Below are 47,280 nucleotides of genomic sequence, written 5' to 3' on the forward strand. Positions count from 1 at the left end.
GAGGGCCTGCTGCTGCTCGACCTGAGCGCCATCGCCCAACTGGCCCGGGTCGAAGAGGTGCCGATGGAACGCATCACCGATGCCGTGCGCCGCTACAAGGTCGGGGTCACCGAGGACCCCTGGCTGAAGATCGACCGGCAGCGCATCCGCCAGGCCGATGAGATCGTGCGGCGGCGCGTCAAGGGGCAGACCCACGCCGTGACCCACATGCTCGACATCGTCAAGCGCGCCATAACCGGCGTCGGCGCCAGCCGCAAGGGCAACCGCCCGCGGGGCGTGGCGTTTCTCGCCGGGCCCACCGGGGTCGGCAAGACAGAGCTGGCGAAGACCATCACCAGCCTGCTGTTCGGCGACGAAAGCGCGTACATCCGCTTCGACATGTCGGAGTTCAGTGCCGAACATGCCGACCAGCGTCTGATCGGCGCGCCACCGGGCTACGTCGGCTATGACGTCGGCGGTGAGCTGACCAATGCCATCCGTGAAAAGCCCTTCAGCGTGGTGCTGTTCGACGAGATCGAGAAGGCCCACCCGCGCATCCTCGACAAGTTCCTGCAAATCCTCGACGACGGCGTCCTGACCTCCGGCCGTGGCGATCGGGTGTATTTCTCCGAGGCGCTGATCGTGTTCACCTCCAACCTGGGCATCTACCGCCAGGGGGAGAATGGCGAACGGGCCGCCAACGTGCTGCCGGGCGAACCCTACGAAACAGTGCGCGACAAGGTCCACGGCGAGATCGACCGCTACTTCAAGCGGGTGCTCAACCGCCCGGAAATCCTCAACCGCATCGGTGAGAACATCATCGTCTTCGACTTCATCCGCGAGGATGTCGCCGAGCAGATCTTCACCCAGATGGTCGAGAGCACCTTCGCCGACCTGCGCGACCGGCAACTGACCATCGAACTGGCTCCAGCCGCTCGCCAGACCTTGCACGAGCTGTGTCTGCGCGACCTGTCCAATGGTGGCCGCGGCATCCGCAACCAGTTGGAGGCGCGCCTGCTCAACCCCTTGTCCAGGACACTGTTCGACCAGGATGCGCAGCCGGGCCAGGCGTTCCTGATTACCGAACTGGACGCCGCCGGCCTGAACCTGGAACGTCGCTGAACATGGAGCTGAGCCTGTCGCGGGTGCATTTTCCGGTTACCACCCTGGGGCCGGGGCAGCGCCTGGGTATCTGGTTCCAGGGCTGCAGCATCCGCTGCCCGGGCTGCATCTCCGCCGATACCTGGGGGCCTGGCCGCTGGCGGATCGAACTGCCCCGGCTGCTGGCGGACCTGCAGCCCTGGCTGGCCGAAGCCGAGGGCATCACCCTCTCCGGCGGCGAACCGTTCGATCAATTCGACGCACTGCTGGCCCTGCTCGGTGAACTGCGCCGCGTGAGTGACGTCGACATCCTGGTCTACAGCGGCTATTCGCTGGAGCAGCTCGAACCCAAGCTACGGCAGGCCCACGGCCTGATCGACGGACTGATCAGCGACCCCTACCGGCAGGACCAGCCACAATCGATGGCCTTGCGTGGCAGCGATAACCAGCGGCTGAGCCTGTTCACCGAACGGGGACATGCCCGCCTGGGTGCCTATGAACGACGTCTGACACCCCACGACAAGGCCCTGGACCTGATGTTCGACAACGATGGCAGCGTCTGGATGGCCGGTATTCCCCAGCGTGACGACCTGCTTCGGCTACGCGACTTGCTCCACGATCAAGGCCACCAACTGAAGTTGAGCGCCCAGGCCTCGCGGCCTCGCCAAGGGAAGTGATATCGATGATTCGTTTTTGCCCTAACTGCCAGTCCGAGCGCTCGCTCTCGGAGATTTTCTGCGAAGGCTCCGTCGGTGAGCACGCCTGCGGCTGGGACCTCTCCGGCGAGGCCATTCACCCCGTTGGCTGGCGACCACAGGCGGTTGTCACCGTGGACGAGCTGGCGCAGGCCGGTGGTGAAGTCGCACCGGCGCCTCTCACCGTCTTCTGCGAGAACGGTCATCCCATGGAGGCCGGTGACCTGATGTGCCTGGAATGTGGCAGCGGCCCGGCCAATCAGGACACCACCGCTTCCTCCAGCGACATCGAGGTGCCACCATCAGGGCCCGACAGTGCGACAATCGTCGATAGCTGGCACCTGCTGCGCCAGATCAGTCATACCGACGGTGTACGTGAGCGCTACATCGCCCGGCATCAGGAAAGCGAACAGCAGGCTGTACTGACCCTGTACCGGCCCGGTGCCGAACCGGACCCGGCCATCTACGACGTGATCCGCCGGCTGCCCCGCGAACACGTGCCGCAAATCCTCGCTACCGGCCGCTGGGATGAGCGGGCCTACGAAGTGATCGAAGAGCTGACCGGCGGCACCCTGGCCGACCTCGGCAACGTCGTCAGCGACGCGGCGGCGGTTCGTCATATCGTCAGCGAGCTGGGCCAGGCCCTGCATGCCTTCAACGAGGCCGGCCTGCGCCATCGCGACCTGCGTCCCGCCAGCCTGCTGGTGCGCAGCCGCGAGCCGCTGGACCTGGTGATCAGCGGCTTTGGCTCGGCGCGGCTGTCCGAGTTCGACCTGGATATCGTTTCCCCGCTGGAAACCAGTCGCTACATGGCCCCCGAAGCGATCGCCGGCGGCGTGGCCCCGGCCTCGGACTGGTGGAGCCTGGGCATGATCCTGCTCGAACAGTTGACCCGGGGCGCCTGCTTCGAAGGCATCAACCCCAAAGCCTTCCTCATTCATGTGCTCGCCAACGGCGTACCGATCCCCGACGATCTCGACCCGCAATTGAACCTGTTGCTGCGCGGCCTGCTGGCCCGTGACCGGCACCAGCGCTGGCAGTGGCCGCAGGTGCGGGATTGGCTCAATGGCGTTCCGGTGGAGGCGCCGGCCTCGTCATACAGCGAACGGGATGATGACGAAGGCGCGGCCATCACCCTGGGCAGCCAGCGCTTTCGCAAGCCGTCGGTGTTCGCCCTCGCCGCCGCACAGGCGGACAACTGGGCCCAGGCCCTCGACCATCTGCTGCGCGGGGTGCTCGTCACCTGGGCCGAACACATCGGCCTGGCGCCACGCCTGCTGGCCGGCCTGCGCCAGGTGACCCAGCACGAAGGTATCGAGGACGACTTCCGTCTGATGCTGGCCCTCAAACTGCTCAATGCCGAGATTCCGCTGATCCTTCGCGGCGACATCGTCACCCCGGGCTGGCTGCTCGAACACCCGCTCGAAGGCTACCGGCTGATCAGCGGCTCGCTGCCCGACCTGCTCGAACAGTTGCAGACCGAAAGCTGGCTGTCGCGGCTGAGCGTGCGTGCGCGGAATGTTCGCCAGCGGGCGCTGCACCAGCACATCGAAGTCGACGAGGAGCACCTGCGCATCTACCTGCTGTCGACCTCGCGCGCCCGGTTGGCCGCGCAATGGCAGGAGCGCCAGCGCCTGCTGCCGGACACCGAACACCCCGGCCTGCAGGCGCTGTCGGAACGCCGGGTGATCGCCGAGGAAGACCTGATTGTCCTGCTCAGTGCGAACATCGGCCAGTTCCGCTCGGCCACCGCGATCGTCGAGGAAGCTGCGGGCCTGGCCAGGGGCGCCGACGTTCGACTGTTTGATCCGGAGAACGCCAGCGCGCTGCTGGAACACCCCCGGCAGGAACTCTACCGCGCCGTCGACGAGCGCATCAGCGGCTTCGCCTGCAGTGGCGTGCCAGTGGTGGACGAGTGGGCGGAACAGTTCCGCCTGGAACGGCGCATGCCCCTGGCCAGGGCGCTGGTGCTGCTGGCGATTCCCGCCGAGCAGTGGCTGGAGCCGCAGAAACAGCAGTACGTCTCGCAGATCCTCGATTTCTTCGAGAAGAAGGTCGTCACCGCCGTGATGCGTGGCCCGCTGGTACGCATGAGCATCGGCAAGACCACCGCGCGGGTCGATCTCCAGGAACTGGACAGCGAACGCCGCCCCGCCGCCGCCCTGCTCGACCATCTGTTGCTACGCAACGCGCGCTCGGTGAGCCTTGACCCGGAAAGCTTCCTGGCCAACTCGCAACTGGAGTCACGGCTGCATGCATTGCAACGGCAAAGCTCGTTGTACAAGCGCGATACCGGTATCGACGGTTTGTACCTGGGGTTCCCGTTCCTGCTCAGCCGCGATGCCCGGGGCAACACCCGCCCGCGCATCGTGCCGTTGCTGCTATGGCCGGTGAAGCTGATTGTCGAGGTCGGCAGCCGCGCCCAGGTGGCATTGGCCTTTGACAGCGCGCGCGAGGAGGTCCGGCTCAACCCGGCGCTCGACAGCCTGCTCGGCCCCGAGGCCTGCAAGCAGTGGCGCAAGACCGCAGATGAGTTGCTGGGCCGCTCGGCGATCCGTACCGCCGATGTCATGGATGCCTTCGGCATGCTCGCCACGGCCCGGTCGCGTACGCTGGCCACGCTGCCGCCGACCAGCATCGACGTGGCACCGTACAAGGACGAACTGGCCTGTGCCGCCGTGCTGTTCCATGTCACCTTCATGGGCCAGGCCATCGGCGAGGATCTGCGCCAGCTCAAGTCGCTCTCGCCGGGCGGCACCGGCCTGGAAACCGCCTTGCGCCTCAAGGAGTCAGTCGAAGCCGAGGCAGGTGAAGCACCGCCCGAACTGCAACGGTTCTTCACCGTGGCCAGCGATCCCTCCCAGGAGGCGGCGGTACTGCGCGCCCGGCAAAGCCCGGGGTTGCTGATCGAAGGGCCACCCGGCACCGGCAAGAGCCAGACCATCGTCAACATGGTGGCCGACGCCATCGGCCGTCGGCGCAGCCTGCTGATCGTGTGCCAGAAGCACGCGGCCCTGGAGGTGGTGCACAAGCGCCTGGTCGCCGAGGGCCTGGGCCAGCGCATCGTCATGCTCAATGATGTCAACCGTGACCGCGAGCCGGTGATCCGCAGCATCCGTGAGCAACTGGAAGCCCTGTTCATCGACGGGGCCTGGGCGTCCGACTGGCAACGCCAGCGTGAGCGCATGGCCGCGCGCATCGAAACCCTGGAAGGCGAACTGGATCGTTTCCACCAGAGCCTGCACCGTCTCGACGAACTGACCGGTACCAGCTACCGCGGCCTGCTGGGCGAGCTGATCGAACTGGAACAAGGCAGCCCGCCCCTTGAATTCCCGGCGCTGCGCCAGCGCCTGGCGGTGCTGGATATCGCCAGCCTGACGCGCCTCGAGGAAAACTGTGCGCCGCTGATCCGTCTCTGGCTGCCGGCCCGGTTCGAAGGCAGTGCCCTGGCACAGTTGCAGCCTTTCGCTGCCGACCCGGCCACCTTGCAGGCTTTCAGCGAATGCCTGCAGGCGTTTGTCGCCGCGGAAGCGGCTCGCCAGGGCGTGCTGCAGGAACACCTGTCCAGTTTCGAAGTCGACGACCCGACGCCCTACCGGAACTGGATGGCCGGGCATGTCGAGGCCTTGCTGGGCCTGAAGGAAGAACAGCGCCTGCGGCTGGCCCGCTGGTTGCCGCTGTTCCGTCGCAGCGAAACGACCCAGGCCCTGCGCGGCGAAACCCTGCTCGTCGAGCTGGGTGATATCGAACAACGGCTGCGCCAGCTGGATCCCGCGCATTACCTGCCCGCCCACTCCCCGGCACTCACGGCTCTGACCGACAAGGAGCTGGAACGCTTGCGGGCGCAGACCGCCCAGGTGCTGAACGCCCACTCCTGGCTGGCCCGGATCAACCCGTTGCACCTGCTGCGGCGCAACCGTGTGCGGGCCTTCCTGCGCAGCCACGACGCACAGGCCGACGATACCCGCCTGCCGGCCCTGCTGGCCGCCGCCGAACTGGAAACCCGCACCCGCCCGCTGCATGCGGCCCTGAACGCCGTGCGCCAGGCATTGGGCCTGGAAGCGATTGCCCAGGACGTCCGGCTGGAGCTGGCGGGCCTGACCAGCCTGGATATCCGCCACCTGCGCGAGATCCAGGCGCTGGCCCAGGGTCTGGCGCTGGCACCGCGTGGCGAACAGGTCGATGCCGCGATTCTCACCGGCCAGAAGCAGAGCTTCGAGGCGCTGCTCAAGGACCTGGATGCCGCCCTCGTTCGCCAGGGTGCCAGGCGGCACAGCCTGGATCGGCTCAAGGCACTGGCCGACTGGGTCGACGAGAACCTGCGCCAGACGCTCGAACGGGCCATTGCCAGTAACGCAAGCAACCTGCTGGCCCTGACCCGGCTGCAGGACGACCTGCCCGCACTGGCGGCCTACCAGCGCTTTCGCGGACGGGTCGGACAACTCGGCCAGGCCGACCTCGAACTGCTCGCCCTGCTGCGCCAGATCCAGGACAAGCTCGATCAACTCCCCGACGACCAGCTCGAAAGCGCCGTACGCCGACTGCTCAACCGTGAAGCCCGACTGGGTTGGAAACATCGGATCGAACAGGCCAACCCGGAGCTGCTGTTCGGCCAGGACGAAGCCCGGGCGAAGATCGCCGGCCTGGCCGAGGCCGACATTCAGATGCGCCTGCTCAACCGCGAACTGCTCGGCAAGGGCGTCGACCCATCCCGCCTGGGCAGCCGCAAACAGTGGGAGGACGTCACCCGGCTGACCGGCAAGCGTTCGCGACGCCTGCGCGAATTCATCGAAATGGGCTCGGAACTGGGCCTGATGAGCCTGCGCCCGGTGTGGCTGATGAACCCCGACGTGGCCAGCCGCGTCCTGCCGCTCAAGGCTGGTCTGTTCGATATCGTGATCTATGACGAGGCCTCGCAGATGCCGGTGGAGTTCGCCTTGCCGACCCTTTTCCGGGGCCAGGTGACGGTCGTCAGCGGTGACGAGAAGCAGATGCCGCCAACGGCCTTCTTCTCAAGCCGGGTCGAGAGCGACGAGGCCGAACTGTTCGACGGCGACATGCCCGACGAGGACGCCGACGAAGAACAGCGCGAAGCCTTCGAGGACACCTGGAACCGTCGCGAGATCAAGGACTGCCCGGACCTGTTGCAACTGGCCCGCGGCGTGCTGCCCAGCACCACGCTGGAGATCCACTACCGCTCGGCCTACCGCGAGCTGATCGGCTTCTCCAACGCCTCGTTCTACGGCAATCGCCTGAGCGTGCCGGTACGTCATCCCCAAGCCAACATCCTGCGGATCAAGCCGCTGGAACTGATCCAGGTCGACGGCCTCTACCAGAACCAGAGCAATGCCCTGGAAGCCGAACGGGTGGTCGAGCATCTCGCCCAGCTGTGGCGCCAACCCTACGAGCAGCGCCCCTCCATCGGCGTGGTCACCTTCAACCGCAAGCAGGCCGACCTGATCGAGGAACATCTGGAGCGACGCGCCGAGGAAGACGAAGTGTTCCGCCAGGCCTATGCCCAGGAGCGCGAACGCCTGGAGGACGGCGAAGACATGTCGGTGTTCGTCAAGAACGTGGAGAACGTCCAGGGTGACGAGCGCGACATCATCGTTTTCTCCACCACCTTCGGTCGCAACGGCCAGGGCGCCTTCCGCCGCAGCTTTGGCGTCCTCGGGCAGAAAGGCGGCGAGCGGCGGCTGAACGTGGCCGTCACCCGTGCCCGCAGGAAGGTGGTGCTGATCACCTCGATGCCGATCGCCGACATCTCCGACATGCTCAACACCCATCGCGCGCCCAACAGCCCACGTGACTACCTGCAGGGCTACCTGGAATACGCCCGGAGCCTGTCGTCCGGCGAGTTCGCCAGCGGCAGCAGCCTGCTCAATCGCCTGCAGACCGACCGCAGCGAAGCCCGGCGCCGGCAGCAGCAACAGCGCGACGGCTTCATCGACACCGTCGGCCAATACATTCAGTCGCTGGGCTGGCAGGCCAGCAGCGCCAACGAGGGCGATGCCTTCGGCCTGGATTTCGCCATCGAGAACCCGGCCACCGGCCTCTATGCCATCGGCATCGAGTGCGACTCACCCTGCCATTCCCTGCTGAACCATGCCCGGGCCCGGGAAATCTGGCGACCATCGGTGCTGCACCGGGCCATCCCCAGCCTGCACCGGGTGTCGTCCCATGGCTGGTACCACGATGGCGACAATGAACGTGCACGGCTGCGCGCAGCCATCGAAAACGCCCTGCAACCGGCCCTCGCCCCCCAGCCGCCGACCCCGACAACCGCAACGGAGACCAGCGCATGAGTGGACCGAAAGTCGTCCGCATCGTCACCCGGGAAGAGATCCTGGCGATCTGTGAGGCCCACCTGCAGCGCTTGGCCAGGGCGCTTGAGCGCTGGCAGGAACAGGCCGGCAGGATCGGCGAACTGAGCGAAGCCGACAGGGCCGCGACCCAGGCCCGACATGAACGCCTGCGGGCGTTGCTGCAACAGGACCAACTGCGCGAACTGCAAAAGGCCGTGCCCATCGAAATCGACTTCCTGGAACGTGACCTGGAAGAGCGCGAGGAACGGGCGATTATCCGTGCGACGGAAAAACGCCAGCAACAGCGACGCGTCCATGAAAACGCGGCGACCCTGCTCAAGGCCCTGCGGGGCCGGCCCGGTCTGGTCACCGGCGACCTGTTGCAGCAAGTCAGCGAACTGGCCCAGGGTATCCGTCGTGAAGACGCTGACAGCCTGCTGGCCAAAGGGTTTGCCCTGCTGGCCACGGCGCCCGGACAGGAAGTCCTCGATGCAGAACAGCAGGCCCTCGCCCAGCGCCTCAAGAGCGACGCGCCCGCCCCCTCGCTGGCCGACTGGATCAACAGCCAGCCGCTCGACAGCTCACGGGATATACGCCTGCTGCGCATCGACCGACACATCGCCGAACTGCAACTGCTGCAAGGTGCACCAGCGGCCGAAGCCTTTGTCCTGCGACTGGAGAAGGCCGAAGCCGAGTCTCGTCCACAGACCCGCAACCTGCTGCTCGACAGCCTGGTCCTCGACCTGGCCCACGCCACGCGTCGCTACCAGGACCAACGCGCCCACTTCAATAAGTTGCAGGACCTCGCCGCCGAAGTGGCCGCCTTCCAGGACGCGGCCCACCAGTCGCTGCTGGAGCAGGTGGCCGGCTGCCAAGCAAGCCAGGGCCTGCAACAGGTGACCGAACTGATCGAACACTGCAAGGCCGTGATCGCGGCCCACCTGCAGGCACAGGCAGCCATCGCTCGGCGCCAGGCGGTCCTGCAAGGGCTGGCCAGCCTCGGCTACGAGACCCGCGAAGGCATGGAAACCGCCTGGGCCCGAAACGGTCGGGTGGTGCTGCGCAAGACCGCAACGCCTGGGTTCGGGGTCGAAGTGGGCGGCAAGGCCGACACCGGCCGTCTGCAAGTGCGCGCCGTGGCCATGACTCACGAGCGCGACAAGACCCGGGACCGTGACATCGAGACCATCTGGTGTGGTGAGTTCCAACGCCTGCAGGCGCTGCTCAAAAGCCAGGGCGGCGACCTGATCATCGAACAGGCCCTGGAGGTCGGCCAGGTCGAGCTCAAGGTGGTGGCAGTTGCCGAGCAGGAAGCCATCGAAGCAGCCAGGGCTACACTCGGCGTCCGGACATGAGCACTACGGCGACGGGGATTGCGGGACGCTCCCAGGCGTGACGACACGCTCAGGTGGTTCATCCGCCGGTTGCTCCTTCACCTCGATCGGCTCGATACCCCAGTCACCGTGCCGATACCAGTCCTCACCGAGCATCTCCGCAGGGTGCATGGTGCGGTCGGCCCCATTGCCGCAGGCCAGGGCCTGAGCTGCGCAGTAACGGTCGCACCCCCAGCAGATGCGCTCGGGATGCTTGGGGTTGAGCGCAAAGGGCTTGGCCATGTCATTCCTCGCCGGGCGAGTGGAAGTGAAGTTCAATCTATCGCGCCAGGAGCCTTCAAACCTTGATTTCAGTCAAGGACGCAACGGGCTTCATCCGCCAGAAGCTTGCTGCAGCCGACCGCGGCGTCCGCCACCCTGACAGCCGATTACGGCGCAACCTTGCCGCGAGGATCGTCGATGTGCTGCTTGGCAACGTCGTAGCGAATGCCCTCACGGTCGAGGATCCGCACCTCCCTGACCACCGTGGCGAGCGCGTGCAGGAAGGTTTCCGAGTGTTCGTGCCGCTCGTAGGCGGCCTCATCGGCCCAGCCCTCGGTCAGGTGGAAGGTGTTCGGATTGGTCAGGTCTTGGGCAAAGGCGTAGTAGATGCAGCCGGGCAGCTTCTGGGCCGCCAGCATTTCCGGAATCACCGCCTCGATGAAGGTCTGCCGGTCATCGGGGTGAACCCGGTAGTAGGCACTGACCAGGATCTGCGTCGGCAGGGTCTTGTCGTGGTCGGATGCAGCGTCTTTCTGAAAGGTTTGCATGGTCATTCTCCAGGTCTCGAAAAGGTGATCAGGCCGCGTCGTTGGGTGCGAAGGCAGTGGCGGCGGCAACGGTGTCCATCGACTCGCGCAGCAACTGGATCTTGCCGTCACGGGCCACCAGGCGGCCGGCGTAGGATTGGCGGTAGATACGCCCGGTGGCCGGCACCAGCGCTTCGACGTCGTACTCGGCGAAGGCCTGCTCGGGGGTGTCGATGAGAAAGCGCACGCGGCGGAACCTGAAGTCCGGGACCTTGCCCAGCAGCGAGGCGATGAACGTCTCGATCTGCTCTGGTCCCTCGACACGGTCGGTGATACCCAGCGATTTCAGGTAGGGAATTTCCAGGGCGCCGTCCCGGGCGAACAGTTCGGCGGCGGCGCGGGGGTTCTGGATGGAGTCCAGGTACATCTGGAGCAGTTGCACGGCGGTTTTCATCGCAAAAGTCCTCGAGTGGGCGATTCGTTTGCCGCCAGTGACGGGCGGCGACGAGATCAACCTTAACCAAGGCCCTGAGCAATCAAAATATCAAAGATGGAAAACAACCCTTTCAGTTTTGAAACATAAATCTCCACGACTCCCCTGCTCTACCGCGGCCAGCGCCAGGACGGTTCACTCAAATGCTCGGCGAAGAAATCCGAGAGCGCACGGATCTTCACCGGACGCGCACGGGCTGATGGAGTGACGAAATACAGACCACCACGGGTCATGCTCCACTCCGGCAGCAGGCGCACCAGCCGACCGTCCGCCAAATACTCGCTGGCAATGAACTCCGGCAATTCGGCGATCGCCAGGCCCTCCAGCAACACCGGAATCATCGCGTCGGAGTTGGTCACCCGCAGCGGGCCGCTGGGGACGACATCCTCCTCGGCACCGTTTTCATGGGTGAACCGCCAGATCTGGGTCCGCGCGCGGTAGGCGTAACTGAGGCACTTGCGATTGGCCAACTCGCGTGGATGCTGTGGCACGCCGTGCCGCTCCAGATAGGCCGGTGACGCCACCAGGAACTGGGTGACCGCACAGAGCCGCCGGGCGACCAGGGACGAATCCGGCAACGCGGCGATCCGCAAGGCGGCGTCGAAGCCGTCGGCAATCAGGTCCACCGAGGCATCGGACAGATGCAGATCCACCGACAGCTCCGGATAGCGGCGGATCAGTTCGGGCATCAGCGGTGCCACCCAGCGCAGGCCGAACGACATCGGGATGGCCAGGCGCACCTGCCCACGGGGCTGTACCGACAACTCCTGGGCCTCGCTCTCGACTTCCTCGGCCTGGCGATAGATGTCCCCGGCCTTGGCCGCCATGCTCAAGCCGAACTCGGTCAGCGACAACTGCCGCGAGGTGCGGTTGAACAATCGGCCACCCAGGCGCTCTTCCAGCCGGGCCACGGCCCGCGACACCGTCGGTACCGATACCCCCATGACCCGGGCGGCAGCGGCGAACGATCCTTCCTCAGCGACCTTGGCGAACATCGCCAGGCCTTCGAAATCGGGTAACTTGCTCATTTCATTTCTGCAACGATAGATTTCAGACAATTCTATTTTGAAAAACCAGGCGCGTCGATAAGCTTCTCCCATCGCAGCAAACAACCACTTGGAGAACCATCATGATCGGCAAACTTGAAGGCAAAATCGCAGTTGTCACCGGCGGCACCAGCGGCATCGGCCTGGCCACCGCCAAACGCTTCGCCCAGGAAGGCGCCCACGTCTACATCACCGGCCGCCGCCAGGCCGAACTGGACGCCGCCGTGGCCCTGGTCGGCAACGCCACCGGCGTGCGGGTCGACTCGACCCGCCTCGACCAGCTCGACGCGCTCTACCAGCGCATCCAGGCCGAGCGCGGCCAGATCGACGTACTGCTCGCCAACGCCGGCGGCGGTTCGATGCTGCCCCTGGGGCAGATCACCGAGGAACACTACGACGACACCTTCGACCGTAACGTCAAGGGCGTGCTGTTCACCGTGCAGAAGGCCCTGCCGCTGCTGGCGCGGAACGCCTCGGTGATCCTCACCGGCTCCACCGCCGCCAGCTCCGGCACCGCGGCCTTCAGCGTGTACGCCGCCTCCAAGGCTGCCGTGCGAGCCTTCGCCCGCAACTGGATCCTGGACCTCAAGGACCGCAATGTCCGCGTCAACACCATCAGTCCCGGTGCCACACGGACACCTGGCCTGGTCGACCTGGCAGGACCGGATGCCGCCCAGCAGCAAGGCCTGCTGGACTACCTCGCCTCGCAGATTCCGCAAGGGCGCGTGGGTGAACCGGAAGAGATCGCCAGTGCGGCGCTGTTTCTGGCTTCGAGCGACGCCAGCTTCGTCAACGGTATCGAACTGTTCGTCGACGGCGGACAGGCACAGATCTGACTTGAATCGAGGCCGCGGCCCGGCGGCCTCGTCACCCCAACGCCACAGGTACACACCCATGAATACCGCAAAAGTCGCCCTGCTGGGCCTCTCCCTTGCCGCGACCTCGATGACGCAGGCCGCCACGCCCGCCACAACGGCTGCCGCCCCTGAAGCGCTGCAGGTATCGGCCATCGACCACGTTGGCATGAACGTGCCCGACATAGACTCGGCGGTGAAACTCTTCACCGACCTGGTCGGCGCCAAGGTCATCTCGGACATTCGTCCGGGCACCATTCCGGCTGAATGGAAGAAACAGTTCCGCTGGAATCAGTCCAGCGAACTGGAGCGCTTCGTCATGCTGCAACTGGAAGGCGGTGCCAAGGTGGAGCTGTTCCAGTACAAGGGGCCGAAGATCAACCGCGTGCAACCCCATGAGGACGACATAGGCGCCACCCACTTCGCCCTGCGGACCAATGACATGGCACGCAGCCTGGCCGCGATCAAGGCCAGGGGCCTGAAGGTGCTGAACGAACCGATTACCAACCCCGATGGCGTGCAGTGGTTCTACTTCCTGACGCCGTGGGGCTCGCAGATCGAATGGGTGTCGCTGGCAACCAAGTGATCGACCTGTTCCCTTGTGCGGACCCGCCGTCGCCTGGGCCCGACAACAGTAGTCATACCGCCCATCAGAAACAGCGATGGTGGAATCTTCAAGAGTTCTATTACCCATTACGCTAAACAGTATCAGGAATCCTGATGCTACAAATACACATACTGTTTCAATGATTCTAGCGTCGTACACTCGCTCACATGCCAGGCAACAAACACTGGCTCCATAAATACAAGAAGCAAGTGGTGACACGATGAGCAGTCAAGTTTCATTCGAAGATCTTCCGCTGACCCGATTCCATCTACGAACGGTATTCAGCGGAACAGGAGGACAGTTCAGCGACGGATTCGTACTCGGTATTATCGGCATCGCCGTGAGCATGGCCGCCGGGCCCTTGCAGCTCAACGCCCTGTGGATGGGACTGCTGGGCGCCGCCTCATTGGCAGGTCTGTTTCTTGGCAGTTTGGTCGGCGGCCCACTCGCCGACAAGTTTGGTCGCCGCGGTATCTTCGCCTGGGACATGCTGCTGTTTGCGATTATCTCCGCTTCACAGTTCTTCGTAACTTCTCCTGAACAACTACTGGCACTGCGTTTATTACTCGGCCTGGTACTGGGCTTCGATTATGTCGTCAGTAAATCCCTGGTCACCGAGTTCGCCCCACGGCGTTACCGGGGTCGCCTGCTCAGTATTCTTGCCGCGGCCTGGGCCGCCGGTTATGTCGCCGCCTATCTGGTCGGTTTCGCGGTACGAGATACCGGCCCCGATGCCTGGCGCCTGATGCTCGCCCTCAGTGGCGTGCCCGCCCTGCTGATTCTCCCGCTACGCCTGGGTGTACCGGAGTCGCCGATCTGGCTCATGGCCAAGGGGCGCACCGAAGAAGCCATGACCATCATCCGCAGCAAGTTCGGCGACCACGTCACCCTGAGTGCCGCCGCACCGGCCCGCGCGCAAAAGAGCGGCGGCCTGGCCGAACTGTTCAGCCAGCGCTGGCGCAGGCACACCCTGGTCGGCTGCGTGTTCTACACCTGCCAGGTCATCCCGTTCTTCGCCCTGGGCACCTTCTCCCCACGGGTGCTGGAAGCCCTCAATGTGCAGGACAAGTTCGTCGGCGGGCTGGTGTACAACGTCCTGCTGATGGTCGGTGCCCTGCTCGGCCTGATGATCATCGACAGGATCTCCCGCCGCGCCTTCCTGATCGGCACCTTCTACCTCAGCGCCGTGGGCCTGGCGGTGCTGGCCTACGCCGGTTTCGGTCCGCTCGGCACCATCCTCGCGTTCGGCTTCTTCGCCTGTGTGCTGGCCGCGGCCGTCAACCTGGAATTCGTCTATCCACCGGAGCTGTTTCCTACCCACCTGCGGGGTTCGGGGATCGGCCTGGCCGTGGCCTCGAGCCGCTTCGGCTCGGCATTCGCCACCTTCCTGCTGCCGATCGCCGTGCAGCAACTGGGTATCCAGACGGCGTTGGGTGTGTGTGTCGCGGTGCTGGTGTTCGGTGGCGTGTTCTGCCACCTGTTCGCCCCGGAGACGAGCAAGGAAGAGCTGGCCGGCATGACCGCGGCCAGTGATGAAAGCAGCACGCGCCCGGCCATGCCACTGGTGACAGCGACGGGCCAGGAAGGAAAGATTCGCTCCTGAATCCCTATCCAACCCGGTGAGAACGACCATGCCAGCCAACAAACTGATCGACATGCATGCCGTACAGGTCTTCATCTGCGTGGCAGAAGAAGGAAGCATGTCGGGCGCCGCCACTCGCATGGGCATCTCCCAGTCGGGCGTGTCGCAGATGGTACGGCAACTGGAAGATGAACTGGGCGTGGTGCTGGTGGACCGCACCACCCGCCCGCTCACCCTCACCTCCTGGGGCGTGGCGCTGCGAAACCGCGGCGCGCTGCTGGCCGAGGAACTGTCGAACCTGAAAGCCCAGGTGCTGGAAGCCGGCCGCGGGGTCAAGCCCGACCTGCGCCTGGGCCTGGTCGACTCGTTCGCCTCGACCTGCGGCTCGATGTTCACCAAGCGCATGCTGGGCCAGGCAGCCCAGCTCTCGGTACGGACCGGGCTCAGTCCACAGCAGGGCGAAGCCTTGCTGCGGCGTGACCTCGACCTGATCGTGACCAGCGATCCGCTGATGGATGCCAGCGACGTGGTGCGCTACCGATTGTTCTCGGAACGCTACTTCGTGATCACGCCGACCACCCAGCGCAAGCCACTGAACACCATCGAGGACGTAAGGGCCCTGGCCAACGTGCTGCCGGTGGTGCGTTTCAACCGTGCCTCCCAGGTCGGCCAGCAGATCGAGCGCCACCTGAGAAGCCTGAACATCCGGGTACCGAACTGGCTCGAGCTGGACAACGCCGACGCCCTGACCTCGATGGTCGCCGAGGGCATCGGCTGGGCCGTCACCAGCCCGATGTGCTTCCTGCAGGCCAGCACCTGGGCACGCAACGTGACCGCCCACGTGGTACCGGAGCTGGGTCTTGAGCGCTCGCTCTACCTGGTCGCCAGACGCAACGAATACAGCGCCTTTTTCGCAGACGCCTGCGAAGCGGCGCGCGACGTCATCCTCGACGCCTTCCTGCCCAACCTCACGGCCCTGGGCCAGGGTGTCGAGGCTCTAGTGAAATTTGATGAGGGTAATATCCGTGAGTACTTTTGATCACCGCAACGCCAGGCTCGAACAGGACTACGTCGGGGAAGTCAGCATCCCCGGCGACAAGCTCTATGGCGTGAACTCGGTGCGTGGCCTGCAGAACCTGACGGTATCGCCCCTGACGGTGGCCCACTACCCGGCCTTCCGTGACGCCTTCGCCCAGTGCAAATGGGCCGCGGCCCTGGCGAACCGCGACAGCGGCGTGCTCGACGCCACGCAGTGCGACGCCATCGTGCAGGCCTGCCAGTCGCTCATCGCCGGCGAGTGCGACGACTCGCTGATCGTCGACCTGCTGGAGGGCTCGGGGGGCACCTCGACGAACATGAACTTCAACGAGGTGATTGCCAACCGCGCCCAGCAGGTACTGGGGCACCCGACCGGCCGCTATGACATCGTGCACCCGAACGATCACGTCAACATCTCGCAGTCGACCAACGACGTGTATCCGGCCGCGTTGAAGATCGCTACTTACGCCATGTTCACCCCGCTGATCGACGAGGTGCAATTGCTCGCCGTGGCGTTCGAGAAAAAGGCCGGGCAGTTCGCCGACATCCTGCACCTGGGCCGCACCTGCCTGCAGGACGCCCAGCCCATGCGCCTGGGCCAGTTGTTCTCCGGCTATGCCTCGCTGACCCAGCGCCTGGCGGTCGAGCTGGCGGCCGTGCGCGACAAGCTGCGCACCCTGCCCCTGGGCGGCACCGCGATAGGCACTGGCTTCGGTGCACCGGGGGCCTACCGCAAGGCGGTCTACCGGCACCTGTCGGCCATCACCGACGTCGAGTACCTGGCGCCGTCGAACCCGTTCGATGCCATGCAGAACATGGACGTGTTCTCGCGTGTGTCCGGCGAGCTGCGCACCTGCTCCGCGTCACTGGCCAAGATCGCTTCGGACCTGACCAAGCTGTCCTCCGGCCCGGTCGGCGGAATCGGCGAACTCAAGCTGCCCGAGGCGCAGGCCGGTTCCTCGATCATGCCGGGCAAGGTCAACCCGGTACTGCCGATGGCGATGATCCAGTTGAGCTTCGCGGTGATCGGCAACGACGTCGCCGTGGCCCAGGCCGTGCAATACGGCGAGCTGGAGATCAACCACTTCGAGCCGGTGGTTGCCTCACGGGTATTCGACAGCATCACCCTGCTGACCCAGGGTATCCGCGGCTTCCGTGAGAAGTGCATCGCCGGGATCACTGCGGACGCGGACCGCAACCTGCGGCACCTGACCGACTCGATGGCCGTGGCCACTGCCCTGGTTCCCCAGCTGGGCTACGCCAAGGTCAGCAAGCTGGCGCGGCAGTCCGTGGCCGAAGGTCGCTCGCTGCTGGCAATCATGGAAGAGTCCGGGGTCATGACCCGGGAACAGGCCCTGGCGGCCATCGAAAAAGCTTCTCACCCGGTGTTCGAGGGTTGAGAAAACCGGTGAGGTGGTCGCCCGATCACCTCACCGCCTGGGTGGATGTCTTCACCCGTAACGTTTGAACCCTGACAACAAACCTCCAGAGTTCGTTCTGCGAACTCAGCCTACCTCTGCCCTGAAAACTTGAATGCAGGTGGATAATGAACATTCTAAAAGTAGGTTTTACCGTGTTGCTCGCTTCGGTCATGACGGTCAGTCAGGCCATGGCCCAGAGCTCGGTTTCCGCCAAACCCACCGTCACCGTTCTGGCAACGGGTGGCACGATTGCCGGCACTGCGGCGCAGCAGAGCCAGACCACCGGCTACAAGCCCGGCGTGCTGACGGCCCAGGCGCTGATCGCCTCGGTCCCTTCGCTCGGTGAAGTGGCCAACGTCACCGCCGAGCAGGTGGCCAACGTTGGCAGTGACAACATGGACAACCCGACCCTGCTCAAGCTGGCCAAGCGGATCAACACACTGCTGCAGCGCGATGACGTGTCCGGCGTGGTGGTGACCCATGGCACCGACACCCTGGAAGAAACCGCCTACTTCCTCAACCTGGTGGTCAAGAGCGACAAGCCGGTGGTCGTCACCGGCTCGATGCGCCCTGCCACGGCCATCGGTGCCGACGGACCGAGCAACATCCTGCAGGCGGTGGCCGTCGCCGCCTCGCCCGAGGCCAAGGGCCGTGGCGTCATGGTGGTGCTCAACGACCGGATCGGTTCGGCCCGCTTCACCACCAAGACCGACGCCAATGCCCTGGACACCTTCAAGTCGCCGGAAGCCGGAGACCTCGGTCGCCTGGTCAACCAGGTGCCGCTGTTCGAAACCCAGATCACCAAGCGGCACACCGTGCAGACGCCGTTCGATATTTCCGGGCTCGATGCACTGCCCAAGGTCGACATTCTCTACGGCTACCAGAACGACAGCGGCTACCTGTACGACGCCGCCGTGCAGAACCACGCCCAAGGAATCGTGGTGGCTGGCGTCGGTGCCGGCAGCGAATCGAACTTCGTCCTGCCGGCCATCCGCAATGCCATCCAGAAAGGCGTGGTCGTGGTGCGCTCCACTCGTACCGGTAGCGGCTACATCCCGCAGGACGATGCCTACGTGGGCCTGCTGGGCGATACCCTGAACCCACAGAAAGCGCGGATCCTGCTGATGCTGGCCCTGACCGTGACCCATGATCCGGCGAAGATCCAGGACATGTTGCACACCTTCTGACAGCCCTCGGGCACTGGGTCGCAGTCGATGTCTGTCATTTACGGCCTTCCAAAATTGAGGCGGTTCCCTACTCGCTATCGGCATGGGAGAACATGGGAGAATATTGTGTGCGTCCAGGGTGGTGACTAGAGTCCAAGGGGCGCTGCACATTCAGCGGTCGGGCTTGGTAACCCGGAGAGTGAATAGGCGCACAGCGCCGCGAGAGCGGCTTTTTTGTGTTCGCTGTAATGGCGGGCTGTGCGCGGAAGGCTTCGGCCTGCCGGTTTCTATTCGCCGGTTTACCAACCTGCGTACAGTTCGCCCCCCCTTCGCTTGGTAATGAAACGTGGCGGGCTCCTGACCCGCAGCCGCCGGCTTCAGTCAACCCACCAGCAGCCCCTGCCGTACCAGATAAACCAGCATGCCGATCAGCCCACAACCGAACAACACCTGAATCACCCCGCGCCTGAAGCCGAACAAGGCGACGGCCGCCGCCGCGCAGATAATCAGCGACGGCCAGTCGGCCCGACTCTCGATGCCGCTCGGCCAGAACACGTGGTAGGCGAAGAACAGCGCCAGGTTGACGATCACCCCGACCACCGCTGCGGTGATCGCGGTCAGCGGCGCGGTGAATTTCAGCTCGTCATGGGTGGACTCCACCAGCGGTCCACCGGCCAGGATGAACAGGAAGGACGGCAGGAAGGTGAACCAGGTCACCAGGCTGGCGGCGACCGCACCGGCGAGAAACGGCTGTTCGGCGCCGAACATCGGCTGTACGTAGCCGCCGACGAAACCGACGAACGCCACCACCATGATCAGCGGTCCCGGCGTGGTCTCGCCCAGGGCCAGGCCGTCGATCATCTGCGTCGGTGACAGCCAGCCATAGTGACCGACCGCGCCCTGATAGACATAGGGCAGCACCGCGTAGGCACCGCCGAAGGTCAGCAACGCCGCCTTGGTGAAGAACCAGCCCATTTGCGTCAGCGTACCCTGCCAGCCGAATGCGGCGCTCAGCAGGCCCATGGGCAGCGCCCAGAGCGCCGCACCGATCAGCAGCAGGCGCAGCAGATGCACCCAGCGAAAACGCGCATGTTCGGGGGTGGGCGTGTCGTCGTCGATCAACGCGGGCCCGTGACTGGCCTTCGCCGCGGCATGACCACCGCCGATGACGAACTGCTCCGGCAGGAAGCGGCCACCCAGGTACCCCAGCAACGCCGCCACCAGGACAATGGCCGGGAACGGCGCATCGAGGGCGAAGATCGCGACGAAGGCCGCTGCGGCGATGGCCCATAACCAGGCGTTCTTCAGCACTCTCGAACCGATACGGTGGGCGGCCTGCAACACGATGGCGGTCACGGCGGGCTTGATCCCGTAGAAGACGCCCGCGACGACGGGTACCTCACCGAACGCCACGTAGATCCAGGCCAGGGCGATCAGGATGAACAACGACGGCAGCACGAACAGTGCCCCGGCGATCACTCCGCCCCAGCTGCGATGCATCAGCCAGCCGATGTAGGTGGCGAGCTGTTGCGCCTCCGGGCCCGGCAGCAACATGCAGTAGTTGAGGGCATGCAGGAAGCGCCGCTCGCTGATCCAGCGGCGGCGCTCGACCAGTTCCTGGTGCAGGATCGCGATCTGCCCGGCGGGGCCGCCGAAGCTGATGAAGCCGAGCTTCAACCAGAACAGAAAGGCTTCCAGCAGGCTCACGGACGGCCTGGCTGCGGGCGACGGTTCAACAGCGCGTGCAGTGGAGTCGGTCATGGCTTTTCTCGAACGATGCCGTATGTCTCAAGAGCCCTCGGACACTCGTGGCTCAGGGTCGGAGCGACAGGATCATCTCATGCCAGGCCATCCCGCCGTGGTCCGAGGGCGAAGGCCGCACGTACCGATAACCCATCTTGCGGTACAACTCGACGTGCCGCTCCTTGCACATCAGGTGGATGGTCTGCTTGTTCAGCGCCTGCATGCGCGCGATGAACTCGCTCATCAGTAGCCTGGCGTAGCCCTTGCGCTGATGGGCAGGATCCACCACCACCGACATGATCACCACGTTGGGCGCCACGGGATCATGGCCGACCAGTTCCTTGAACGCCTCGTCGGACATCACCACTTCATGGGCGCAACCGCTGTTGATGAAACCGACGATGCCGCCATCGGTCTCGAGAATCAGGAAGCCTTGCGGATACTGCTCGATCCGGGTGCGGATCTTTTCCAGCGTGGCGGCTTCGTCGCCCTCGTACGCGCCGATTTCGATTTCGTAGCAGCGTTCGGCGTCCTGGGCGACAGGTTGGCGAAAATGCGGGGTGCTCATGAAAGTGATCCAGACAGTTAACCAGTAATCGCGCCATGGTATCAGCATCGCCGCCAGTCTGGCCTCGTACCTTGTCGCACCTGGGGTGGACATGGGAGCCCACCGTCCCGTCACCGGCTCTTGAACACCCCACTGAGCACGAACGCATAACGCTCTGGCCGGATGAAGAAGGTCGTGCGATCGCAGCAACGGTCATCGTCGAACCAGGAGGTACGCTCCATCACCAGCAAGGCCGTGCCGCGCTTGACGCCCAGGTGCGAGGCCAGGTTCTTGTCCGCCTCGCGGGCACGAATGGCCATATCGGCGCGAGTCACCGCCTGCCCGGTGGCGCGTTCGAGCACCGAGTACAACGGTACCTGCGCCATCTCCTGCCAATCGACCTCGCGCAACTGGTCCGTGAGATAGCTGCAGGCATAGGCGATAGGCTCCTGGTCGACCCAATGCAGGCGCTCGACCTTCACGCATTGACCCTCGAACAGGCTGTGCAGCTCATCAGGCGCCGGGATGCGCTCATGCCCGAGCATGCTCATCGTCGGCTGCAGTCCTTGCAGCAACAGTGACTCATGGAAACTGCGCAACGCATCCAGGTTGTGCCGCACCTGCTGCGCCGCAACGAAGGTGCCCTTGCCCTGCTTGCGTTCGACCACGCCGTCTTCTTCCAGCTTGCCCAGAGCCAGGCGGATGGTCACCCGGCTCACGGCAAAGCGCGCCATCAGCTCGGCTTCGGAGGGGAGTTTGCCGTCGGCGCCGAAATGCCCTTGCTGAATCTCATGCAGCAACTGCCGGACGATCTGTTCGTAGAGGGAGGTGGAGCTTGCTCGCTGGAGAGTCACGTGATTACCGATCCGTTGGAGTGAATGAAACGCGGTGATGGCGCTTCGCTTCTAAGGTTATGACCATTTCGTCTTGGGACAACTTGTATTAATACGTATTATTACAGACATTGACTATTCTAGATGACTCGGTGCCGCTTGCCATGTCCCATGCCGAACTTTACCTGCCCCCCGATGCGCTGAGCGTCCGCGATGTCGAATTCGCCTACCCGAACGGTCATGCCGTGTTCAAGGGCCTGAACCTGCGCGCCCGGCCCGGCGAGTTCGTCGCCATCCTCGGGCCCTCCGGCTGCGGCAAGACCACCCTGCTGAACCTGCTGTCGGGTTTCCAGAAACCGAAGGCCGGCCAGGTGCTGGTCAACGGCCTGCCAACCGAGCCGGAACTGCCCAGGCTTGGCTATGTGTTCCAGAGCCCGCAGCTGTTTCCCTGGCTCAGCGCCCTGGAGAACGTACGCTTCGGGCTCAAGCTGGCCGGCCGCGGCAACACCGGGGCGCAGCGTCAACAGGCACTGAAATACCTGCGCCTGGTCGGACTGGAGCACGCCGCGCAGCAGTTGCCGCGCCAGCTCTCCGGCGGTATGCAGCAACGCGTCTCGCTGGCCCGCGCTCTGGTGCTGGAACCCGAAGTGCTGCTGATGGACGAGCCGTTCGCCGCCCTCGACGCGATCAGCCGCGCCGCCATGAACGAGGAGACCCTGCGCCTGTGGGCCGCCCTTGGCCAGAGCGTGCTGTTCATCACCCACGACATCGACGAGGCGGTGTTTCTCGCTGATCGCGTAGTCGTCATGAACATCGCGCCGGGCGGCATTCACAGCGAGTTGGCCATCAACCTGCCGCGCCCGCGCAGCAACCTCGAAACTCGTCGGTTGCCCGAGTTCCTCGACTACCGCAATGAGCTGATGACGCGCATCAGTGAGGTCATGGCCGCCTCCCCTCTGCGCATCGACTCCACCCACTGAAAACGAGCCCGACATGATCAAGAAACTGCTTCTGCCGGTCGCCCTGGCGGCGACCTCCTGGCTGGCCTCGGCCCAGGCCGCCGAACCGCTGCGTATCGGCTACGTCTTCGCCATGGCCAACGCCCCCGTGCTGATCGCCGACAAGCTGGGCTACTACCGCGACGAAGGCCTGGACGTCGACATCAAGGCACTGGGCGATGGTCCGGTGATCCAGCAGGCCCTGGCAGCCCACGAGCTGGATATCGCCTACGTCGGCGCGCCACCGGTTTACCAGTGGTACGCCCGTGGCCTCAAGAGCGTGATTCTGGCCAAGGTCAATTACGGCCAGGCCGCCGTCCTGGCCGGCAGTCACAGCCAGATCCACGACCTGGCCGGGCTCAAGGGCCACAAGCTGGCCGGCGTGAAGAAAGGCAGCGGAATGGACGTGCTGCTGCGCGGCTACGTACTCGGCGAGCGTGCCGGGCTGAGCCCGGACAGCGACCTGGACATCGTCGACATGCCGCCGGGCAACATGAACGCCGCGCTCGAGCGCCACATCGTCGACGCCGCGTTCTCCTGGGAGCCCTTCGTCAGCCAGGCACTGCTGCGCGGTTCGGCGCGCCTGCTGCTGGACGTGAACCAGGCTCTGCCGCAGTACCCGTGGTATGTGGTCATCGGCCTGCCGGAAACCCTGCGTGAGCGTCCCGACGACGTGGTGAAACTGCTGCGCGCCCACCGCCGGGCCATCGCCTACCTGAACGAACACCCGAGCGAGTCCAACGCGATCATCGCCGAGGCATTTCGCCTGGAGTCGGTGCGGCGTCCCGACGGCAGCCAGGCCGATGGCCAGGCCATCGTCGCCGAAGCCCGCAAGCGCCTGGGCTGGTCGGCCGAGCTGACCGACGCCGATCAGAAATTCATCGAGCGACTGATGGCCTACTCCAACACGCTCAAGTTCATGAATACCACAGTGCCGCTGAAGGACCTGGTGGACACCTCCTACCTGCAGAAAGCCTCGCGTTGAGTTGCCGATGAAATTGCCAAGACCCAATTGGGGCTGGGCCTCGCTGCCCTTTCTGCTGCTGGTGTGGATCCTTCTCGCCAGCCGCTTCCCCAGCTACGTGTTGCCACAACCCTGGGTGGTCGCCGCCGAGGCGCTGCGCTGGATCGACGACGGCTCGCTGTGGAAGCAGTTCCGCGCCAGCGCCCTGGAGGAACTGGCCGGTTTCGGCAGCGCGGTGCTGGTGGCAGTGATCTTCGGCACCGCCGCCGGCCTGTCGCGGCGCCTGCGCGAGTTCGTCGCACCGCTCAACAGCCTGTTCATGGCGATTCCGCCGATCGCCTGGGCGCCACTGATCCTGATCATTTTCGGCCTCGGGTTCTTCTCGATCATGTTGGTGATCTTCATCGCCGCCGTGTTCCCGATGATCGTCACGCTGCAGGAAGGCGTGCTGGGCATCCGCGACGGCGAAGTCCGCGCGGCCCGGACCCTCGGCGCCAGCCCGCGGCAACTGCTGCTGCACATCTACCTGCCGGCCTCGCTGCCGTTTCTCACCGCCGCGCTGCGTATCGGCTTCAGCCAGGGCTGGCGCGCACTGGTGGCCGCCGAGATGATCGGTGCCTCCCAGGGTATCGGCTGGATGGTCTCGATGGGCGGGCAAATCGGCAACAGCAGCCAAGTGCTGCTGGGTATCGTCATCATCGGCCTGCTCGCCTGGCTGATGGAAAGCCTGGTGTTTCGCCGGCTCGAACGTCACTACCAATCCTGGCGAGCCGCCTGAGGCGCCCCGCCGTTCCCATCACGTTTGTGATTTTCAACGAGGTATTCCCGTGAGCCAGACCTTCGATCCCCGTGACGCCGGCCCGTACATCGCCCCCAGCGGGCTCTACGAACGCAACAAGGCACGGCCCTTCCTCGGCAGCATCCAGTGCGACCGCCAGACTCTGGTCGCCGGCCAGTGGGACGAGATCACCTTCGTCTACGAGGTCGGTGCCAGCGGCCTGGCCGACGGCGCCTGGCTCAAGCTGGCGTTCAAGTTCTACTCGGACTGGGCCCTGTTCCAGACCTCCGACCCGACGGCGGCCAACTATGTCAGCGCCGAGTACCAGGCCGGTGACCTGGTGCCGGGCCAGAGCCCGGCCACGGTACAGCACCTGAAGGTTCGCTTCGACCAGAAGGGCCATGAACGCCCCTTTCAGAAGGCCATCCTGGTCGACATCGTCGACGGCTATCTCAACCCCGGCGACCGCATCATCATCCGCCTCGGCGACCGTCGCCAGGGAGGCGCCGGCACTCGCGTGCAGAGTTTCGTCGAGAAGGATTTCCGCCTGCGACTGTTCATCGATCCGCTGGGCAGTTCCAAGTTCGCCGAAATACCGGGTGACCTACTGCTGGACATCATCCCCGGTGCGCCGGAGCGGCTGCAGGTAATCGCGCCGCGCCTGGTTGGCGAAGGCCAGCCGTTCGACCTCCTGGTACGCGCCGACGATGCCTGGGGCAATACCTGTCGACACACACCATTGACCGGTGAACTCACCCTGGCCGGGCCGGCCGCTCAAGTCCAGCGCCTGCCCTTCACCTTGGCCAGCGAAGGCTGGGCGATCCTGCGGGTGCCGGCCATCGAGCTCTCGGCACAAGGCGAATGGTCGATCCAGGCCGCCACCGGACAGCCCGGCGTGCAACCGGGCGCGGCCTTCGTCAACGTCGACGCGGCACTGGGCACCCTGCGACCGCTGTATGCCGACCTGCACGTGCATTCCGATGACACGGTGGGCACCAACGATACGCTGTACAACCTCAGCTACGGCCGCGATGTCGCCGGCCTGGACGTGCTCGGCTACACCGCCAACGACTTCAACATCACCGAGCAGCGCTGGGATGCGGCAGTCAAGCTGATCGGCGAGCTGAACGAACCGGGACGCTTCGTCTGCTACCCGGGCACCGAATGGTGCGGCAACTCCTGCGCCGGCGGCGACCGCAACGTAGTGTTCCTCCACGACGGCAAGCCGGAGTTTCCCTTCGACACCCAGGGGCGGCTGGTGCGCTCCTTCGAGTGGAACGAGTTCACCGCCGGCACCATCAAGCCCGGCGCCTGGCCGGTGGATGAGCTGTATGCAGCCTACGCGCATGACCCGGAAGGCCACCTGATGATGCCCCATGTCGGCGGCCGGCGCTGCAACCTCGACTGGCACCATCCCGAGCTGGAGCGCCTGGTGGAAGTCGGTTCGGCCTGGGGCCAGTTCCACTGGGTCTACGCCGAAGCCCTGCAGCGCGGCTACCGTGTCGGTGCCGCGGCCAACAGCGACGAGCACCAGGGCCGTTGCGGTGGTGGCGTACCGGCCACGGCCGTGTTCGGTTCCCGCGGTGGCCTGACCGGCGTCATTGCCGAAAGCTTCGATCGCGCCGGCGTAGGTCGCGCCCTGCGCGCCCGCCACACCTTCGCGACCACCGGCGAACGCAGCCTGGCGGTGTTGCGTCTGGGCGAGCATCTAATGGGTGACGTGGTGACGGTCAGCGGCGAAACCGCCCTGGATTACCGCCTGCTGGGCGATGCCGGCTGGGAACAGATCGAACTGTTGCGTGGCGACCAGCGCATCTGGTCGCGTAACCTGCATGTCGAAGCCGGTCTGTCGTCGCGACGGATCCGCCTGCGCCTGGGCGGTGCGCGAATCAAGGACCGCTATCGCGGCGCCTACTGGAGCGGTGAAATCAGCCTGACCGGTGCGACCATCAATGCCTTCCGTTTCCTCGGTGCCGACCACCCCGAGCAGGTGGCATGGCGCAAGGACGCCACCACCCTGGCACTCAAGACCGACACCAATGGCGACACTGACAGCCTGGAAATCGATATTTCCGGGCTGGCCGGCGCCAGCATCGACGTGCAGTTGCGGATCGATGCTTATGTCAAGGTCGGCGACCCGCTGGAGCCACACCCGCATGTGCATGCACCCACGGTGACACTGCAACTGACAGGCGAAGAACTGCTGGCCGCTGGCGCGCTCGTCAAGACACTGCCCGGTGCGGAACTGCAGGTGACAGTGGAGCAGATCAGCGAAATCCCTCTGCCTCGCGAGGTCTCTGGCCGGATCGAGCTGAGTTCGCTGAACCTGGAAGCGGGTCGCGAACATCCGCTGTTCATCACTGCCCGTCAGCGCGACCAATCACGAGTCTGGACCTCGGCGCTGTTCGTCACACTCTGACAGCGGCCCCGAAAAAAACGGTAGCAGATCGGCTTTTGACAGCCCCCACGGCATTGTTCATTGTGTGGGGGCATACCGCTGAACTTGTCAGCACCATGCCGATGTAGCTTGGATCCGAGGGGCTACGATACGCAGTTGCGTAGGGTCCGCCTCCAGGTCGCAGCGCTTCCAGTCACGCGACCGATCGACCTGCGTCGATGGAAGCATCGCTGTGACCCCGCTGTTCTCCCCGACTCTTGCATCCGCCCAGAGCAGACGCTCAAGGAAAGGGCGTGGCCTGCTGCATCGTTTTACCACCTCAACCGGGAAATCACCTCCCGGTCGGGACCGGTGGTTTCTCTCGAACAGGAGAAGTCATATGTCCCCACAGCAACAGGCAGGCGCTACCTTCAAGTACGCCCTTGTCCTGACCCCGTTGACATGGAAGAAGGCCGTAAAGGACTACAGGGGCCAACGGGGGTCAACCTTCGAAATCCGCCTGCGGGAGCTGCTCAACGCAGCGGCCAGGGCACACAACCGGCAACCTGAGGCCAGGCAGGTGCATTTCGACCTGTACCCGCTCATGGAGAAACGGTTCCGTCTGGAGCTGGTGCTCAGCCTGCTGAGTTCGAACAACGGGCTGCAGTATCTGCTGCTTTCGCTCAAGGAAGAATGGACCGCGTGACCGTCGGGACTCCCCCTTTGGGATCACCTCAAGAAAAGCCCGCTTCGGCGGGCTTTTTCTCGTCCGCGGTTTGAGGACGCCTGATATAACGCTCACCGGGAGCCGGTTTGCCTACTGAGGTCTTCCTGCCAATTTGCAACCCTGCACCCACCATCGCGTGAGGACACCTGGATGCATGGTTCCCCTACCGGGCCCCTGGCCGCTCTTGTAACGCTCGCAGTACCGCTGGCCGGAGGGCGAGGATGAAGTGGCCAACCCGCGTGGAACTGCACTTCATCGCGGCATGGGCGCCCCAGACGTCGGTACCGGCCGTCTGTGCCGACCTCAACGAATTGCTCGGCCTTGCCCAGTTGGGCATGCTCGATGGCCAGGCCCTTTATCCCCTGCTCGAGAACTGCGGCCTGAGCCCGAGGTGGATCGGCCCCGGCGGAATCGAAATCCGTGACCCGCTGGCCGGGACGCTGCTGCTCTGCTTCGAGCTGTGGGAAGTCACGATTCACTGAAGGAACCAAGCTCGTGCCAAGCCACTCGGACATTGTCGATGCCTGGGGAGGATGGCGGCTGTGGTCGTCGGGGGCTACGCCGTGTATGGCGACCGCGACCTCGAACGCGTGCCAGCCAGGTTCGAGTGGTCCGGAAAGACTGCCCGACAAAAACGACTACCCAGCCCGCATGGGCCGGGTAGCGCAAGGCGACTCGCGAAACTCAATCGCTGGCCGACGAACCGGGAGCCCGATAGTCATTGGCTTGGGGCGCATGGACGAGCCAGGGGAACCGCTCGGCCACGTCATCGGCGTCCTTGACGACCCGGTCGCGGATGAGAGGCGGAGCGAAATCCGCCCTTCGCGTGCCATCCAGCACATCCATGGGCAACTCACCGAACAGTTTTCTGGCCTGGCGGGCCAGGTCGTTGTCGCAGGCGAAATCGGTCCGGGTCGCGCCGGAATAGCGATACCTGCGCGGCAGGCCGAACAGACCGCGCAACAGCCGACCGCCCGCATGGATCCGACTCTCCATCTCCCGCCGATCGATCAATGCGACGTGATGGGCATGCAACAGGCGGCGAACGACAGTGTCGTAGGTGATCAACAGATACATCCCCAGAAAGCCGAACTGGGTGGTAATGGCAATCGGCAGCCTGACAGGCCGGATATTGAAATTCTCCTGCGCACTGATCGCATCCGGAAAGGCCCTCATGAGCAGTTCCAGATTGTCCTGGATCAGCGCCAGCTCGGCCTTGCAGCGCTGCAGCCTCTCCTGGATGCGCAACATCCAGAGGTCGGCGTAGGGATCATCCTGCGCGGCGCCCTCCATCACCTTCCTGAGCGAGCCGAGAAAGCCGCCAAAACCGATGATCGCGGTCTTCTCCTCGCTCGCGGCCCTGCCTTGCCAGATCTGCACGGCATGAAAGGTATGCAACGTCAGCTCCATGGCACTGCGCAACGGGCCGAGTCTGGTTTCGATGGAATAGAACATTGATCGCTCCTGGCTGGAATATCGGAATCCCAGTCTCATCAGGAACAAGATCGCCATCAGCCGGAAAACAGAACCGGTAGCGTACGGTTTTCAACAGTGAGAGGTCCGACTTTCCTGCAAGCCCGACGGCGCACCATTGATCGCGATCGCCAGTAGGGACACCTGCCCGAATCGATAAGAACGCCCTCGCATTGCGCGCAATGCTTTGCAGTTCGCAACCGGCGATGCCGCCTGGCAAAGACTTGGACCGAGGTGGAATAGGCGAATTCACCACACAGGCCGATAGACCCTGCCAGATAAACCTGCAAGTTCTACATGAGCCGCCGAAACAAAAAGTTACTTAATATCTGGAGGCCGATAGACGGTCATTAATGAGCAATGGGGACACTCAAGTATCCCCATGCCTGGGCGATAGGCTAATTAAGCCCGCACAGGACACTTCCATGATACTTCGCAAACTGAACCTCGCCCCGCGTTCCGCCGTCTGCTTCGGTCTCTTCGGCGTGATGATACTTGCCATTGGCCTGATTGCGTTGCGGCAAGTCGACCGTCTCAACGATTCGGAGAAGTTCGTTGAAGGCAACGTGCTGCCCAGTGTGAAGTTGCTCGGACAACTCGATAAAGAGTTCGTCTCCATTCGAGGCAACAACGCCCGCCTGCGCAACCCGATCGAGCCTCAGGAACGCAAGGTGAAAGCCCTCAGCGACATCCAGCGCTCTCGCGATTTGATCAAAGAGGAAATGGAAGCACTGGGCAAACTCATCGTTACGCCCCAGGGGCGTAAGACTTTTGAAGAATTTTCGCGGGCACAGCAACTGTACACCAGAACCCAGGACCAATATCTCGCCTCGGTCGCCGCTGGGCAATTGGAACAGTCTGTCCAGATATCCAACGGCAACATGAAGGAAGCCGCAGACCTGGTAGAGACCACGATAACGAAACTCATCGGCATCAACGAGGAAAAAGCCCTCAAGGCCGGTAAAGAGGCTGATCATGTTTATCAGCAGACCTTGTGGATCGTGGGTATGTTCATCGCGGCGGCCATTGGCGCCTCCCTGTTACTCGCGTTGCTTTACACCCGCAGCCTGACCGTGCCTCTTGGCCAGGCGTTGAGCGTGGCCGAGCGAATTGCCGCCAACGACTTGAGCAGGCGTATTGACACCGACGGGTCGGACGAGGCCGCGCGGATGATAGCGGCACTGGCTACGATGCAGACCAATCTGCGCAATGCGCTGACCTTGATTGGCGACTCATCGACGCAGCTGGCTGCGACCTCGGAAGAGATGCATGCGGTGACCGAAGGCGCTGCACACAACATCCAACGTCAGGGCAATGAAATTGAAATGGCGGCCACCGCAGTCAACGAAATGAGTGCCGCCGTGGAAGAGGTGGCCAGCAATGCCGCCTCCACCTCCCAACTGACTGCCCATTCGAGCTCCGCGGCCATTGCGGGACGCACCCAGGTCGAGGAGACGGTGGCAGCCATCAACCAGATGGTTTCCAGTGTCCAGACAACCTCGACGCAAGTGCAGGCCCTGGCAAACATGGCGACCGACATCAGCAAGGTGCTGGATGTGATTCGTGCCATTGCCGAACAAACCAACCTGCTGGCGCTGAATGCCGCCATTGAGGCCGCACGTGCCGGTGAGGCCGGTCGAGGTTTTGCCGTCGTCGCCGATGAGGTCAGGGCGCTGGCCCATCGTACCCAGCAATCCACGCAGGAAATCGAACAGATGGTCGGTTCGATTCAATCCGGGACGTCCAACGCCGTGTCCTCGATGAGTCAAACCAGCACTCAGGCACAAAAGACACTGGAGATGGCTCATGGCGCAGGCACGGTTCTGGTCAACATCACCGACGCCCTGAGCCAGATCAACGAACGCAACCTGATGATTGCCACCGCAGCCGAAGAACAGGCACAGGTGGCACGTGAGGTCGACCAGAACCTGGTCAGCATCCGCGACCTGTCGAGCCAGACCTCAGAAGGCTCGAGCCAAACCGCCATCGCCACGGCCGAGCTGTCGAGCCTGGCGATCAACTTGAATCGCCTGACCCGACAGTTCCAGCTTTGAGATGAAACCCGCGCCACGGCCGTCTGCGGGCGACCGTGGCAGACCCGCCTGCGCTGCCCTCCAAAAAATAACTTATACAGTGAACTTTTTCTGTACAAGAAAAGTCCGACCGCTGATGCCAATTGGTCATCATTAAGCCATCACTCCGCCCCTCTCATGGCAAGCGTTTGTGAAGGATTCAGTCAACGGTTCGGGAGCAGCTTTCCTATGTTTTCCAATCTGAGCATTTCACAAAAGCTCTACGCCGGTTTCGGCCTGGTCCTGCTGATCATCGTGGTATTGGTGCTTTCGGCCCTGCGTGGCTTCGACCAGGTCAGCAGCAGCGTCAAAAGCAACATCCACAGTTACGAAGTCCTGAACCAGTCAGGTGCCGTACTGCGCAGCCTGATCAATATCGAGACCGGCATGCGTGGCTACGCACTGACCGGCCGGGACAGCTTCCTGGACCCTCTGCGACAGGGCGAAAAGGCCTTCAGCGACTATTACGGCCAACTCAAGAGTGCCACCGTCGACAACCCTCAACAGCAGACACGCCTGGAGCAGTTGCGCAGCCTGTACCAACAATGGATGAACGATGACATCCAGGCCAATATCACCTTGCGCCAGGAGATCAATGCGGGCCGGCAACCGATCGGCGCCATCGGCGACCGGATCGCGGCCGGCCACGACAAGGCCAAGATGGACGCCATGCGCCAGCTCATCACTCAGTTGCGCGATACGGAAAAAGCCCTGCAGGACGACCGTGCCAATGCCATGTACGACGCCAAATCCGCAGCCTTGACCATTCTCATCGGCGGCGGCGTGGCGGCGGCCGTGCTGGCGGTGCTTATTGCCTGGTCGCTGTCCCGCACCCTGGTCGGGCGTATCCGCCAGGCGGTGGATGTGGCCAGAACCATCGCCGACGGGCACCTCGACAGCACCATCACCAGCAACGGTCGTGATGAGGTCAGCATCCTGCTGCAGGCATTCGCCACCATGCAGGATCGCCTGCGCTCCATGATCGGCGAAATCAAGCGGGGGGCCGAACAGTTGGTGAGCGCATCCGAGAGTATTTCCAGCGCCTCCCTGCAACTCTCGGCCTCGACCCAGGAACAATCGCAATCGGCGTCATCGATGGCCGCGACAGTCGAGGAACTCACGGTCAGCATCAACCACGTTGCGGACAACGCTGGCGATGCGCACACCCTCTCCAGCGAGTCGGGACGGCAGTCGACCGAGGGCGGCAACGTCATCCAGGAGACCCTGGCAAGCATGCGCCTGATTGCCGAGACCGTGCAGGCTTCAGCCAACCAGATCGCCGAGCTGGACCAGCATGCCGAGCAGATCTCCAGCATCGTCAGCGTCATCAAGGGCATTGCCGAACAGACCAACCTGCTGGCGCTCAATGCGGCCATCGAGGCGGCCCGCGCCGGCGAGCAGGGACGTGGCTTCGCCGTGGTGGCCGACGAAGTCCGGCTGCTGGCACAACGCACCGCCAACTCGACCCAGGAAATCACCGAGATGGTGAAGAAAATCCAGCTCGGAACCCGAGATGCGGTAGGCAACATGGATATCGGCGTGAACCAGGTCAAGGGCGGTGTCGAGCAGGCCCAGCAGGCCGGCGAAGCCATCATCCATATCCGCCAGTCGTCGAGCGATGTGGTACGCGTGGTGGACCAGATATCCCTGGCCCTGCGCGAACAGACTGCCGCCAGCCAGGATGTGGCGCGCAACGTCGAGCGCATCGCCCAGATGTCCCAACAGAACAGCCAGGCTGTCGAGCAGACCAGCGAGACCGCACGCGCCCTGCAGCAACTGGCACAGAACCTGGAAAAGCAGGTGAACGTATTCGTGCTCTGAGGGCACGCCGGGGGGCAGCACAGGGAGGTGCGCCCTGCGGGCCGACGGGGCGGAGTGAGCCTGGGCGAGGCCAGGCATTCAAATCAGCGTGGCGTCAGTTCCAGCACCCGGTCACGCCCGCCTTCCGCCAGCAGGTAGCCGCCCTTGCCCGTTCGAATGATCGACTGTGGCGCCTTGAGGAATGACAGGATGGTCTGCTGCCTGCCTTGCGGGTCCACCAGCAGCAAACGCGCGCGATGCGTCGAGTCCTCGCTGATCCACAACCCCCGCTCGTCGCACATCAGGAACGTGGGCTGGTTCAGGTTGCCCAGCACCACCGGGTCACTGCCATCCTCGCTCAATTGGCGCACCACGCCCTCCTTCTTCATGGTGTAGAGCAGCCGTCCATCGGTGCAACGCGTGATGGACTCGGCCTCGTTGAGGTGATCGCGCATCACGGTCAACCGGCCACTGTCCCAGTGATAGCGCAGGAGCCGCCCCTCGCCCTTGTTGTCCTCGATGGCGTACAGATCCTCGCCGTCGTTCCACAGCCCCTGCACGTTATTGCCGAAGAACAGGTTGGTCACCACGCCATCCTTGAGCAAGCTGACCGGCGCCCCGCCCACCTCCTGACTGAACACCCAGCCGCCGCGCGCGGCAACCATGCCATCGGGCTTGGACAGACTGGACACGATCGCTTCGCGCCTTCCATCAGGCTGGATGCGCACGATGCTGCCCTGCCCGCCATTCAGTTCCTGGCTGACCATCAGCGAACCGTCCGGCATGAAAGCCAGGGATGCGGCCTTGGCCACATCACGATAAACCACCCGATAGTCCCAGCCATCGGCCGACTGCACCGGATAGAAGCTCTGCCAGGCGAAAAAGCCCAGGGTGGCGAAACACAGCGAACCGGCCACACCCAGGGCCAGTCGAAGTTTGCGAACCGGTGAAACCGTGCGCTGCACCATGTCGAGCGTTACTGCCATTGGTCACCCTGCCCATAGATACTCGTGAATGTCGGAGACAGACAACGATTGTTGCATGAAGTTGTGGACGTCCCGATACTCCGCCCGCCTGCTCAACCGGGGAGCTTCGCCCTGACGCTCAGCACCAGGAGGTCCGGCGCGTTGCCTCCGGCAGCCGCATGGTCAGATATGGATCCGAGGACTTCCCCGCTGATGACCGAGCCCACGGCGAGCTCCGCATCGAAACAGCCGAAGCACGAGCCATCCCTGGCACATCGAAACTCGCCCCTGCGCAGCACCACCCGATAAACGTCTTCGTCCTCGGTTTCTTCGAGAAAAACCGGTGCCGCACTCTGCAGGATGTCGTAGACAACCATACCAGAGGCGCTACCCGCGACCAGTCGGGTAATCAGCGAAACTGTCATCTCGGCGCTCCTCATACAGCCCCCGTTGCCGTTCAGCTATAGCGGGTTGCGAGTCAAACTGCCATCACTCTTTCGAACTAGTCGTTATGGTCAGTGCAGAAAATTGCTGTTGTTCGAGCCGATGTGAAACCTTCCCGAAGGGGGGCGGTCCCAGGTTGATAGCGTTTAAATATCATTTAGCCATTGCCCAGGGTCATTGTCGCCCTCCAGGAGCGCCTGATGCCCAATACCTTCGACGCCGAACAGCAACGCCTGGCGGCCGTGCACGCTCTACAATGGCTGGAAACCGCCAACAACGAGAACTTCGACCGCATCTGCCGGTTGGCGGCTGCCTATTTCAAGGTACCGACGGCGCTGATCTCGCTGGTGGAAAAGGATCGCCAGTGGTTCGTCAGTCGTGTCGGTTTCAAGGCCCGCCAAACGCCTATCGAACAATCGTTCTGCCGCTACAGCCTGGGACAACCGGGGGTCATGCACGTGCCCGACGCACGCGAGGACGAGCGCTTCGTCCATAACCCCCTGGTGACGGCTGCCGATGGCATCTGTTTCTATGCCGGCGCGCCGTTGCGTGACCGCAACGGTTTGGCCCTGGGCAGCTTGTGCATCATCGACAAGGTCCACCATCCGTTGGAGCCCCACGAACTGAGGGCGCTGGAAGACTTCGCGGAAATGGTCATGGTGCAGATCGAACAGAGCCAACTGCTGCGCTACCGTGACCCCGTCAGCAGGTTGCCCAACCTGCCGCAGCTCATGGTCGACACCCAGGGCCTGGCCGATACCGATGCCAGCGCGCGCCTGCTGATGGTCATGCGGCTCCAGGACAACTACCGCAACTACCTCGACGACCGCCGGGATCCGGAGGACGGTTTCACCGACGGCCAGTCGTGGCGCCGCGAAACCGCCCGGCGCCTGAGTGAACGCCTGGAAGGCGTGGCGCAGCTCTACCATATCGGCGAACGGGACTTCTGCGTGTTGCTCAACTGCAGCGCCCAGCGCCAGCAGGAGTTGTTTCGCGCCCTGGTGGCGCTGGTCAGCGAACCGTTCGCGCCCCAGGCCATGAGCATCGGTGTCGCCACTTGCGAACTCGGCAATCAGCCGGCCGCCGACCTGCTAAGCAAGGCCACCCACGCGGTCGAGCTGGCGATCTCGCGCCACCATCCCTGGGCGGTCTACGATGAAACCCAGGATCGTGCGCAACGACGGGCATTCACGCTGCTCAATGACTTCCCCACGGCACTGGACAATGGCGAACTGTTCCTGGAGTACCAGCCGCGCTTCAGCCTGCAAGATGGCCGCCTGCTCAGTGCCGAAGCCCTGATCCGCTGGCAACACCCGAGCCTGGGGGCCATATCGCCCGCCGAATTCATCCCCCTGATCGAAGGCGCCGGGCAGATCAGCCGTGTCACCTGCTGGGTGATCGACCGCGCCCTGAATGAACTGGCGGCCTGGAACGACGACGAAATCCGCCTGGCCATCAACCTTTCGGCCCAGGACTTCAAGGGCCTGGACATCGCCAGCACCCTGAGCCGCGCCTGCCAGCGTTCCCGCATCGCGTCGTCACGGCTGGAAGTGGAGATCACCGAGGGCGAATGGATCAGGGCCGACCCGCAGGTCATCAGCCAGTTGGCGGCTGTGCGCGAATTGGGCGTGGACGTGGCCATCGATGATTTCGGCACCGGCTACAGCAACTTTGCCTACCTGCATGAAATACCCGCCAATGTGCTGAAGCTGGACAAGTCACTGGTGACCGGCCTCGAACACTGCCCGCGCAACCGCATCATCGCCCGCTCAGTGTTCCAGTTGGCCCATGAGCTGGGCTACCGCACCGTGGCCGAAGGCATCGAAACCTTCCGTTGCCTGAACCTGGTGCGCGAATACGGCTGCCATGAAGCCCAAGGCTATTTCCTCAGCCGGCCCCTGCCACTGGCGCACTTCATACGGCCCAGCGATGACATCGCCCTGAGCTTCAATCCCCGTCAGCCGGCGCGCAGCGGGGCGCCGCTGACGGTCGCCATGAAAGTCTGAACAGGTCGGCCTGGCGCGGCGCTTAACGCCCCAGGCTGGCGTACTGAAAGCAGGCAAACGACATCGCCTCGAAGCGGCTGGCTATCGCTCCACTCCCGACTCGGACGGCCAGCAGACCTCTGGCAGTGCTTCAAATTGAGGTCGCCCAAACAGAAAGCCCTGGAACAAGTTGACCCCCATGCCATGCAGCTTCAGGTATTCCTCGGCCGTTTCCACTCCTTCGGCGATCACTGAAATCCCAAGCGACTGGCAGATGCCGAGAATGCCTTCGGTGATGGCAGAACGGACTTTGTCCTGATGGATGTTTCTGATCAGTTGCATATCCAACTTGATGATATCCGGCTGAAACTCCGCCAGCAGCCCCAGCCCCGAGTAACCCGCACCAAAATCGTCGATGGCGGTCTGAAAGCCCTGGCGTTTGTATTCGAGCAGGATGTTCTTGAGGTGCTGTTTCTCCACGACCTGCTCGTTCTCGGTGATCTCGAAGATGATACGGCGGATCGGAAAGTCGTATCGTCTTGCCGCATCCAATGTGGCACGAATGCAAGTCTCAGCCTGGTAGACGGCATTGGGCAGGAAATTGATGCTCAGGTAACAGGGCACCTTGAGCCTGGCGGCCAACTCGACCGCCTTTATCCGGCAAGCCTGGTCGAAGGCATAGCGATTTTCTTCGCTCACTCTGTCCAGAATCCCTTGGGCACCGCTTCCGTCCGTTCCTCGAACAAGTGACTCGTAGGCAAAAATCTTCCGGGTTCTGGCGTCGACGATGGGCTGGAACGCCATGCTGAACTCAAACGCAAGCTTCTGGCCGTCCCTGCAGTTTCGGCAGCCAACCGGACGGTTCGATACGAGCGAACGGTCGTGCGGATTCATCTTTCTTACCTCAGCGGTTCATGAGCCTGGGGCAGCTGACGTTGCCGTGGGTATTCGCGCACCGGCTGGACTTTCCTGACCAATAGGGCATGAACAATTGGCACTCTGGCACCAATCCGTCATCGATAATAGTTTTACCGTAAAGAAAATTGTAAACGTGGCCTTTTTTCAACGGCCTCACTCCTGTTCACAAGGGCCGGATGAACGGGCTAGCGCACCTTGGGCGCGCCGCACATCATTGCAGCCGGACGGCTGCGGACATGACCCAAAGCATGAACAGACGAGAAACTGCCACGACAGCGCCCCGATGGAGCGGCTGTTTCGTAGCGTGAAAACGCAGTGGGGGCCGACAGTGGGTTAGAGGATGACAGCCCTTGGATGGCAGGCCCTGGCCTCAGTAAAACCCAATTATTGCGACCATGATTTGACAATGCCGTTCTTGTCGAACGTGACACTAAGGTAGCTGCTGTCATGGGTTTTATTGCCTGACAGTTCTTTAATCGAGTTATTCGCCTTGTCCAGATCATAAGTTTTATTGCTGGCCTGGGCGAGAGCCGACTTTGCGGAATCGGCACCAGGAAGCGTACCCACCAGATTGTAAAGCGATGTCAGATTGTCTCGTGCGGTACGTTTCTTGTAAACAACACTGGAACTGCCATCACTGTAATTGCTTTTAGAGTCCGGTTCACCATACAAGCTCACCACTTCAGCCTGAGTGGTTTTACCCTTGAAGATATGGGACGCCACGTAGCTTTCCGAGAACTTTTCATCCCCCATTACCGACGGCATTGAAGGCATTGAGCTGCAGCCGCTGGTAATGACCGAACTTAAAACCGCCATTGAAATCCATCTTTTCATCCCTACCCCCTCGGCTATGTACTTGAACCGTTATTTCTATATTCGCGATTGAGCCTTGCCCACGAAACATCCGCCGAGCCGGGGGTGAATAAACACGCCCTTGATACTCGGCAACAAGAGCTGAACCCGCTCCGAAACCATTCGACACCGATTATAAAGTTACACTTGAACGCCCGAGAAAATTCTCTTGCCCGTGCGTCTCAAACTGTTGCCTGTGCGTTTCGGTCGGCCTGCATCCGATCAAGGATCTTTTGCAGGGAAAACCCGGTGTGCGCAGGGTTGGACTTTGCCGTGTGACGGAGCCGGCCGGAAGCGGCCTGCTCCCGGGCTTCCGTGGGGGAGTACCCGAACGCGGCCTTGAACGAGCGACTGAAATGCGCGTTGCTTTTAAAACCGAACTGGAACCCCAGGCTGGAAATACGCTGCGGGTTGCCGAGGTCGCTCTGAAGAAGCTCCCGAGCCTTGTTCAATCGGCGTAACTGAATGTAGGCCGACACTCCCGACTCTTGTGCGAACAAACGGTACAAACGTGCTCGTGAAAGGCCCAACTGCCCGGCCACGAGGGCCGGAGACAGGTCGGGCCGGTGCAGTTGCTGTTCAATCAGTTGACGCGCGCGATTGAGCAGCGTGTGATCGATCTGCGCCTCGGCATCCGTGAAGTTGGCGGCACTGGGCGCCAGTGCGGCGGCGACCATGGCCAGCGTAGCCTGTTGAACGTAGGGAATGTCGTCGGGCTTGAGGTCAGGCAACCGATGCCGCAAGGCGCGCATGTGATCGGCCAGCAAGTCGCCCAACACCCCCTGCAGTACCCGCCCGTGAAGGTCCCTGGAGCCCAGGCGGGCGCTGAGGACGTCGCGAGGGATCGTGAGAATGATCGTATCGCCGGCGGCAATCACGCTATCGAGCTCGCGAGCCAGGTCGAGCACGTAGATCTGCGAATGCCCCGCGGCAAGCGTTGTGCGCCCTGCCGAACCATGGATGGAATGAGAGAGGCTCAGGCAGATGTAGTAATGATCGAGCCCATCACGGCGAATCATCTGCAGGGGCCGTTTCACACCGTAGTGCACCGGCGCGCACTCCCCCTCCCAAACACCGCACCCCATCAGGATTTCGCCAACAAAACTGGTCGTCAGGCGATAATTGAACCCTGATGACTCCGTTTTGCCGATATTGATGTCGAAAATGGCATTGACCTCCTCACGCCAGGCCTCGAATCGCGACCTGGGAGGAAGCGCCTGGGTACTGAACGTAAAAACCGGATTTCCCATGACGTATCGACTCGGTGATGACGGCTCATATTGGACTGGAACAACGGCGCAGTCAGGCTTTGCTCAGGAGGCGCCTGCTGGCGGGCCAGGCAAAAAGCTGGCCGAGCGGCACAGATGATCCATACTCCTGCGGTCGTATTACAAGAGGGTCGATGCCGTCATGGGCAACCGCACCGAAGAAGGTATCTATCGCCGGGCATTCGAGTCGTCCTCGGTGGGGTTGGCCCTGCTCGGGCTGGACGGCCGGGTCCAGCACGCCAATCGGGCCCTGGCGCGAATGCTCGGCCAGCCCGAGGCCGCCCTGCTGGGCTGTTCGCTGGACACGCTGGTGCATCCGCACGATCGCCGTGCCGTGGAGCGTGCCTTCGACCGTGCCCGACGCCAACATGAAGACATCGATTACGGCGAGATCCGCCTGGCGACACCAGACGCCGATGCGCAATGGGTGCACCTGGGCATGCAGATGGTCGAGGATGACGCGGGCGTCCCTTCCCATTGCCTGATTCGCCTGGAGCCGTCCCTGAGGCACCACCAGCACGCCGAGCAGATGTACCTGCTGAGCTACGCCCTGGACCACACCGCCGACGGGGTGCTGCTGCTGGATAGCCATCGACGCATCCGCTATCTCAATGAAGCCGCCTGCCGTCTCTCCGGGCAAACGCGCCAGCGCCTGCTGGGCCAGCCTCTGGCTGGCGTGCTGGCACCGGTCGCTGAGCAATTGGCAGGCCTGCTGGAGAACGACGAGAGCCCTCAGGAGGGCGCGCAAGCGCAACGGGTATTCAGTTGCGAATTGATCGTGCCCGGCGAGGACTATCCCCGTTATGTCACCATCCAGCTCAACCATTTCCGCTATGACCGACGCCCCTATAGCCTGGCTTTGATCCACGATTTCTCCGAACAACGGCACATCGCCGGGACCCTGCTGCGCAACGAGCGTCAGCTCCGCGCGCTGATCGAAAACACCCACGATGCCATTGGCCGGCTGACCCCCGACTTCCGTCTGATCTACGCCAACCCGGCCCTGGAAGCGCTGTGCCGCCTGCCATTGGTGGAGGCCCGCGGTCGACCGGCCCGGGAAGCCTTCGGCGACAACTCTCAGGTGGATATCATGGCTGACCTGGTGCGCGAGGTCGCCTCCACCGGCGAGTCGAGGGAGGAGGAACTGATTCATGGGATCGACGGCCCCGCCGACCAGCAGATCCACTATCTCATTCAGCTCGTGCCGGAGCGGAACGCGCAGGGCGAGGTGACCAGCGTCATCTCGGTGGCCCGTGACATCACGGGCATCCGCAAGGCCGAGCGGCGCCTGGCCGCCAGCAACCGTCAGTTGCGCGAACTCTCCAGCCGTCGGGAAAGCGCCCGAGAGGAAGAGCGCAAGCTGATCGCCCAGGAGATCCACGACGAACTGGGTCAGCACCTGACGGCCCTGCGCATGGGCATTTCCCTGCTGCGCCTGAAGCACGCAGAGCAGGCACCCGGACTTGGCGATGGCGTGGAATCGCTCATGGCGCTGTGCGACCGTACCATCGGCGTGGTCCGATCCATCGCCACCAGCCTGCGGCCTGCCGCTCTCAACATGGGACTGTACCCTGCCCTGGAATGGCTGATCGACGAGTTCCGCAGCCACCACACGCACATCGCCTGTGAACTGCTGTCCCCCAGCGGCGCGCCGGCCCTGGGCGACGGCCAGGCCACCACTGCGTTTCGTATCGTGCAAGAAGCGCTGACCAACATCGCCCGCCATTCCGGTGCCACTCGTGCGATCATCAGCCTCGAGTGCGTCGACGATCGCTATGTCCTTGACATTACCGACAACGGCCATGGCTTCGACCCGGCCAAGGTCGGCAAGCATTCGCTCGGACTGGCCGGCATGCGCGAGCGCGGCGCCAGCCTGGGCGGTGAAGTCGTGATCTTCAGCCACCCGGGCCATGGCACCACGGTACAGGCCACCTTTCCCGTCAACGAGCCCAGGGAGCCCCTATGATCCGCCTCTTCATCGCCGATGACCATGCCATCATGCGTGGCGGCCTCAAGCAGTTGATCGAGTTCGATCGCCGTCTTCAGGTGGCGGCGGAAGCCGAGAATGGCGCCCAGGTGCTGGAGCGGCTGCGCGAAAGCGGATTCGACCTGCTGTTGCTGGACATGAGCATGCCCGGCCTCAGCGGCGAGGACCTGATCAGCCGCGTGCATGCCCGCTATCCGAAACTGCCCATCCTGGTCCTGAGCATGCACAACGAGGCTCAGATCGCCCAGCGCGCCTTGCGCGCCGGAGCCAACGGCTATCTGACCAAGGACCACAACCCGGAAACCCTTCTTGCCGCAATCCACAAGGTTGCGGGAGGCGGCCGCTACCTGGACCCCCGCATTGCCGAACAGCTCGCCTTCGCCAGCAGCAGCCCGTCGGACGATGCCTCCACTCAGCTCTCCGATCGCGAGTTCCAGATTCTGCGACTGCTGGGCAAGGGCTTGAGCGTCAACCAGATCGCGGACCAGTTGGTGATCAGCAACAAGACCGTCAGCACCCACAAGGCCCGGTTGATGGAGAAGATGGGGTTCACCTGCAATGCCGAAATCATCAAGTACGCCATGACCCACGGCCTGACGGCCTGACCCGCCCCGCCTGGAAGGGCTTCGCCGCTCAGTCCCGACGCGAGGCAGTCCTCGTGGCCTGTCTGGAGACAGCCGTAGCCCGCCCCTCAGGAAATCCCTACAGAAAAGAAAGATGTCCTTATGCCATCACCGGGATAGGACGATAGAACCTGGCGCACCGTACGCCCATTCTGAGCACACCCCCGCAGCACGACACCGCTGCGGGCCTTGTGTTCTGAAGGAGCGTGACAGTGACCCGTCCAAGCCCGATTTCCAGTGCCTCCTGGCGCCCCATCGCCCTCTGCGGTTTCGGTTGCGCGGTGCTGTTCTGGCTGGCCAGCCGGTTTCCCTCCCCGGCCTGGGCCCTGGCGGCCGGTGCGCCTGCTCTGCTGCTTGGGCTCGTCCTTGCCCGCTGCCGCAACACCTACGAACAGAGACTGAGCCGTGCCGAAAACGAGGCGCTTGCCGAAAGCGCGCGTACCGATGCCGAGCGGCATGTCCAAGGGCTGGCGGAGCTGTGCATTCGCATCGCGCCCATCTGGTCGGCGCAGATCGAATCGGCCCGCCAGCAGACTCAAACCGCTATCGAGGCGCTGTCTGAACGCTTCTCCCGTCTGGCCGGCCGCATCAGCGCCGCAGCCTCCCATGGCATGCAGGCCGACAGTGACTCACTGATCAACCTGCTCGCCCAGAGTGAAGTGGAACTCGATGGCATCGTCAGCCAACTGCGCCTGGCGCTCTCCAGCAAGGAGAGCACGCTGCAGGAAATGGAGCGGCTCAACAGCTACACCGCCCAACTGCGTACGATGGCCAAGGAAGTGGGTGATGTCGCCAAGCAGACCAACCTGCTGGCACTCAACGCCGCCATCGAAGCCGCCCGGGCCGACGAGGCCGGCCGCGGCTTCTCCGTCGTGGCTGACGAAGTGCGCAAGCTTTCCACCCTCTCCGAGGAAACCGGCCAGCGCATTGCCGACATGATCGAGACTGTCAGCGACGCCATCGAACGTGCCCTGCATCACTCCAACGAGCATGCCAGCCGCGATGCCGGCATCCTGGAGCAGGCCAGCCAGGAGATCCGTCAGGTGATCGGACTCTTCCAGACCGGTGCCAACCGCCTGGTGGAACAGGGCAACGTCCTGCACAACGACAACGCCGCGGTTGGAGAGGAAATCGGCGAAGTACTCGTCGCACTGCAGTTCCAGGACCGTGTCAGCCAGATGCTCGGCCACATGCGCGACGACATCGGCCGCCTGGCCCGGCATCTGGAAGAAGACGCTGCGCGCCATGTGGATGCCCGCTCCTGGCTCGACGAACTCTCTCGCACCTACACCACCCCCGAACAACACGCCATCCACAGCGGCCGCAAGAGCGGTGCTGGCGTGGCCGACTCCACTTCCGACATCACCTTTTTCTGAGGACAGGCCATGGCCAAGACCATTCTGATCGTCGACGACTCCGCCTCCATCCGCCAAGTGGTGGGCATGACGCTGAAAAACGCCGGCTACGAAGTGCTGGAAGGCGTCGACGGCAAGGACGCGCTGACCAAACTCGATGGACGCAAAGTGCACCTGATCATCAGCGACGTGAACATGCCGAACATGGACGGCATCACGTTTGTGAAGAACGTCAAGCAACTGGCGGCCTACAGGTTCACCCCGGTGATCATGCTCACCACCGAGTCCGGCGACGCCATGAAGGCGCAAGGCCAGGCTGCGGGGGCCAAGGCCTGGGTGGTCAAACCGTTCCAGCCGGCCCAGATGCTGACGGCCGTTTCCAAGCTGATCCTGCCCTGATCCGGAGCCCCCCATGAACACACTCAAAACCCCCGATGGCAGTCGCCGCCTGGTCCTGGACGGCGCGCTGACCATCTACACCGCCGCCGACACCAAGCTCCTGCTGGCCAACGCCCTGCGTGGCGCCGTCGACCTGCACCTGGATCTCAGTGCCATCGAGGAAGTCGATTGCGCTGGTCTGCAACTGCTGCTGGCAACCTGCAAGGAAGCCAGCCGCCAGCAGGTCAGCCTGAGCCTCGAAGGAGCCAGCGCGGCCATGACCGAGATCTTGCAACTGAGCGGGCTACGTGACCTGCTCCCTATCGAAGGGGCACGCCGATGAATCTCGACAATGTGATCGGCACCTTCATCGCCGAAAGCCGGGAATTGCTGCTGCAGATGGAGGATGCGTTGCTGCAGATCGAGCAGTCCCCGGATGACGCCGAACTCATCAACGCCATCTTCCGTGCCGCCCATACCATCAAGGGTTCCTCCGGGCTGTTCGGCTTTGACTCCATCGTCGCCTTCACCCATGTGGCCGAAAGCGTCCTGGATCGCGTCCGCGCCGGCGAGCTCCCCTTCAGTGCCGATCTCAGTGCCCTGATGCTGCTGGTGGGCGACCACCTCACCGGCCTGGTGAACCATGTTGCCGAGGGACGCGACCTGGCCGAACTGCCGCAAGACATGTGCATTCATGAAGCGGAACTGGTGGCACGGCTCAGCCAGTACCTGGGCGTGGCGACCGCACACTCCGCTCCAGCGTCCGTGGCGCCTGCGACGCTATCCAGCGATGGGGTTGCCAGCCGGCACTGGCACTTGTCCTTGCGCTTTGGCATCGACAGCCTGCGCAATGGGATGGACCCGGTGGCCTTCGTGCGCTACCTGCGCACCTTTGGTGAGCTGCGGCACGTCGAGCCGGTAGTCGATCACCTGCCCGAACTCGACACGCTTGACCCGGAAGCCTGCTACCTGGGCCTGGAAGTCGCCTTCGCCAGCGAGGCCGACCAGGCGGTGATCGAAGGTGCCTTCGACTTTGTCCGGGAGGACGGGCGCATCCGCATCCTGGCCCCTGGCGACTCGCTCGCCCGCTATGCCGACCTGCTGGCCGAACAGCTCGACGAAGGCGATGCCCAGCGCCAGCGCCTGTTGCGTTGCGGCACCCTCAGCGAGACCGAGCTGGCCCGACTGGGCGGCACGCCTGCCACTGAAACCGCGCAAGCCGCCACCCCCGGCGCAGCGGGCAGCGTCGACTCGAGCGATAGCGGCGCCGTGGGCAAGCCCGCCAAGGAAACCACCCGCGCCTCCGGCGAGGCCAACCTGATCCGCGTCGATGCCGGCAAGCTGGACCAACTGATCAACCTGGTGGGCGAGCTGATCATCGCCGGTGCCAACACCCGCATGCTCGCCCAGGGCAGCGGCCTGCTGAGCATGGGTGAATCCGCCGAGACGCTCTCACGCCTGGTGGAGGAAGTGCGCGACTGCGCACTGACCCTGCGCATGGTGCAGATCGGTACCACGTTCAACCGCTTCCAGCGGGTGGTGCGCGACGTCTCCAAGGAGTTGGGCAAGGACATCATCCTGCACATCAGCGGCGGCGACACCGAGCTGGACAAAACGGTGGTCGAGAGGATCGGCGACCCGCTCACCCACCTGGTGCGCAATGCCATGGACCATGGCATCGAGTCGGCCGAACAGCGCCAGGCCAGCGGCAAACCCCTGCAGGGCGTGGTACGGCTGAACGCCTATCACGAGGCCGGGGGCATCGTCATCGAGGTGAGCGACGATGGTGGCGGCCTCAACCCGCAGAGGATTCTCGCCAAGGCCGTACAGCGCGGGCTGGTCAGTGAAGGCCAGACACTGCCGGACAAGGACATCTTCAACCTGATCTTCGAGCCCGGCTTTTCCACTGCCGAGCAGATCAGCAACCTCTCCGGCCGCGGCGTCGGCATGGACGTGGTCAAGCGCAACATCACCGCCCTGCGGGGCACCGTGGAGCTCGACAGCCAGTTGGGCGTCGGTACACGCGTGCGCATTCGCCTGCCGCTCACCCTGGCGATCATCGACGGTTTCCTGATCGGCGTCGGCACGTCCAGCTACGTGGTCCCCCTGGACATGGTCGAGGAATGCATCGAGCTGCCCGGCGGCGACCTCGACGACCTCGATCAGTTGGACCTGCGCGGTGATGTGCTGCCCTTCATCCGCCTGCGCCATCTCTTCGACGAAACCAGCCCGCGCCCCCGTCGGGAGAACGTGGTGGTCGTCAGCTATGCCGGGGTGCGTGCCGGCCTGGTGGTAGATCAACTGCTGGGCGAATTCCAGACCGTGATCAAGCCGCTGGGCAAGGTGTTCGGACAGATCCCGGCCCTCTCCGGCTTCACGATCCTGGGCAGCGGCGCCGTGGCGTTGATCCTGGACATCCCCGGTTTGCTCGCTCAATTCACACAGCCCGCCCGCCCCAGCGCCTCAGGCGCTGCCCTTGCCCAATGGAGTAGCCAGCCATGAACATCGCCCTGCGTATCCTCGCCTTGACCGCGACCGCCCTCTTCGCCCTGCTGGCCCTGGCCCTGGCATCGAACCAGGCTGTCGCCCTGATCATCCCCATCGCCATCGTGGCAGCCGTTGTCATCGCTCTCCAGGGATGGCAACTGCAACACAGCCTGGCGAACCAGCTCGGCGGTGACCTCCAGGCACTGGTCGAGCTGGGTCAGCAACTGGTGCGTGGTGAAACCAGCCCGACACCGCCCGCACCCGCCGTCGCCGGCTCGCTGCGGGGCACTCTGCAACAGCTCAGCGTTCAGATAGAGGGGCTTGCACAGAACCTGCAACACGTTCTTGAAGAACACGCACGCGGTGACATCGATGTCGCCCTGAACACCCGCCTGCCTGGCCTCTACGGTGAAATGGCCCAAGGCATCAATACGCTCGTGGCGAGCCACATCGACGTGAAGAAAAAGGCCATGGCCTGCGTCTTCGCGATCGCCCAAGGGAACCTCGGTGCTCCGCTGGAGGCCTTCCCGGGCAAGAAAGCCTTCATCAATGAAAACGTCGAGACCTTGCGTGGCAACCTCACCAGCCTGCTGAGCGAAATGCGCCGCATGTCAGACGAGCACGACAAGGGCGACATCGACGTCGTCATCGATGCCTCGCGCTTCCAGGGCAGCTATGGAGAAATTGCCCAGGGCATCAACGACATGGTTGCAGGCCATATCAGCGTGAAGAAAAAGGCCATGGCCTGCATCAAGGCCTTCAGCGAAGGTGACCTGACCGCGCCCCTGGAGCGCTTCCCAGGCAAGAAGGCTTTCATCAACGATAGTATCGAGACCTTGCGGCGCAACATCCAGGCCCTGATCGAAGACACCCAGATGCTCAGCCAGGCCGCCCTGGACGGCCGCCTCGATACCCGCGCCGATGCCAGTCGCCATGAAGGAGACTTCCGCCGCATCGTCAACGGCATCAACGATACGCTGGAAGCCATCGTCACTCCGCTGCGCGAAGCCATGAACGTGATCGAGGGAATGGCCAGCGGCGATCTGACACGCACCATGGACGGCCGCTACAACGGACACCTGGACGAACTGCAGCAGTCGCTCAATGCAACGGTAAGCAAACTGGCCGACGTCATTGGTCAGGTCCACCAGTCCACCAGCATGCTCAGCAGCGCCGCCGAGGAAATCTCCGCCACCGCGCAGAGCCTGAGCGAGGCAGCGTCCAGTCAAGCCGCTTCGGTCGAGGAAACCAGCGCCTCGATGGAGCAGATGTCCGCCTCCATTGCCCAGAACACCGA

The 47,280-nt window shown here is 63.6% G+C and carries 38 protein-coding genes and 2 pseudogenes; 27 read left to right on the forward strand and 13 right to left on the reverse strand.

Annotated elements, in window-relative coordinates; all coding sequences use genetic code 11:
* From K675_RS0123640 to K675_RS0123655, 4 genes are all read left to right on the forward strand, one after another.
* Positions 1–1,101: AAA family ATPase (locus K675_RS0123640; protein WP_017905947.1), on the forward strand; the 1,101-nt coding region annotated here is incomplete at its 5' end.
* Positions 1,102–1,103: 2 nt separating this feature from the next.
* Complete coding sequence (locus K675_RS0123645; RefSeq protein ID WP_017905948.1) at positions 1,104–1,757, forward strand: 4Fe-4S single cluster domain-containing protein; 654 nt, start codon at positions 1,104–1,106, stop codon at positions 1,755–1,757.
* Between the two features lie 5 nt (positions 1,758–1,762).
* Positions 1,763–8,080 (forward strand): AAA domain-containing protein, encoded by a 6,318-nt coding sequence (locus tag K675_RS0123650; protein ID WP_017905949.1) that lies wholly within the window; start codon positions 1,763–1,765, stop codon positions 8,078–8,080.
* Positions 8,077–9,435 carry a hypothetical protein gene (locus K675_RS0123655; protein ID WP_017905950.1) on the forward strand — a complete coding sequence of 453 codons (1,359 nt, stop codon included), beginning with the start codon at positions 8,077–8,079 and terminating at the stop codon, positions 9,433–9,435. The genes K675_RS0123650 and K675_RS0123655 overlap by 4 nt, the downstream gene beginning before the upstream one ends.
* A 3-nt stretch (positions 9,436–9,438) precedes the next feature.
* On the opposite strand, the gene K675_RS0123660 is transcribed toward K675_RS0123655, so the two are convergent.
* From K675_RS0123660 to K675_RS0123675, 4 genes are all read right to left on the reverse strand, one after another.
* A complete protein-coding gene (locus K675_RS0123660) occupies positions 9,439–9,696 on the reverse strand; it encodes a DUF3079 domain-containing protein (RefSeq protein WP_017905951.1) in 258 nt (85 codons plus the stop codon).
* A gap of 146 nt (positions 9,697–9,842) precedes the next feature.
* A complete protein-coding gene (locus K675_RS0123665) occupies positions 9,843–10,223 on the reverse strand; it encodes a putative quinol monooxygenase (protein ID WP_017905952.1) in 381 nt (126 codons plus the stop codon).
* A 28-nt stretch (positions 10,224–10,251) separates the two neighbouring features.
* Complete coding sequence (locus K675_RS0123670) at positions 10,252–10,656, reverse strand: nuclear transport factor 2 family protein (RefSeq protein WP_017905953.1); 405 nt, start codon at positions 10,654–10,656, stop codon at positions 10,252–10,254.
* A 149-nt stretch (positions 10,657–10,805) separates the two neighbouring features.
* Positions 10,806–11,723: a LysR family transcriptional regulator gene (locus K675_RS0123675; RefSeq protein WP_017905954.1), complete on the reverse strand. Its 918-nt coding sequence runs from the start codon at positions 11,721–11,723 to the stop codon at positions 10,806–10,808.
* 101 nt (positions 11,724–11,824) lie between these two features.
* On the opposite strand from K675_RS0123675, the gene K675_RS0123680 reads away from it, so the two are divergent.
* The 6 genes from K675_RS0123680 to K675_RS0123705 all read left to right on the forward strand — a co-directional run bounded on the left by K675_RS0123680 (position 11,825) and on the right by K675_RS0123705 (position 18,430).
* Positions 11,825–12,577, forward strand: a complete 753-nt coding sequence (locus K675_RS0123680) for an SDR family NAD(P)-dependent oxidoreductase (protein ID WP_017905955.1) — start codon at positions 11,825–11,827, stop codon at positions 12,575–12,577.
* 58 nt (positions 12,578–12,635) lie between these two features.
* Positions 12,636–13,181 (forward strand): VOC family protein, encoded by a 546-nt coding sequence (locus K675_RS0123685; protein WP_017905956.1) that lies wholly within the window; start codon positions 12,636–12,638, stop codon positions 13,179–13,181.
* A 241-nt stretch (positions 13,182–13,422) separates the two neighbouring features.
* Complete coding sequence (locus tag K675_RS31300) at positions 13,423–14,805, forward strand: MFS transporter (RefSeq protein ID WP_080635389.1); 1,383 nt, start codon at positions 13,423–13,425, stop codon at positions 14,803–14,805.
* A gap of 28 nt (positions 14,806–14,833) precedes the next feature.
* Positions 14,834–15,823: a LysR family transcriptional regulator gene (locus K675_RS0123695; RefSeq protein WP_017905958.1), complete on the forward strand. Its 990-nt coding sequence runs from the start codon at positions 14,834–14,836 to the stop codon at positions 15,821–15,823.
* Positions 15,810–17,222: an aspartate ammonia-lyase gene (locus K675_RS0123700; RefSeq protein WP_017905959.1), complete on the forward strand. Its 1,413-nt coding sequence runs from the start codon at positions 15,810–15,812 to the stop codon at positions 17,220–17,222. Before K675_RS0123695 ends, K675_RS0123700 begins: the two co-directional genes overlap by 14 nt.
* 146 nt (positions 17,223–17,368) lie before the next feature.
* Entirely contained in the window at positions 17,369–18,430 is a 1,062-nt protein-coding gene (locus K675_RS0123705; protein ID WP_026145487.1) for a type II asparaginase, read from the forward strand.
* Between the two features lie 360 nt (positions 18,431–18,790).
* Here the strand turns inward: K675_RS0123705 and chrA are convergent, their stop codons facing one another.
* The 3 genes from chrA to K675_RS0123720 all read right to left on the reverse strand — a co-directional run bounded on the left by chrA (position 18,791) and on the right by K675_RS0123720 (position 21,553).
* Entirely contained in the window at positions 18,791–20,170 is a 1,380-nt protein-coding gene (chrA, locus tag K675_RS0123710; protein WP_026145488.1) for a chromate efflux transporter, read from the reverse strand.
* Positions 20,171–20,222: 52 nt separating this feature from the next.
* The gene (locus tag K675_RS0123715) at positions 20,223–20,720 is read right to left on the reverse strand and encodes a GNAT family N-acetyltransferase (RefSeq protein ID WP_017905962.1); all 498 of its coding nucleotides are present in this window, start codon (positions 20,718–20,720) and stop codon (positions 20,223–20,225) included.
* Between the two features lie 110 nt (positions 20,721–20,830).
* Entirely contained in the window at positions 20,831–21,553 is a 723-nt protein-coding gene (locus tag K675_RS0123720) for a GntR family transcriptional regulator (RefSeq protein ID WP_026145489.1), read from the reverse strand.
* Positions 21,554–21,696: 143 nt separating this feature from the next.
* On the opposite strand from K675_RS0123720, the gene K675_RS0123725 reads away from it, so the two are divergent.
* The 6 genes from K675_RS0123725 to K675_RS0123750 all read left to right on the forward strand — a co-directional run bounded on the left by K675_RS0123725 (position 21,697) and on the right by K675_RS0123750 (position 27,858).
* Positions 21,697–22,512 (forward strand): ABC transporter ATP-binding protein, encoded by an 816-nt coding sequence (locus K675_RS0123725; RefSeq protein WP_017905964.1) that lies wholly within the window; start codon positions 21,697–21,699, stop codon positions 22,510–22,512.
* A 13-nt stretch (positions 22,513–22,525) separates the two neighbouring features.
* Positions 22,526–23,515: an ABC transporter substrate-binding protein gene (locus tag K675_RS0123730; protein ID WP_017905965.1), complete on the forward strand. Its 990-nt coding sequence runs from the start codon at positions 22,526–22,528 to the stop codon at positions 23,513–23,515.
* A gap of 7 nt (positions 23,516–23,522) precedes the next feature.
* Positions 23,523–24,272, forward strand: a complete 750-nt coding sequence (locus K675_RS0123735) for an ABC transporter permease (protein WP_017905966.1) — start codon at positions 23,523–23,525, stop codon at positions 24,270–24,272.
* 49 nt (positions 24,273–24,321) lie between these two features.
* Positions 24,322–26,691: a hypothetical protein gene (locus K675_RS0123740; RefSeq protein ID WP_017905967.1), complete on the forward strand. Its 2,370-nt coding sequence runs from the start codon at positions 24,322–24,324 to the stop codon at positions 26,689–26,691.
* A 358-nt stretch (positions 26,692–27,049) separates the two neighbouring features.
* Positions 27,050–27,355 (forward strand): hypothetical protein, encoded by a 306-nt coding sequence (locus tag K675_RS0123745; protein WP_017905968.1) that lies wholly within the window; start codon positions 27,050–27,052, stop codon positions 27,353–27,355.
* A 242-nt stretch (positions 27,356–27,597) separates the two neighbouring features.
* Positions 27,598–27,858 (forward strand): hypothetical protein, encoded by a 261-nt coding sequence (locus tag K675_RS0123750; RefSeq protein ID WP_017905969.1) that lies wholly within the window; start codon positions 27,598–27,600, stop codon positions 27,856–27,858.
* A gap of 202 nt (positions 27,859–28,060) precedes the next feature.
* Here the strand turns inward: K675_RS0123750 and K675_RS0123755 are convergent, their stop codons facing one another.
* Positions 28,061–28,831 carry a PFL_4669 family integrating conjugative element protein gene (locus K675_RS0123755; RefSeq protein ID WP_017905970.1) on the reverse strand — a complete coding sequence of 257 codons (771 nt, stop codon included), beginning with the start codon at positions 28,829–28,831 and terminating at the stop codon, positions 28,061–28,063.
* Positions 28,832–29,274: 443 nt separating this feature from the next.
* On the opposite strand from K675_RS0123755, the gene K675_RS0123760 reads away from it, so the two are divergent.
* The 3 genes and pseudogenes from K675_RS0123760 to K675_RS34270 all read left to right on the forward strand — a co-directional run.
* Complete coding sequence (locus tag K675_RS0123760) at positions 29,275–30,903, forward strand: methyl-accepting chemotaxis protein (RefSeq protein ID WP_017905971.1); 1,629 nt, start codon at positions 29,275–29,277, stop codon at positions 30,901–30,903.
* 207 nt (positions 30,904–31,110) lie between these two features.
* A pseudogene (locus K675_RS34265) lies at positions 31,111–31,884 on the forward strand (CHASE3 domain-containing protein); the annotation flags it as partial.
* A 267-nt stretch (positions 31,885–32,151) separates the two neighbouring features.
* Positions 32,152–32,742, forward strand: a pseudogene (locus K675_RS34270) (methyl-accepting chemotaxis protein); the annotation flags it as partial.
* Positions 32,743–32,825: 83 nt separating this feature from the next.
* Here K675_RS34270 and K675_RS0123770 read toward each other — a convergent pair.
* The gene (locus K675_RS0123770; protein ID WP_232434469.1) at positions 32,826–33,707 is read right to left on the reverse strand and encodes a hypothetical protein; all 882 of its coding nucleotides are present in this window, start codon (positions 33,705–33,707) and stop codon (positions 32,826–32,828) included.
* 92 nt (positions 33,708–33,799) lie between these two features.
* On the reverse strand, positions 33,800–34,111 hold the full coding sequence (locus tag K675_RS0123775; RefSeq protein WP_017905974.1) for a hypothetical protein: 312 nt from the start codon (positions 34,109–34,111) through the stop codon (positions 33,800–33,802).
* A gap of 219 nt (positions 34,112–34,330) precedes the next feature.
* Between K675_RS0123775 and K675_RS0123780 the strand changes: the two genes are divergently transcribed.
* Positions 34,331–36,136, forward strand: coding sequence for a sensor domain-containing phosphodiesterase (locus K675_RS0123780; protein ID WP_017905975.1), 1,806 nt, complete (start codon positions 34,331–34,333; stop codon positions 36,134–36,136).
* Positions 36,137–36,217: 81 nt separating this feature from the next.
* Here K675_RS0123780 and K675_RS0123785 read toward each other — a convergent pair whose 3' ends face one another.
* The 3 genes from K675_RS0123785 to K675_RS0123795 all read right to left on the reverse strand — a co-directional run bounded on the left by K675_RS0123785 (position 36,218) and on the right by K675_RS0123795 (position 39,135).
* A complete protein-coding gene (locus K675_RS0123785) occupies positions 36,218–37,009 on the reverse strand; it encodes an EAL domain-containing protein (RefSeq protein ID WP_017905976.1) in 792 nt (263 codons plus the stop codon).
* Positions 37,010–37,417: 408 nt separating this feature from the next.
* Positions 37,418–37,867 carry a hypothetical protein gene (locus K675_RS0123790; protein ID WP_026145490.1) on the reverse strand — a complete coding sequence of 150 codons (450 nt, stop codon included), beginning with the start codon at positions 37,865–37,867 and terminating at the stop codon, positions 37,418–37,420.
* Between the two features lie 200 nt (positions 37,868–38,067).
* Positions 38,068–39,135: a helix-turn-helix domain-containing protein gene (locus K675_RS0123795; protein ID WP_017905978.1), complete on the reverse strand. Its 1,068-nt coding sequence runs from the start codon at positions 39,133–39,135 to the stop codon at positions 38,068–38,070.
* A gap of 160 nt (positions 39,136–39,295) precedes the next feature.
* On the opposite strand from K675_RS0123795, the gene K675_RS0123800 reads away from it, so the two are divergent.
* The 7 genes from K675_RS0123800 to K675_RS31310 form a co-directional block, all read left to right on the forward strand.
* Entirely contained in the window at positions 39,296–41,119 is a 1,824-nt protein-coding gene (locus K675_RS0123800; protein ID WP_017905979.1) for a PAS domain-containing protein, read from the forward strand.
* Positions 41,116–41,745 (forward strand): response regulator, encoded by a 630-nt coding sequence (locus K675_RS0123805; protein ID WP_017905980.1) that lies wholly within the window; start codon positions 41,116–41,118, stop codon positions 41,743–41,745. The genes K675_RS0123800 and K675_RS0123805 overlap by 4 nt, the downstream gene beginning before the upstream one ends.
* 629 nt (positions 41,746–42,374) lie before the next feature.
* Complete coding sequence (locus tag K675_RS0123810; protein WP_420066347.1) at positions 42,375–43,139, forward strand: methyl-accepting chemotaxis protein; 765 nt, start codon at positions 42,375–42,377, stop codon at positions 43,137–43,139.
* Positions 43,140–43,148: 9 nt separating this feature from the next.
* Positions 43,149–43,517 carry a response regulator gene (locus K675_RS0123815; RefSeq protein ID WP_017905982.1) on the forward strand — a complete coding sequence of 123 codons (369 nt, stop codon included), beginning with the start codon at positions 43,149–43,151 and terminating at the stop codon, positions 43,515–43,517.
* Positions 43,518–43,530: 13 nt separating this feature from the next.
* Positions 43,531–43,839 carry an STAS domain-containing protein gene (locus K675_RS0123820; RefSeq protein ID WP_017905983.1) on the forward strand — a complete coding sequence of 103 codons (309 nt, stop codon included), beginning with the start codon at positions 43,531–43,533 and terminating at the stop codon, positions 43,837–43,839.
* Positions 43,836–45,998, forward strand: a complete 2,163-nt coding sequence (locus K675_RS31305) for a chemotaxis protein CheA (RefSeq protein WP_017905984.1) — start codon at positions 43,836–43,838, stop codon at positions 45,996–45,998. The genes K675_RS0123820 and K675_RS31305 overlap by 4 nt, the downstream gene beginning before the upstream one ends.
* The coding region (locus tag K675_RS31310) for a HAMP domain-containing protein (RefSeq protein ID WP_017905985.1) at positions 45,995–47,280 on the forward strand (1,286 nt) is incomplete at its 3' end. The genes K675_RS31305 and K675_RS31310, both read left to right, overlap by 4 nt.

The sequence above is a fragment of the Pseudomonas fuscovaginae SE-1 genome (assembly GCF_000364705.1).
GTDB lineage: Bacteria > Pseudomonadota > Gammaproteobacteria > Pseudomonadales > Pseudomonadaceae > Aquipseudomonas > Aquipseudomonas fuscovaginae_A.

Bases quoted from the DNA above. Each gene is read 5' to 3' on its own strand.
- K675_RS0123645 (WP_017905948.1), top strand. From the start codon at position 1,104: ATGGAGCTGAGCCTGTCGCGGGTGCATTTTCCGGTTACCACCCTGGGG.
- K675_RS0123650 (WP_017905949.1), top strand. From the start codon at position 1,763: ATGATTCGTTTTTGCCCTAACTGCCAGTCCGAGCGCTCGCTCTCGGAG.
- K675_RS0123655 (WP_017905950.1), top strand. From the start codon at position 8,077: ATGAGTGGACCGAAAGTCGTCCGCATCGTCACCCGGGAAGAGATCCTG.
- K675_RS0123660 (WP_017905951.1), bottom strand. From the start codon at position 9,696: ATGGCCAAGCCCTTTGCGCTCAACCCCAAGCATCCCGAGCGCATCTGC.
- K675_RS0123665 (WP_017905952.1), bottom strand. From the start codon at position 10,223: ATGCAAACCTTTCAGAAAGACGCTGCATCCGACCACGACAAGACCCTG.
- K675_RS0123670 (WP_017905953.1), bottom strand. From the start codon at position 10,656: ATGAAAACCGCCGTGCAACTGCTCCAGATGTACCTGGACTCCATCCAG.
- K675_RS0123675 (WP_017905954.1), bottom strand. From the start codon at position 11,723: ATGAGCAAGTTACCCGATTTCGAAGGCCTGGCGATGTTCGCCAAGGTC.
- K675_RS0123680 (WP_017905955.1), top strand. From the start codon at position 11,825: ATGATCGGCAAACTTGAAGGCAAAATCGCAGTTGTCACCGGCGGCACC.
- K675_RS0123685 (WP_017905956.1), top strand. From the start codon at position 12,636: ATGAATACCGCAAAAGTCGCCCTGCTGGGCCTCTCCCTTGCCGCGACC.
- K675_RS31300 (WP_080635389.1), top strand. From the start codon at position 13,423: ATGAGCAGTCAAGTTTCATTCGAAGATCTTCCGCTGACCCGATTCCAT.
- K675_RS0123695 (WP_017905958.1), top strand. From the start codon at position 14,834: ATGCCAGCCAACAAACTGATCGACATGCATGCCGTACAGGTCTTCATC.
- K675_RS0123705 (WP_026145487.1), top strand. From the start codon at position 17,369: ATGAACATTCTAAAAGTAGGTTTTACCGTGTTGCTCGCTTCGGTCATG.
- chrA (WP_026145488.1), bottom strand. From the start codon at position 20,170: ATGACCGACTCCACTGCACGCGCTGTTGAACCGTCGCCCGCAGCCAGG.
- K675_RS0123715 (WP_017905962.1), bottom strand. From the start codon at position 20,720: ATGAGCACCCCGCATTTTCGCCAACCTGTCGCCCAGGACGCCGAACGC.
- K675_RS0123725 (WP_017905964.1), top strand. From the start codon at position 21,697: ATGTCCCATGCCGAACTTTACCTGCCCCCCGATGCGCTGAGCGTCCGC.
- K675_RS0123730 (WP_017905965.1), top strand. From the start codon at position 22,526: ATGATCAAGAAACTGCTTCTGCCGGTCGCCCTGGCGGCGACCTCCTGG.
- K675_RS0123735 (WP_017905966.1), top strand. From the start codon at position 23,523: ATGAAATTGCCAAGACCCAATTGGGGCTGGGCCTCGCTGCCCTTTCTG.
- K675_RS0123745 (WP_017905968.1), top strand. From the start codon at position 27,050: ATGTCCCCACAGCAACAGGCAGGCGCTACCTTCAAGTACGCCCTTGTC.
- K675_RS0123750 (WP_017905969.1), top strand. From the start codon at position 27,598: ATGAAGTGGCCAACCCGCGTGGAACTGCACTTCATCGCGGCATGGGCG.
- K675_RS0123755 (WP_017905970.1), bottom strand. From the start codon at position 28,831: ATGTTCTATTCCATCGAAACCAGACTCGGCCCGTTGCGCAGTGCCATG.
- K675_RS0123760 (WP_017905971.1), top strand. From the start codon at position 29,275: ATGATACTTCGCAAACTGAACCTCGCCCCGCGTTCCGCCGTCTGCTTC.
- K675_RS0123770 (WP_232434469.1), bottom strand. From the start codon at position 33,707: ATGGCAGTAACGCTCGACATGGTGCAGCGCACGGTTTCACCGGTTCGC.
- K675_RS0123775 (WP_017905974.1), bottom strand. From the start codon at position 34,111: ATGACAGTTTCGCTGATTACCCGACTGGTCGCGGGTAGCGCCTCTGGT.
- K675_RS0123780 (WP_017905975.1), top strand. From the start codon at position 34,331: ATGCCCAATACCTTCGACGCCGAACAGCAACGCCTGGCGGCCGTGCAC.
- K675_RS0123785 (WP_017905976.1), bottom strand. From the start codon at position 37,009: ATGAATCCGCACGACCGTTCGCTCGTATCGAACCGTCCGGTTGGCTGC.
- K675_RS0123790 (WP_026145490.1), bottom strand. From the start codon at position 37,867: ATGAAAAGATGGATTTCAATGGCGGTTTTAAGTTCGGTCATTACCAGC.
- K675_RS0123795 (WP_017905978.1), bottom strand. From the start codon at position 39,135: ATGGGAAATCCGGTTTTTACGTTCAGTACCCAGGCGCTTCCTCCCAGG.
- K675_RS0123800 (WP_017905979.1), top strand. From the start codon at position 39,296: ATGGGCAACCGCACCGAAGAAGGTATCTATCGCCGGGCATTCGAGTCG.
- K675_RS0123805 (WP_017905980.1), top strand. From the start codon at position 41,116: ATGATCCGCCTCTTCATCGCCGATGACCATGCCATCATGCGTGGCGGC.
- K675_RS0123810 (WP_420066347.1), top strand. From the start codon at position 42,375: ATGCAGGCCGACAGTGACTCACTGATCAACCTGCTCGCCCAGAGTGAA.
- K675_RS0123815 (WP_017905982.1), top strand. From the start codon at position 43,149: ATGGCCAAGACCATTCTGATCGTCGACGACTCCGCCTCCATCCGCCAA.
- K675_RS0123820 (WP_017905983.1), top strand. From the start codon at position 43,531: ATGAACACACTCAAAACCCCCGATGGCAGTCGCCGCCTGGTCCTGGAC.
- K675_RS31305 (WP_017905984.1), top strand. From the start codon at position 43,836: ATGAATCTCGACAATGTGATCGGCACCTTCATCGCCGAAAGCCGGGAA.